At 65.2% G+C, this 53,255-nt stretch carries 57 protein-coding genes, 3 pseudogenes and 1 riboswitch; of the genes and pseudogenes, 30 read left to right on the top strand and 30 right to left on the bottom strand.

All coding sequences use genetic code 11. The features are described 5' to 3' along the window. Positions 1-95: 95 nt before the first annotated feature. The 3 genes and pseudogenes from EV664_RS17730 to EV664_RS17740 form a co-directional block, all read right to left on the bottom strand. Positions 96-613: pseudogene (locus tag EV664_RS17730) on the bottom strand (histidine phosphatase family protein); the annotation flags it as partial. Positions 614-615: 2 nt separating this feature from the next. Beyond that, positions 616-936 carry a type II toxin-antitoxin system YafQ family toxin gene (locus EV664_RS17735; RefSeq protein WP_026109291.1) on the bottom strand — a complete coding sequence of 107 codons (321 nt, stop codon included), beginning with the start codon at positions 934-936 and terminating at the stop codon, positions 616-618. Next, positions 905-1,186 carry a type II toxin-antitoxin system RelB/DinJ family antitoxin gene (locus EV664_RS17740; protein ID WP_017501687.1) on the bottom strand — a complete coding sequence of 94 codons (282 nt, stop codon included), beginning with the start codon at positions 1,184-1,186 and terminating at the stop codon, positions 905-907. The genes EV664_RS17735 and EV664_RS17740 overlap by 32 nt, the downstream gene beginning before the upstream one ends. Positions 1,187-1,601: 415 nt before the next feature. Here EV664_RS17740 and EV664_RS17750 point away from each other — a divergent pair, with 415 nt between their 5' ends. From EV664_RS17750 to EV664_RS17760, 3 genes are all read left to right on the top strand, one after another. Then, positions 1,602-2,234 (top strand): transcription elongation protein SprT, encoded by a 633-nt coding sequence (locus EV664_RS17750; RefSeq protein ID WP_133497061.1) that lies wholly within the window; start codon positions 1,602-1,604, stop codon positions 2,232-2,234. Between the two features lie 121 nt (positions 2,235-2,355). After that, positions 2,356-2,991, top strand: a complete 636-nt coding sequence (locus tag EV664_RS17755) for a nucleotide-binding protein (RefSeq protein ID WP_017501684.1) — start codon at positions 2,356-2,358, stop codon at positions 2,989-2,991. Continuing rightward, positions 2,991-3,275 (top strand): ribbon-helix-helix domain-containing protein, encoded by a 285-nt coding sequence (locus tag EV664_RS17760; RefSeq protein WP_017501683.1) that lies wholly within the window; start codon positions 2,991-2,993, stop codon positions 3,273-3,275. The genes EV664_RS17755 and EV664_RS17760 overlap by 1 nt, the downstream gene beginning before the upstream one ends. 44 nt (positions 3,276-3,319) lie before the next feature. Here the strand turns inward: EV664_RS17760 and EV664_RS17765 are convergent, their stop codons facing one another. The 7 genes and pseudogenes from EV664_RS17765 to EV664_RS17800 form a co-directional block, all read right to left on the bottom strand. Then, the gene (locus tag EV664_RS17765; protein WP_004213366.1) at positions 3,320-4,423 is read right to left on the bottom strand and encodes a replication initiator protein A; all 1,104 of its coding nucleotides are present in this window, start codon (positions 4,421-4,423) and stop codon (positions 3,320-3,322) included. Between the two features lie 984 nt (positions 4,424-5,407). Then, positions 5,408-5,839 (bottom strand): hypothetical protein, encoded by a 432-nt coding sequence (locus tag EV664_RS17775; protein ID WP_017501681.1) that lies wholly within the window; start codon positions 5,837-5,839, stop codon positions 5,408-5,410. A gap of 78 nt (positions 5,840-5,917) precedes the next feature. After that, positions 5,918-7,594 carry a type IV secretory system conjugative DNA transfer family protein gene (locus EV664_RS17780; RefSeq protein WP_133497075.1) on the bottom strand — a complete coding sequence of 559 codons (1,677 nt, stop codon included), beginning with the start codon at positions 7,592-7,594 and terminating at the stop codon, positions 5,918-5,920. Between the two features lie 2 nt (positions 7,595-7,596). Further along, a pseudogene (locus EV664_RS17785) lies at positions 7,597-8,510 on the bottom strand (HEPN domain-containing protein). Positions 8,511-8,512: 2 nt separating this feature from the next. Then, the gene (locus EV664_RS17790; protein ID WP_026109288.1) at positions 8,513-8,779 is read right to left on the bottom strand and encodes a hypothetical protein; all 267 of its coding nucleotides are present in this window, start codon (positions 8,777-8,779) and stop codon (positions 8,513-8,515) included. Then, positions 8,772-9,008 (bottom strand): conjugal transfer protein TraD, encoded by a 237-nt coding sequence (locus tag EV664_RS17795; RefSeq protein ID WP_017501678.1) that lies wholly within the window; start codon positions 9,006-9,008, stop codon positions 8,772-8,774. Before EV664_RS17795 ends, EV664_RS17790 begins: the two co-directional genes overlap by 8 nt. A 37-nt stretch (positions 9,009-9,045) precedes the next feature. Continuing rightward, on the bottom strand, positions 9,046-9,351 hold the full coding sequence (locus EV664_RS17800) for a conjugal transfer protein TraD (RefSeq protein WP_017501677.1): 306 nt from the start codon (positions 9,349-9,351) through the stop codon (positions 9,046-9,048). Positions 9,352-9,527: 176 nt separating this feature from the next. Here EV664_RS17800 and traA (EV664_RS17805) point away from each other — a divergent pair, with 176 nt between their 5' ends. The 6 genes from traA (EV664_RS17805) to EV664_RS17830 are packed head-to-tail and all read left to right on the top strand — an operon-like array spanning position 9,528 to position 18,224. Then, a complete protein-coding gene (gene traA / locus EV664_RS17805; RefSeq protein WP_026189171.1) occupies positions 9,528-12,440 on the top strand; it encodes a Ti-type conjugative transfer relaxase TraA in 2,913 nt (970 codons plus the stop codon). Positions 12,441-12,452: 12 nt separating this feature from the next. Continuing rightward, complete coding sequence (locus EV664_RS17810; protein ID WP_018251383.1) at positions 12,453-13,151, top strand: DUF6118 family protein; 699 nt, start codon at positions 12,453-12,455, stop codon at positions 13,149-13,151. Position 13,152: 1 nt separating this feature from the next. After that, positions 13,153-13,596, top strand: a complete 444-nt coding sequence (locus EV664_RS17815) for a very short patch repair endonuclease (protein WP_020493517.1) — start codon at positions 13,153-13,155, stop codon at positions 13,594-13,596. Next, the gene (locus EV664_RS17820) at positions 13,562-14,749 is read left to right on the top strand and encodes a DNA cytosine methyltransferase (RefSeq protein WP_229668350.1); all 1,188 of its coding nucleotides are present in this window, start codon (positions 13,562-13,564) and stop codon (positions 14,747-14,749) included. Before EV664_RS17815 ends, EV664_RS17820 begins: the two co-directional genes overlap by 35 nt. Continuing rightward, positions 14,746-15,579 (top strand): Eco29kI family restriction endonuclease, encoded by an 834-nt coding sequence (locus EV664_RS17825; protein ID WP_018251380.1) that lies wholly within the window; start codon positions 14,746-14,748, stop codon positions 15,577-15,579. Before EV664_RS17820 ends, EV664_RS17825 begins: the two co-directional genes overlap by 4 nt. 44 nt (positions 15,580-15,623) lie before the next feature. After that, the gene (locus tag EV664_RS17830) at positions 15,624-18,224 is read left to right on the top strand and encodes an AAA family ATPase (protein WP_037477229.1); all 2,601 of its coding nucleotides are present in this window, start codon (positions 15,624-15,626) and stop codon (positions 18,222-18,224) included. Between the two features lie 114 nt (positions 18,225-18,338). On the opposite strand, the gene EV664_RS17835 is transcribed toward EV664_RS17830, so the two are convergent. The 3 genes from EV664_RS17835 to EV664_RS19695 all read right to left on the bottom strand — a co-directional run bounded on the left by EV664_RS17835 (position 18,339) and on the right by EV664_RS19695 (position 19,940). After that, positions 18,339-18,680 (bottom strand): Rap1a/Tai family immunity protein, encoded by a 342-nt coding sequence (locus EV664_RS17835; RefSeq protein ID WP_133497062.1) that lies wholly within the window; start codon positions 18,678-18,680, stop codon positions 18,339-18,341. Between the two features lie 221 nt (positions 18,681-18,901). Further along, positions 18,902-19,801, bottom strand: coding sequence for a DUF1259 domain-containing protein (locus EV664_RS17840; RefSeq protein WP_018251370.1), 900 nt, complete (start codon positions 19,799-19,801; stop codon positions 18,902-18,904). Between the two features lie 16 nt (positions 19,802-19,817). After that, a complete protein-coding gene (locus EV664_RS19695; RefSeq protein ID WP_267903937.1) occupies positions 19,818-19,940 on the bottom strand; it encodes a hypothetical protein in 123 nt (40 codons plus the stop codon). A gap of 94 nt (positions 19,941-20,034) precedes the next feature. Between EV664_RS19695 and EV664_RS17845 the strand changes: the two genes are divergently transcribed. Together EV664_RS17845 and chrA are read left to right on the top strand one after the other, a co-directional pair. Next, positions 20,035-20,985, top strand: a complete 951-nt coding sequence (locus tag EV664_RS17845) for a chromate resistance protein ChrB domain-containing protein (protein ID WP_018251372.1) — start codon at positions 20,035-20,037, stop codon at positions 20,983-20,985. Next, complete coding sequence (gene chrA / locus EV664_RS17850; protein ID WP_018251373.1) at positions 20,982-22,391, top strand: chromate efflux transporter; 1,410 nt, start codon at positions 20,982-20,984, stop codon at positions 22,389-22,391. Before EV664_RS17845 ends, chrA begins: the two co-directional genes overlap by 4 nt. Here the strand turns inward: chrA and EV664_RS17855 are convergent. The 3 genes from EV664_RS17855 to EV664_RS17865 are packed head-to-tail and all read right to left on the bottom strand — an operon-like array spanning position 22,388 to position 23,966. Next, positions 22,388-22,738, bottom strand: a complete 351-nt coding sequence (locus tag EV664_RS17855) for a DUF3147 family protein (RefSeq protein WP_018251374.1) — start codon at positions 22,736-22,738, stop codon at positions 22,388-22,390. The two genes, chrA and EV664_RS17855, sit on opposite strands and share 4 nt — an antisense overlap. Beyond that, positions 22,738-23,679, bottom strand: a complete 942-nt coding sequence (dmeF, locus tag EV664_RS17860) for a CDF family Co(II)/Ni(II) efflux transporter DmeF (protein ID WP_018251375.1) — start codon at positions 23,677-23,679, stop codon at positions 22,738-22,740. The genes EV664_RS17855 and dmeF overlap by 1 nt, the downstream gene beginning before the upstream one ends. A gap of 11 nt (positions 23,680-23,690) precedes the next feature. After that, positions 23,691-23,966, bottom strand: a complete 276-nt coding sequence (locus tag EV664_RS17865) for a metal/formaldehyde-sensitive transcriptional repressor (RefSeq protein WP_018251376.1) — start codon at positions 23,964-23,966, stop codon at positions 23,691-23,693. Between the two features lie 180 nt (positions 23,967-24,146). Between EV664_RS17865 and EV664_RS17870 the strand changes: the two genes are divergently transcribed. From EV664_RS17870 to EV664_RS17890, 5 genes are read left to right on the top strand one after another with little or no spacing between them, the layout of a single operon-like run. Continuing rightward, on the top strand, positions 24,147-24,764 hold the full coding sequence (locus EV664_RS17870) for a recombinase family protein (RefSeq protein ID WP_018251367.1): 618 nt from the start codon (positions 24,147-24,149) through the stop codon (positions 24,762-24,764). Continuing rightward, positions 24,761-25,402 carry a histidine phosphatase family protein gene (locus tag EV664_RS17875; RefSeq protein ID WP_018251366.1) on the top strand — a complete coding sequence of 214 codons (642 nt, stop codon included), beginning with the start codon at positions 24,761-24,763 and terminating at the stop codon, positions 25,400-25,402. Before EV664_RS17870 ends, EV664_RS17875 begins: the two co-directional genes overlap by 4 nt. A gap of 44 nt (positions 25,403-25,446) precedes the next feature. Further along, positions 25,447-26,094: a ParA family protein gene (locus EV664_RS17880; RefSeq protein WP_018251365.1), complete on the top strand. Its 648-nt coding sequence runs from the start codon at positions 25,447-25,449 to the stop codon at positions 26,092-26,094. Between the two features lie 35 nt (positions 26,095-26,129). Further along, positions 26,130-26,393 (top strand): ribbon-helix-helix domain-containing protein, encoded by a 264-nt coding sequence (locus EV664_RS17885; protein ID WP_133497063.1) that lies wholly within the window; start codon positions 26,130-26,132, stop codon positions 26,391-26,393. A 54-nt stretch (positions 26,394-26,447) separates the two neighbouring features. Then, positions 26,448-27,401 (top strand): replication initiator protein A, encoded by a 954-nt coding sequence (locus EV664_RS17890; protein ID WP_018251363.1) that lies wholly within the window; start codon positions 26,448-26,450, stop codon positions 27,399-27,401. Between the two features lie 137 nt (positions 27,402-27,538). Here EV664_RS17890 and EV664_RS17895 read toward each other — a convergent pair whose 3' ends face one another. Then, complete coding sequence (locus tag EV664_RS17895) at positions 27,539-27,805, bottom strand: hypothetical protein (RefSeq protein ID WP_037529330.1); 267 nt, start codon at positions 27,803-27,805, stop codon at positions 27,539-27,541. 20 nt (positions 27,806-27,825) lie between these two features. Next, positions 27,826-28,389, bottom strand: coding sequence for a recombinase family protein (locus EV664_RS17900; protein ID WP_056496550.1), 564 nt, complete (start codon positions 28,387-28,389; stop codon positions 27,826-27,828). Positions 28,390-28,527: 138 nt separating this feature from the next. Here EV664_RS17900 and EV664_RS17905 point away from each other — a divergent pair, with 138 nt between their 5' ends. Then, a complete protein-coding gene (locus EV664_RS17905; protein WP_056496545.1) occupies positions 28,528-31,485 on the top strand; it encodes a Tn3 family transposase in 2,958 nt (985 codons plus the stop codon). A 201-nt stretch (positions 31,486-31,686) separates the two neighbouring features. Here EV664_RS17905 and EV664_RS17910 read toward each other — a convergent pair whose 3' ends face one another. From EV664_RS17910 to EV664_RS17925, 4 genes are all read right to left on the bottom strand, one after another. Continuing rightward, positions 31,687-32,169 carry a c-type cytochrome gene (locus tag EV664_RS17910; RefSeq protein ID WP_037529331.1) on the bottom strand — a complete coding sequence of 161 codons (483 nt, stop codon included), beginning with the start codon at positions 32,167-32,169 and terminating at the stop codon, positions 31,687-31,689. A 12-nt stretch (positions 32,170-32,181) separates the two neighbouring features. Then, on the bottom strand, positions 32,182-33,417 hold the full coding sequence (locus EV664_RS17915) for a molybdopterin-dependent oxidoreductase (protein ID WP_133497064.1): 1,236 nt from the start codon (positions 33,415-33,417) through the stop codon (positions 32,182-32,184). Between the two features lie 89 nt (positions 33,418-33,506). After that, on the bottom strand, positions 33,507-34,658 hold the full coding sequence (locus tag EV664_RS17920) for a TDT family transporter (protein WP_133497065.1): 1,152 nt from the start codon (positions 34,656-34,658) through the stop codon (positions 33,507-33,509). Beyond that, the gene (locus tag EV664_RS17925) at positions 34,655-35,527 is read right to left on the bottom strand and encodes a LysR family transcriptional regulator (RefSeq protein ID WP_133497066.1); all 873 of its coding nucleotides are present in this window, start codon (positions 35,525-35,527) and stop codon (positions 34,655-34,657) included. Before EV664_RS17925 ends, EV664_RS17920 begins: the two co-directional genes overlap by 4 nt. Positions 35,528-35,838: 311 nt before the next feature. On the opposite strand from EV664_RS17925, the pseudogene EV664_RS19700 reads away from it, so the two are divergent. From EV664_RS19700 to EV664_RS17935, 3 genes and pseudogenes are all read left to right on the top strand, one after another. Then, a pseudogene (locus EV664_RS19700) lies at positions 35,839-35,907 on the top strand (hypothetical protein); the annotation flags it as partial. A 70-nt stretch (positions 35,908-35,977) separates the two neighbouring features. Then, complete coding sequence (locus tag EV664_RS19705; RefSeq protein WP_268237696.1) at positions 35,978-36,742, top strand: molybdopterin-dependent oxidoreductase; 765 nt, start codon at positions 35,978-35,980, stop codon at positions 36,740-36,742. Continuing rightward, positions 36,739-37,251 (top strand): MgtC/SapB family protein, encoded by a 513-nt coding sequence (locus EV664_RS17935; RefSeq protein ID WP_052149081.1) that lies wholly within the window; start codon positions 36,739-36,741, stop codon positions 37,249-37,251. Before EV664_RS19705 ends, EV664_RS17935 begins: the two co-directional genes overlap by 4 nt. 51 nt (positions 37,252-37,302) lie before the next feature. Here EV664_RS17935 and EV664_RS17940 read toward each other — a convergent pair whose 3' ends face one another. Genes EV664_RS17940 through EV664_RS17955 form a run of 4 tightly spaced genes read right to left on the bottom strand, consistent with a single transcriptional unit; the run spans position 37,303 to position 40,387 of the window. Then, positions 37,303-38,073: an anti-sigma factor family protein gene (locus EV664_RS17940; protein WP_037529333.1), complete on the bottom strand. Its 771-nt coding sequence runs from the start codon at positions 38,071-38,073 to the stop codon at positions 37,303-37,305. Further along, positions 38,070-38,579, bottom strand: coding sequence for an RNA polymerase sigma factor (locus EV664_RS17945; protein ID WP_055982122.1), 510 nt, complete (start codon positions 38,577-38,579; stop codon positions 38,070-38,072). The genes EV664_RS17940 and EV664_RS17945 overlap by 4 nt, the downstream gene beginning before the upstream one ends. 1 nt (position 38,580) lies before the next feature. After that, positions 38,581-40,020, bottom strand: coding sequence for a YncE family protein (locus tag EV664_RS17950; RefSeq protein WP_056496544.1), 1,440 nt, complete (start codon positions 40,018-40,020; stop codon positions 38,581-38,583). A 1-nt stretch (position 40,021) separates the two neighbouring features. After that, the gene (locus EV664_RS17955; protein ID WP_229668351.1) at positions 40,022-40,387 is read right to left on the bottom strand and encodes a DUF305 domain-containing protein; all 366 of its coding nucleotides are present in this window, start codon (positions 40,385-40,387) and stop codon (positions 40,022-40,024) included. A gap of 164 nt (positions 40,388-40,551) precedes the next feature. Further along, positions 40,552-40,628, top strand: a riboswitch (Fluoride riboswitch). Between the two features lie 23 nt (positions 40,629-40,651). On the opposite strand from EV664_RS17955, the gene EV664_RS17960 reads away from it, so the two are divergent. Continuing rightward, the gene (locus EV664_RS17960) at positions 40,652-40,993 is read left to right on the top strand and encodes a hypothetical protein (protein ID WP_037529335.1); all 342 of its coding nucleotides are present in this window, start codon (positions 40,652-40,654) and stop codon (positions 40,991-40,993) included. Positions 40,994-41,704: 711 nt separating this feature from the next. On the opposite strand, the gene EV664_RS17965 is transcribed toward EV664_RS17960, so the two are convergent. The 4 genes from EV664_RS17965 to EV664_RS17980 are packed head-to-tail and all read right to left on the bottom strand — an operon-like array spanning position 41,705 to position 44,103. Then, the gene (locus EV664_RS17965) at positions 41,705-43,252 is read right to left on the bottom strand and encodes a type IV secretory system conjugative DNA transfer family protein (RefSeq protein ID WP_133497067.1); all 1,548 of its coding nucleotides are present in this window, start codon (positions 43,250-43,252) and stop codon (positions 41,705-41,707) included. Then, on the bottom strand, positions 43,252-43,536 hold the full coding sequence (locus EV664_RS17970; RefSeq protein ID WP_018251386.1) for a hypothetical protein: 285 nt from the start codon (positions 43,534-43,536) through the stop codon (positions 43,252-43,254). The genes EV664_RS17965 and EV664_RS17970 overlap by 1 nt, the downstream gene beginning before the upstream one ends. Beyond that, a complete protein-coding gene (locus EV664_RS17975; RefSeq protein ID WP_026189172.1) occupies positions 43,533-43,760 on the bottom strand; it encodes a conjugal transfer protein TraD in 228 nt (75 codons plus the stop codon). The genes EV664_RS17970 and EV664_RS17975 overlap by 4 nt, the downstream gene beginning before the upstream one ends. Before the next feature lie 16 nt (positions 43,761-43,776). Beyond that, positions 43,777-44,103 carry a conjugal transfer protein TraD gene (locus EV664_RS17980; protein WP_081614895.1) on the bottom strand — a complete coding sequence of 109 codons (327 nt, stop codon included), beginning with the start codon at positions 44,101-44,103 and terminating at the stop codon, positions 43,777-43,779. 171 nt (positions 44,104-44,274) lie between these two features. Here EV664_RS17980 and traA (EV664_RS17985) point away from each other — a divergent pair, with 171 nt between their 5' ends. The 9 genes from traA (EV664_RS17985) to EV664_RS18025 all read left to right on the top strand — a co-directional run bounded on the left by traA (EV664_RS17985) (position 44,275) and on the right by EV664_RS18025 (position 53,077). Then, positions 44,275-47,211 carry a Ti-type conjugative transfer relaxase TraA gene (gene traA, locus EV664_RS17985; protein WP_133497068.1) on the top strand — a complete coding sequence of 979 codons (2,937 nt, stop codon included), beginning with the start codon at positions 44,275-44,277 and terminating at the stop codon, positions 47,209-47,211. Positions 47,212-47,220: 9 nt separating this feature from the next. Further along, entirely contained in the window at positions 47,221-47,958 is a 738-nt protein-coding gene (locus EV664_RS17990) for a DUF6118 family protein (RefSeq protein ID WP_133497069.1), read from the top strand. Further along, positions 47,958-48,227: a TehB family protein gene (locus EV664_RS17995; RefSeq protein ID WP_133497070.1), complete on the top strand. Its 270-nt coding sequence runs from the start codon at positions 47,958-47,960 to the stop codon at positions 48,225-48,227. The genes EV664_RS17990 and EV664_RS17995 overlap by 1 nt, the downstream gene beginning before the upstream one ends. 9 nt (positions 48,228-48,236) lie before the next feature. Then, on the top strand, positions 48,237-49,529 hold the full coding sequence (locus tag EV664_RS18000; RefSeq protein ID WP_229668352.1) for a serpin family protein: 1,293 nt from the start codon (positions 48,237-48,239) through the stop codon (positions 49,527-49,529). A gap of 49 nt (positions 49,530-49,578) precedes the next feature. Further along, positions 49,579-50,112, top strand: coding sequence for a hypothetical protein (locus EV664_RS18005; RefSeq protein WP_133497071.1), 534 nt, complete (start codon positions 49,579-49,581; stop codon positions 50,110-50,112). A gap of 208 nt (positions 50,113-50,320) precedes the next feature. Continuing rightward, the gene (locus EV664_RS19580) at positions 50,321-50,494 is read left to right on the top strand and encodes a WGR domain-containing protein (RefSeq protein ID WP_229668353.1); all 174 of its coding nucleotides are present in this window, start codon (positions 50,321-50,323) and stop codon (positions 50,492-50,494) included. Positions 50,495-51,014: 520 nt separating this feature from the next. Further along, positions 51,015-51,647, top strand: coding sequence for an RNA polymerase sigma factor (locus EV664_RS18015; protein ID WP_133497072.1), 633 nt, complete (start codon positions 51,015-51,017; stop codon positions 51,645-51,647). A 309-nt stretch (positions 51,648-51,956) separates the two neighbouring features. Further along, positions 51,957-52,880, top strand: a complete 924-nt coding sequence (locus tag EV664_RS18020) for a GGDEF domain-containing protein (RefSeq protein ID WP_229668354.1) — start codon at positions 51,957-51,959, stop codon at positions 52,878-52,880. Continuing rightward, entirely contained in the window at positions 52,877-53,077 is a 201-nt protein-coding gene (locus EV664_RS18025; RefSeq protein WP_133497074.1) for a hypothetical protein, read from the top strand. Before EV664_RS18020 ends, EV664_RS18025 begins: the two co-directional genes overlap by 4 nt. Positions 53,078-53,255 lie beyond the last annotated feature (178 nt).

Here is a 53,255-nt window from a genome sequence, read left to right on the forward strand (position 1 = left end):
TGGGCTTCATCTTCGTTCCTTCATCACTACGACGAAGCCCAAATCCTCCTTAAATCACAACCTCAAATCTGTGCCATTGGTGCTGACGGGGAACAGGCGCGCATCTTTGCCTGATCGTCAAGATGAGCGTCGGCCACGATCGCGCGCGCGGCCTGGATGAACTGCCCATGCCCGAACACATAGACCAGCGAGGCGGGCGGCATGGCGGCGAGCCGCGCCAGCGCGGCCTCGCAGCGCCGGAGCAGGGTGGCGAAGCTCTCCGCCCCTTCCCCGTCGCAATAATCAGGATCGGCCGCGCTCCAATAGCGTTCGAGGTGCGGCATCCGCTCCGCGCTGCGCGTGCCGTTCCAGCGCGCCGGTTGCAGATAGGTGAACTCCTCTATCGGCCACACTTCCACCGGCACGCCGGGAAAGCGCGCGATCGTTGGCGCAGCCGTCTGCTGCGTGCGGGTATAGGGCGACGTGACGATGAGCGCGGGCGCTTCTATCCAGCTCGCCGCGACTTCGCGTGCCTGTTCCTGGCCCAGCTCCGTCAGCTCGATCGCGCCGAGATCGTGGCAGGGCACGCCGGCGTTGCGGTAGATTCGCCGTGGCGAATGAAGATTACGCGCATGGCTATTCAAACAGTTCCGCATGAGTGCCGGCGCGCACGAAGTTCACCAGATTCCCCTCAATCGTATAGATCAGCAGGAAATCGCCGCCGATATGGCACTCGCGATGATCGCTCCAATCGCCTTTCAGCGGATGATCCAGCCATTCCGGGCCTAACGGCGCGTCGTTGGCGATGAGCATCATCATCGCCTCCTTGAGCTGTTTCATGTTGTAGCGCCCGCTGCGCGACAGCCGCTCCCAATCCTTGACGAACCTTTTTTCGTAGGACGCCTCTCTTGGGAACGCCGCCCGCTTACTGCTGGCGGGCTTCTTGGTCGAGGGCATCGAACATTTCCTGGGCATCGGTGAAACGGGCGCGGCGAGCCTTCATCGTCGCGCGGGACGCCTCGATCGCGGCGCGCGTCTCGGCGTTCGGCACCTTCAGCTCGAACGGCAACGCATGATCCTTGGCGACCCGCGTGAGGGTCATGCGGACCACATCCGAGACGGTCAGCCCCAGCTCGGCCAGCACGGCGGCGGCTTCATCCTTCAATGTTTCGTCGATGCGCGCGCGCACGAAAGCGGTAGCGGCCATTGGAACCTCCTTAGTCAAGCCGATAATGTAGCTCAGTTGAGCAACAATTTCAATCCAGGCTAGGGGGCGGCGCCTGCCGCTGGCGCGGCACCGTGGCCCTACTCGCTTCGTTCCCCAAGCCCGCAAGCGGTCTTGGCCCAAGGTGACGACCCACATGGCGGGGGCGAGATCGCAAGCGGGTCTCGCTTCATGGTGCCGGCGTGCGCCGGCGTCGATCCTGTTTGAAGGGGGAAAGGCGGTCCCGGCCGCCTCTCCCCCGCAACGGGATTAGACGGGGCCGTGCCTCGCTGCGCTGCGGCCGCACCACCCCCATCGAATCCCGCTGCCCCCCTCTCTCGCCGGCGTTCTTGGGCGTCCGTGTTCCGGCCGATGGCATGGCCATCGCCGAACAGGCGATTTGAAGGGAGTAAGGACGATGACCCACGAAACCCGCGAAAGCTGGCTCAATGCGGTGGCGGCGGGCATGGCCCCGCTGTTCGAGGTGCTGGACGCCCCCCTGCCCGACCGCGTGCGCGTGGCGATCGGCTTCACCAGCAGAGGCGCGAAGGCCAAGGCGATTGGCGAGTGCTGGGATAATCGGTTGAGCGCGGACGGGCATTTTGAAATCTTCATCCGCCCGGACCTGGCGCACGCGCCCGACGCGATGCCGGCGCAGATCGCAGCCATCCTCGCGCATGAGCTGGTCCATGCCGCTGTCGGCATCCCGGCAGGGCATGGGAAGACGTTTAAACGGGTCGCCCTTGGGCTGGGGCTGGTCGGGCCGATGCGCGCCACCACCCCCGGCGAGGCGTTCCTTGCGGCCATCGCGCCGATCCTGGAGTGCGTTGGCCCCCTCCCCCATGCCCGTCTCGACACGGACGGGGAGTCGACCGCGCCCAAGAAGCAGAAAACCCGGATGCTCAAATGCGAGTGCGCGACGTGCGGCTATACCGTGAGGACCGCGCGCAAATGGCTTGAGCAGGCCGGAGCGCCGCTTTGCCCGATCGAGGATCACGGCCAGATGGAGCATGAGCCGCTGGACGATGACGACGCCGAACCGGAGGAATGATGCGGCGCGCTTTCGTCATTTCAGATTCAGCGCCTCCCTATCGTCATTTCGGGAACGACAGGGCTTCCCCTCCCGGTCTATTGTGTATACAAGTATAGGATTATACGTGTAGGAGTGTAGCATGAAGGTTCTCGCCATTCTCTCACAGAAAGGCGGCGTTGGGAAAACGACGCTCGCGACCTGTCTGGCAGTCGCGGCCGAGCAGGCGGGCAAGGTCGCCGCGATCATCGACCTGGACCCGCAGGCGACGGCCTCGTTCTGGAAGGACGTGCGCCAGCTCGACACGCCCGCCGTGGCGTCGATTCAGCCGGTGCGCCTGCCCGCTATGCTCAAAGCCTGCGAGGACGCCGGCACCGATCTTGTCGTGATCGACGGGGCGGCGGTCGCGCGCGACGTGGCCTATGAGGCAGCGCGTCACGCTGATTTCATCCTGATCCCGACTAAGACGGCCGTGTTCGACACGATGAGCATGACGCACACCCTCGACGTGGTGCGCCAGCTCGACCGCGCCTTTGCCGTGGTCCTTACCTTCGTGCCCCCGCAAGGTCAGGAAACTGGCGATGCGATTCAGGCCGTGGCGGAGCTAGGCGCGACGGTTTGCCCGGTGACGATCGGCAACCGCAAAGCCTTTTTCCGCGCCCAAGCCGCAGGCCGGGCCGTGCAGGAGTTCGAGCCGCATGGGCCAGCGGCCGACGAAATCCGCCGACTATACGAGTATACAAATATACGCCTATACAATCAGGCCGAGGTGGCGTGATGGCGAAGGGCGGAAACAGTCTGCAAGCGGTGCTGAACCGCGCCAAGGCGGACGGAGACGCGGCCCCGGCCCCAGCGTCGGCGATCGAGCCGGTAGACGTGACCCGCAAGGCCCCGCCGAGCGGCCGACAGGGGACCAAGCTGATTGGCGGGCATTTCCCTCCCGAGGTCAGCACGCAGCTTCGCATTATCGCGGCCGAGGAAGGGACGACCGTTCAAAGCCTGCTGGGCGAGGCGCTGGACGACCTGTTTGTGAAGAAGGGAAGGGGGCGCATCGCCGGCTAGTATAGATGTATACAATTATACACCTATACATCTATACATCTATACTAGCGCAAGGGGGCAGTCTTGTGCTTGTTGCGACAGAAGCCGATGAAGGCGGCGCGGGGGCTTTTCAGTTCCGGCCGCCCGCTGTCGATCCACCATGACACCCATTGGTCATAGAGCGCGTAAACGTCATAGCCAGGCGCAACGCTCTTGGCGTCGTGGAAGCCTTCGGGGTCGATATAGGGCCGCTCGGGTTCCGCCTCGATCGCCTCGACCGTATCCAGAGCCTCGCGATTGCGGAACGTGACCGTATCGCCGTTCATTTCCACGGCATAGTCGGGCAGATGATCGTGCGCGACGAGATCGCGCAGCATCGAGCGGAACACGCGCAAATGGCTACTCGCGCCGGTCTTTTTCTGTAGCGTTTCGACCGAGATCGACCATTTTTCCTGCGCGCCGCAATGCTTGCGCGCCAGCTCGTAGATACGCCGTTCGAGCGGCTTGCGGAGGCGGAAATAGTCGCGATGGAGCGTCAGGACGCTGCGCCCCTCAACCATCTTGAACAGCCAGTCGGATAGCGTGACCTTGATTTCCGACATTTGGCCGGAGCGGGTTTGCCGCACGATCCGCCATTCATTGATGAGGCCGAAACCTTCGGTGATTTCCTCGCCATCGGCCTTGATATTCGTGGTGATCCGCGTCCCCGACAGCCGCTCGAACGCGCTCCGCAGCCGGTCATAGCCGTCGCCATCGGTTTGCCGGTTGGTCCACACCAGTAGATCGCGAGCAGTGAGGTGCAAGGTGCGGCTCGGTCGCTCCCCCTGGTTCATCTTCCCGATGAGCTGGGAGATGCAGTAGATCAGAATATCCTTGTCGTGGATCGTCGCCAGCCCTTTGACGCTGGGGACGATTTCGAGCTTGTTGCCGTTATGCTCATAGCGGAACACGCGCCGATCGGGCTTGGTCGCGAGCGAGAAAATCGGATGCTCCATCGAGGCCATGTCATCCTTGGGGATGGCGTCGAGAACATCGCAAATGAACAGATCGGGATCGGGGTAGCGAACAGGCAGCAGGGGAGGGCGTCCCTCCGCGCCGTTCGGGGTTTCATTGACGGCAAGCGGGAGTTCGGGGTTTCGTTGACGGTCAGGCTCGATTCGGGGTTTCATTGACGCGCACCGTAGATTCGGGGTTTCATTGACGCAACGGAAAAGTTCGGGGTTTCATTGACGGGTGATCGCGATTCGGGGTTTCGTTGACGCAGATTCGGGGTTCTGGAGTCACCAGATTCGGGGTTTCGTTGACGCCGAGGGCAAAAAAACGCCCGATTATTATAATATTTTCAGTTGCTTATGAAACCGCCAAAATCCCGTAACACGATTCTTTAACCCATATATTAACACTAGGCCGACCTGTGGATAACTTTAACCGCAGCGCCCACTCGACGCCGGATCATCGTGGTTTCACCCACCAGCGTCCCGCCAGATCGAACAACTTGTCCTGATTTTCGGGACAGAGGCAGCGTGATCCACTGGCGCCGCGCTACCGGCACCGGTCAGAGGGAAGAAAAGCGCCGCCTCTTGGGGGCTTCGCCCCCGCCGGCTCGCGGCCTTCGGCCGCCCCGGATCGCTTTGCGATCCTCCCACCCGGCATCCCCATGATGAGCCGGCTTCGCCGGCACGCTTTTTGCTAGATTGAGGATCGTTTAAACGCCCCGCTTCTATCGACACCACAGCGCCAGCGGCACCGTCGCAATTGGCTTTCCAGGAAAGCCAGGCGGATAGGGCGGTGATCGAGCCGAGAGGGCAGGGGAGGCGGAAACGTCGCAGCAGGGGCGATTTCCGGGCCGCTGGGCTTCATTCTGGACGTTTGGCAGGCCGGGGAGGGTCCAAGCGGCAATGGCGCTCTACGGGCTTCCCATGCGGCCGATTTCTGGAAAGCTAGATCCTCGCGAGGTCGGGGATCGAAACGGCGAGCCTCAAGGTTTGTGCGCCAGGCAACGATTTCACGGATTTGGCCCCGAACATTGCTGCGGGAGAGGGCGGAATCCTACGCCAAGAGCCGGCAGGGCAGGGCGCGGAAAGTTCGCTAAACAACGCCAAGGGCGAACAGACGGCGAACATGTATATTTGTATACGCCTATACATTCGCGCCTAGTGGCGCGTCCGCTTCGGTGGCGTCGGCGCGGCCATCAGCTCATCAAAGGCGGAGTCATCGCCCAATGCGTAGCGGCGCAGCGGATCATCCTCGGTCATGCGGCCGGCCTGGACTTCGCGCCATGTCACATATCGCAGCCGGCTCCGGTCCAACGCGCCATCGACAAGACATTCCGCGCGCAGGAACATCCATATCTGGCCCTGCCGGTGCTGGGCGAAGGCTTCAAGATCGCCGTTCGTCTCTTGGAGATGCACCGCCACAAGATCGCAGACGAGATTGAATATCCGCATGAGGCCGAGCCGGCTTTCCTCATCGGTGATCGCTTCGTGCAGCTCCAACACTTCGTCGCGGATCGCCGGAAGAGGTGCGGAACCGCTCTCTCCATAGGCCATGAGCCGGTCCCAAAGATCAATGACGCGTTGGTCCATATTCTATCCTTCCGCCCTTGGCGGCAGTTCTGACACTATACAGCAAACGGCCTTTTTCACTTCGTCGATAGTGTCCGTTCACGCCTTGTCGAACTTCCCGGCGAACTCGCGATCGGCGTAGTAGCGCAGCTTGGCGGCGACGATCGGCCGTTGCCCCGCAAGGAACAGGAGCTGCAAATCCTCGCGCAGCGTGCGGACTTCATCCGGCGTCAGCAACGGCCGCGCTACATGCTGCGATCCGAACGATATGCCGGTTTCCTCCGCGTCGATCGCGCGGCTCATCGTCTCGAACACGACTGTCTCCTGGCCGAGCAGATCGGAGACGAGCCTGGCGCTGTCGTGATCGTTGACGCCGAACACTTGCAGCACGCCGGCGTTGGACAGGAAGGTGCCGGCGCGGCGCTCGTAGAGCGCGCGGAGCTGGTGAACATCTTGCAGGATCGGCCAGAGCTGGATGCCATAGCCGGCCATCAGGCCCATCGCGCGCTCGACGGGTTCGAGGCGGCCGAGGGCGGCGAACTCATCGAGCAGGAACAGGACGGAGCGGGCAGGGGAGGACGGCGCGCGCGCCAGATCGGTCAGCCCTTGCGCGAGCATCAGGCGCAGCCAGCGGGCATAGGTGGCGAGCCGATCGGGCGGCAACACCAGATAGACGGTGGTGGCGTGCGCCTTCACATCGGCGAAGGTGAAATCCGAGCGCCCCAGCACGGCCGACATGCGCGGCGAATCGAGGAAATGGGTATGGCGCTGCGCGGCCGACAGCACGCCGGCGGCCTCGCGATCGGACTTGCCCAGGTGGCGGTTCGCGGCGCGGGCGATCAGGCCGCGCGCCTGCGTGCTGCGCGACATTTCCCGCAGCATCCTTTGGAAATTATCGGGCGCGAAGGTGAGGCAGTCGCGCACCGCTTCCAGCGTGCGGTCCTGGCCTCGCGATTCCGGGTCGCACGCCACCCACAGGAGGATGCCGGCGATCAGCGCCTTGGCTTCCTCGTTCCAATGCGCCTCGCCGGCTTCGCCGGGAGCGTCATAGACCAGCGCGTCGGCCAGCGTCATGCAGTCGTCGGCGAGATCGAGGCCGGCAGGGTCGATGCGATCGAGCGGATTGAAGGCAGCGCCGGGAAGGCCCGTCACCCCGAACGGATCGAGGACATGGACCGGGCCGAACTTTGCCCGATGGCGGGCGGTGATGCGGGCATTCTCGCCCTTGGGGTCGATGCAGACGACCGGGCCGGGATAGTCGAGCAGGTTGGGAATGATGGTCCCCACGCCCTTGCCGGTGCGCGTCGGCGCGATCGTCAGCAGATGCGAGGGGCCGGCATAGCGCAGCAGCCTGCCGTTCTTGCGGTCGCGGCCGATCAGCAGGCCGTCGCCATTTTGGGCGAGGGGGCGAGTTTCCCGATCGGTGGCGAAGCGGGCCGAGCCGTGCGTGGCATCGCCGGCAGGGCCGCCGTAGCTCAGGATCAGCGGTTGAAAGAGGGCGCGCAGCGCGACGAGGATGACGACGATCGCCGTCAGCATCATGACGGTCTGATAGATATGGGAATCGTGGGCCAGGCCGAGCAGCCTGCCAAGAATGAGCGGCACCCCAAGCCCCAGCACCAGGCCGGTGATGAGGAACAGGACCAGGACGCCGAACAGGTGGCGGATGAGGGCGACCGGGCTGGTGACGAGGGCCGTGATCGCCCATATCGGCTGTTCGCGCGCGAGCCGCGCGAGGTTGCGGATCGCGCGGCCGAGCTGGCGGAACCATTCCATCATCAGGATTCCCTCCCGCTGTCGTTTTCGAGATGTTCGGCGCAGATCGCGGCGGCGATCGTGTGGAGATGCTTCACGCGGTCAACGAGCCAGGCCAGTTCGTCGGGGGTGATTTCATAGGCATGGGAATAGCGCGCCTCGACATAGGCGCGCTGGAGCTGCGCAAAATGGCGGCGGGCGGCGCGGGTATCGCGCGGCCAGGCTTCGATCAGCCGGGGATCGAGATTTTCGGCAAGCGAGCGCAGGATGCCGATGCGGTGCGATTTGGGCGCGTAGAGCGTCAGGACGAGCAGCAGGCCATGATAGGCGCGCTCGACGGCCTGGTGGAGCATGAACGCGGCATGGTTGGTCTCGCCGTCGCGGATCGCATATTCGGCGAGCGTCAGGCAGTATGCGGCATCGGGGAGCCACTTGTCATAATGCGCCCTGGCTTCGGCGTGGCGTTCCTGCGCGTCGAGCTGGCGCGGCACGGCGAGGCGCTGTCCCGGCGCTTCGTAGAGGGCGATCCCATCGCGGGCTATGTCGGCGAAGAAGGGACGGCCGCGCGCGAGCTGGTCGTTCACGTCCATCAGCGAATGGACGATGAAATTGACGGGCGTGGCGAGCTGGCGGGTGACGGTCAGCTCGCGCACCAGATGATCGTCGGCGACAGCCCACCATGTTGCAGATCGGTGAAGGTCTCGGAGTTGACGATGACGAGCAGATCATAGTCGGAGATATAGCCGCTGGCGCGATCCTCGACCCAATCGCCGCGCGCGTAGGAGCCGAACAGGATCAGCTTGAGGATGCGGCCGCCCTTGCGCTTGTCGGAGAGCTTGGTTTTGACGGCATCCTCAAATTCATCGAACAGGACGCGGGCGACCCGTTCCAGCTCGCGGCGCTTGGCGGCGGGAAGATGATCGAGGCCGGCGCGCATGGTCAGCGCGCTTCGGGCAGGTCGATAGCGGTGATGCCCTGAGCGGCGGCGATGGCGTCCACCAGGCTATCGACGGTTTCCATGCGATGGCTGGGCCAGTCGCGTGAGACGGTGACATAGCCGGCGTCGGTCTGGACGTTGATGATCGCCGTGGCGGGCAGCAGATCGAGCAGGGTTGCGAGCTTGTCCTGAATATCGGGGGTGATGTGGTCGATGCCGGGGCCGACCATCAGGAGCTGCCAGGAAAGGCGCGAGGTGTCGTCAGTCATGGGCGGTCTGTTCCTTGCTGTCCTGTCCTTCCGCTTCCGCGTCGAACGCACGTTTGCCGCGCCGCTTCCAGAGCGCGAGCGCGTTGCCATCATCACGCGCGCGGGCGGCAAGATCGAGCATCGCGCCGTAGAGCGTTGCGCGATCGTCGTCGGCCAATTCGACGAGGCCGGCCTTCTGGACGAGGCCGCCCAGCTCTATGAGATGGCGGGTGCGTTCGCGGCGCTGCACGACCCATCCTCTCGTATCGGTGCGGCGCTTGGCGGCTTCAACCCTGTGCCTCGCCTGCGCCAGTCTGGTTTCCGCTTTCGCCGTTGCCGCCAGAGCGTCGCCCAGCCTTGCGCCCGCGTCCCTGAAAGAAGGCCGCGCCCCGCGAGCGCAACGCCTCCTTTTCGCCAGCGTCGGCCGATTCCACGGCAGCGAGCAGCGCGCCGGCGAGTGTGTCGAGATCGAGCGCATCGGCCCCGGTTGCCGTCACCAGTAACCCAAGTTGCTCGATCTTCTTGGCCTTGATAGACTTGGCCTTGTCGCTCAGTGCCCGCAATTCGGCGTCATAGTCGCGCGTTTTTCGCATCACTCTCTCCCTCGCGCCCGTCGAACAGGAGCCGCACAGTAGCACGATCGCGCTGGCAGGACAGCGGTTCCATCATGAAATGCGGCCAAGTCAATCACGCGAACGGCAGAGAGTGGTGAGTGCGCGCTTATACGTCGTTGCCGACGTGCGCTAAGAAGTGCATCATGCCGGTCGCGATGGCGATCTATCATTTCAGCGCCAAGGTCATCAGCCGTGCGAACGGCTCCAGCGCCGTTGCGTCCGCTGCCTATCGCTCCGCATCCGAGCTGCACGATGCGCGGCTTGGACGCAGCCACGACTTCTCCAACAAGGCGGGCGTCATCCACTCCGAAGTGCTGCTGCCGAAGGACGCACCGGAGCGCCTGTTGGATCGGACGACGCTGTGGAACGAGGTGGAGGCAGGAGAGAAGCGCAAGGACGCGCAACTGGCGCGTGAGGTAGAGTTTTCGATCCCGCGCGAGATGAACGAGAAGCAGGGCGTGCAGCTCGCTCGTGACTTCGTGGAGAAGGAGTTCGTGAAGCGCGGGATGGTCGCCGACCTCAACGTGCATTGGGACAAGGCCAAGGATGGCAGCCCGAAGCCGCACGCGCATGTCATGCTGGCGATGCGCGAAGTTGGGCAGGAGGGGTTCGGCAAGAAGGTCCGGGACTGGAACTCGACCGAGCTGTTGAAGGGCTGGCGCGAAGCGTGGGCGGCGCATGTCAACGAGCGCATGGCGGAGCTGGGGCTGGAGGGGCGGATCGACCACCGTTCCTATGAAGACCAGGGCATTGCGCTGGAGCCGCAGCACAAGATCGGCCCGGCAGGAATGCGCCGGCTCGACCGCGGCGAGGACGCCGAGCGTGCCGAGGATCACCGGCGCATCGCGCGGGAGAATGGCGAGAAGATCGCGGCCGACCCGCGCATCGCGCTCGACGGCATCACACGGCAACAGGCGACCTTCACCACCCGCGATCTTGCTGCGTTCGCCTTCCGTCATTCGGATGGCAAGGAGCAGTTCGACCAGGTGATGGCGGCGGTGCGGGCCAGTCCCGAGCTGGTGGCATTGGGCAAAGACGGGCGCGACCAGGAGCGGTTCACGTCCCGCGAGATGATTGCGACCGAGGCGCGTCTGGAGAAAGCCGGCGACGAGCTGGCGCGGCGCGACGCGCATGGTGTGTCCGACCGGCACCGTGCCGGCGCTCTGGAGGCTGCGGAAGGACGCGGGCTGGTCCTGTCGGGCGAGCAGCGCGATGCCTTCGACCATATCACCGAGGGCCGCGGGCTGGCGTCGGTCATCGGCTATGCCGGCACGGGCAAGTCGGCGATGCTGGGCGTTGCGCGCGAGGCTTGGGAGCGCGAGGGCTATCAGGTGCGCGGCGCCGCCCTGTCCGGGATCGCGGCCGAGAATCTGGAGGGCGGATCAGGTATCCGGTCCCGCACCATCGCCAGCCTTGAACATGGTTGGGCACAGGGCCGCGACCAGCTCACGCGCAACGACGTGCTGGTGCTGGACGAGGCGGGCATGATCGGCACCCGCCAGATGGAGCGGGTGCTGTCCCGTGCCCGCGACGCGGGCGCCAAGGTGGTGCTGGTGGGCGATCCCGAGCAGTTGCAGGCGATCGAAGCCGGCGCGGCGTTCCGGTCGATCGCCGAAGCGCACGGCGCGGCCGAAATCACCGAGGTTCGCCGACAGCGTGAAGGCTGGCAGAAGGACGCGACGCGGGCACTGGCGACCGGCCGCACGGGCGAGGCGATCCACGCCTATGGCGACTGCGGCATGGTCCACGCGGCCGATACGCGCGAGCAGGCCCGCGCCGAGCTGGTGGAAGGCTGGGATCGCCAGCGCCAGGCTGATCCCGACCAGACGCGCATCATCCTCACCCACACCAATGCCGAGGTGCGCGAGCTGAACCAGGAGGCGCGCGGACGGGTGCGCGCGTCGGGCGGGCTGGGCGAGGACGTTGGCGTCACCGTCGATCGGGGCGCGCGCGACTTCGCGGCCGGCGACCGCATCATGTTCCTGCGCAACGAGCGCTCGCTTGGCGTGAAGAACGGCACGCTGGGCACGTTGGAGCGGATCGACGGCGGGCACATGGCGGTACGGCTCGACGGGGGTGGGCACGCTGCGTTCGACCTCAAGGACTACGCCGCGGTCGATCACGGCTATGCCGCTACCTTCCACAAGTCGCAGGGCGTGACTGTCGATCGCGCGCACCTCCTCGCGACGCCGGGCATGGACCGGCACAGCGCCTATGTCGGCATGTCGCGGCACCGTGACGGGGTGCAGCTCCACTATGGCCGTGACGACTTCGCCGACTTGGCGAAGCTTGCCCGCACGCTGTCACGCGACCGCGCCAAGGACATGGCCGGCGACTATGCCGTGCCGTCCGATGAGGACAGGGCGCGCAGCTTCGCCGAGCGGCGGGAGATACGCTGGCCCGAGCGGGCGCGGGAAATCGTCCATCAGGTCCGCGACAAGGCCAAGGATATGTTCGCGGGTTTTCGGCCCAAGCCTGCCGCCACGCCGGAGAAGGCACCTACCCCGGATCGCACCGAGGCGGCGATCGGCGGCAAGCCGGACCAGGCCAGGGCAATTGAACGCTATGCGCGGGCGTCTGCCGATATAGGCCGGATGCGCGCGCAGGATCTGCCGGTGCTGCCGCATCAGGAGAGCGCGTTGCGCCGCGCCGGCGAGGCGCTGGATCAGGTGCGGCCTGATGGCGCGCGCGATCTCGCTTCCGCGTTCCGTCGCGATCCCGGGCTGATCGGGCAGGCGGCCGGGGGCAACACAGGCGGTGCGGTGCGCGCGATGGCCGAGGAGCGCCGGGTGCGGCTCGACCCCGGCGCGCGCGCTGACCGGTTCGTGGAGAGCTGGCGTGGGCTGGCGCGCGAGCGGGCAGGCGGCGACCAGGCGCGGGTGGAAAAGGCTACCACGCGCATGGGTGTGATGGCCGAGGGGCTACGCCGCGACCCCGAGCTGGCGAAGGCGCTGGAGCGCCGTGCGCCCGAGCTGGAGCTAAAACTGGAGCGCGGCCGAAGCATCGAGAGATCGCTGGAGCAGTCGATCGGGATCGGCCGCGAGCGCGACAGGGGCATGAGCCGATAAGGGGAAGACGTGATGGCGGATGAGGAAGGGCCGAGTGAAGCCGCGCAGGCGTTCCAGGAGCTGCGCGCCGAGGTGACGCTGATGCGCCGTGCCGTCGAGCGTCTGACGGCCGAGCGCATGGAGGTGCCCGAGCCGCCCGACTATTCCGAGACGCTGGGCGTCATCGCTAACAATATCACCGCCACCGCGCAGCGCGTCGATATGCTGGTCAAAAGCCCTATGCTGGCGATGACGCCCGAACAGTTGGCGGGACGGATCACCGCAGCGGCGAGCACGGCGCGCCAGGAAGACCGGCAGACGATCGCCACGGCGCGCACCGGCCTGGAGGACGTGACCCGCCAGCTTCACGGCTACGTCGTATCAGCGCGCCGGGGCGACGAGCAGAACCGCTGGCTGATGTGGAGCGCGATCGGCGGTGTGGTGGTCGGGATGATGTTGTGGGCGGTGTTCGCCGGCATCGTTGCCCGCGCCGTGCCCGCGAGCTGGCAATGGCCGGAGAAGATGGCGGCGCGCTCGCTCGACCTGCCGATGTGGGAAGGCGGCCAGCACCTCATGCGCGCCAGCGCGCCGGACGCTTTCGCCAACATCGCGGCAGGCGATCGGATCGTCACCGCTAACCGGCAGGCGCTGGAGGCGTGCCGGAAGCGCGCGGATAAGGCGCGAGAGGCGGTGCGCTGCACGATCAAGATCGAGCCCGAGGCGAGGCGTTAGGGTGGCGGACACTCTCACCCCGGCAGGCCGCTCCGAGCGCATGAGCCGCATTCGGGGCAAGAACAGCAAGCCCGAGATGCTGGTGCGCCGCATCGTGCATGGCATGGGCTACCGCTATCGGCTTCACGACAAGCGTCTACCCGGTAGCCCCGACCTTGTGTTTCGCGGCCGGAAGAAAGTCATCTTTGTCCACGGATGTTTCTGGCATCGTCATCCCGATCCGAATTGCAAACTGGCGCGAATGCCAAAATCCCGGCAGGATTTCTGGGGACCGAAGCTGGAGGGCAACCGCGATCGAGACGAGCGCAATCGTGCGATGCTGGACCGAAAGGGCTGGCGGGAGCTGGTTGTTTGGGAATGCGAATGCGGGCAAACGGAACACTTGAAGAACAAAATACGTGGATTTCTCGATGACGACCAAGGAAACGCCCATGCGGGCCATTGAGCTATTCGCCGGCGCCGGCGGGCTGGGCATGGGGATCAGCAAGGCGGGATTCCGTCCCATGCAGGTGGTCGAATGGGATCGCTGGTGCTGCGATACGATTCGAGAGAACCGCAAGGTAAAGGCGGGTGGTATTAGCCATTGGCCGTTGCCGACCGAGGGTGACATTCGAGCCGTCGATTTTCGACAGCACGAAGGCAAGATCGACCTTGTGACGGGTGGACCACCTTGCCAGCCATTCTCCCTTGGCGGGAAGCATCGAGCACATGCCGACGCGCGCGACATGTGGCCGGAAGCTGTCCGGGTTGTGCGCGAGACGCGCCCGCGCGCGTTCGTGTTTGAGAACGTGAAGGGGCTGACCAGGGCGAGCTTCGCCACCTACCTTGCTCATATCGTCCACCAGCTCACCTATCCCGAACTCACGTTGCGGCCGGGCGAGACGTGGATGGAGCACATGGCGCGCCTAGAGCGTCACCACACCGCCAAGGGCGGTTCGGACGAGCTGCGTTACAACGTCGTGTATCGGGTGCTCAACGCAGCCAATCACGGGGTGCCACAACGGCGTGAGCGTGTCGTGTTCGTCGGCTTCCGCGCGGACCTTGGCATTGAATGGTCCTTCCCGGAGGCAACCCACTCGCTCGAAGCGTTGCTATGGGAGCAGGTACGAACGGGTGACTATTGGGAGCGGCACGAGATCGCCAAGCGCGACCGGGTGCTTGATCCACGCTTCCGCGCCCGCGGCATGGCGCTGTTGGAGAAGCCGGCGGACAAGCCGTGGCTGACCGTGCGGGACGCGATCGGAGACCTTCCTGATCCGGAGCTTCAGCCGGAACTCGCGGCTGCCTGCCTCAACCATCGATTCCAAGGTGGCGCCCGCAGCTATGTGGGCCACACTGGCAGTCCGCTTGATGAACCAGCCAAGACGCTCAAGGCGGGCGTCCACGGTGTCCCGGGGGGCGAGAACATGCTGCGTCGCGCCGATGGAAGCGTGCGCTATTTCAGCGTCCGAGAGAGCGCCCGGCTACAGACCTTCCCTGACAAGTACCGCTTTCATGGCTCATGGACCGAGTCCATGCGCCAGCTCGGCAACGCCGTCCCGGTGAAGCTCGCGCAGGCCGTTGGAGAGAACGTGGCGAGGCATTTGACCGCCGCATGAGCCGTAAACCCACACCCGCGCCGTCGCCGATCGCCGAACTGCGCGCGAATCTCGACCAGCTCATCGAACAGACGACCTCGACCACCCTGTCGGCGCCGCGGCGACGGACGCTTGAGAAGGAAATCCGGGGTGTCATCGAGGAGCTAGGCTCTTTTCTGAACACGCTGGACCCGATCCGGCAGCCTTCGGCGGTGTTTGATCCCAGCAATCCCAAGGTGGTGGGGCGGTTCGTCTCGCTCGCGCTGGTCGCGCAGCAGCGTCACCCGTTGGCCGAGATACCGCGCTTCTATGGCTCCGGCATCTACGCCATCTACTACAACGGCCCATTTCCGCTGTATGCGCCCATCAGCGGAAGCGAGACGCCAATCTACGTCGGCCAGGCCGCGCCCGCGATCAACAATGCCCGTACCCCGCTGGAGCAGGGGCCGCGGCTTTGTGGGCGTCTTTCAGACCACCGTAAGAACATCGGTACGGCCATCACCACGCTCGACCTTGCCGACTTTCAGTTCCGATCGCTGGTCGTTCAGAGCGGCTGGGAAACGGCGGCCGAGGATTACATGATCCATCTGTTCCGGCCGATTTGGAACAGCGAGACGAGCATACTCTATGGCTTGGGCAAGCATGGAGATGACGCGACCACCCGAGCCAATAAGCGCTCGCCGTGGGACACGCTCCATCCCGGCCGGAAATGGGCGGAAAAGTCCAAGGAAGATGCCAAATCGCCGGCAACGATCGAGACGGAGCTAAGCCGGCATTTTGAGGAGCACCCGGTATTTCCGGACCTTGAGCATGTGCTGACCAGCTTTTTGGACGAACTGCGTCAGGTGTAATCAACAGAACCCAATTGGGGGAGATCGAAGGGGCGATCACAACAATGAGCGAAGCACAGGCACTCGCGAACATCGTCACTTGGTCGGAGGATAGTCCTGGCTGGCAGCGTGACGCGCTTCGTCGGTTAGCTACAGGACATAGCCTCGCCGACCATGATGTCGATGAGTTGGTTGCCATCTGCAAGGGCCAGGTAGCGGCCGACCCCGTGTCTGCTGACAACTTCCGTGATCCCGCCCGCATTCAAGGCCAAGTCAATCTCCGCCGCGTCCATGGCGTGAACCACGTTAATGCGCTGGCGCCCGATCAGCGGTTGGCCTTTCAGCCGCATGGCCTAACGATCATCTATGGTGACAATGGATCAGGCAAATCCGGCTATTCGCGTATTCTGAAAAAAGCTTGCCGTGCCAGGACGCCCAATCGCGAAGACATCATCCCCGACATTTACGAGGCTGTTCCCGGCATTCCCACGGCAACGATCGACTATACAATAGGCGGCGCTGAACATTCCTATGTGTGGCGGCTTGGCACTCCAGGCGATGCCGCGCTCACCGCCGTCAGCGTCTTCGACTCTCGTTGCGCCAATATCCACGTCGAGGAAACGAACGACCTCGCCTATACACCCTTCCCGCTGAAGCTGCTGGCCTCGCTCGCGCAGCTCTGCAGGTCGGTGAAGGACAAGCTCGCTGGCGAGATTTCAACGATCAAGGCTCGTACGCCGCAAGCTATCTCGGTGCCGACATGCAGCCCGACAAGCGAGGTAGGCCGTCTCCTCGCCGGCTTGGCCGCAGGTACTGATCCCGCCACGGTGGAAGCCCTAGCGACCTTGAACCAGGGCGAGTTGGATCGCCTCGCCCAGATTACCGCTGATCTCGCAGGTGATCCCGCGCGTGCCGCACGTCAGCTCGCCGCGTTGAGGACAAAGATCGATAACCAGGTCGCATCATTAGACCGCCTGTTCAGCGCCCTCGCTCCGGCAAATGCTGAAAGGCTGCGTCAGCTTGCCACAGCTAGGGAGGCGGCTCGGGAGGCGGCCATAGCGGCATCAGGAGCCCTGTTTCGGGACGAGCCCTTGCCGGCGATCGGCGGCGACGCATGGCGTGGGCTATGGGAAAGCGCTCGGACCTATTCCGAGCAGGAAGCATACCCAGGCCAGCCGTTTCCGGCGATCGAGCCGGGTGATGTGTGCGTTCTGTGCCAGCAGGAACTCGCGCCGGAGGCGGCAGATCGCCTCGGTCGCTTTGAGGCATTCGTTCGTGACGATAGCCAGCAACGTGCCGAGGCAACGCGCGTCGCGCATGAGGATGCCGTGACGACGTTCCGCAGCAGCGGGCTGAGTGGTTCGGATGCGCGCGCCATTGTCGCGACCATACGTGACGAGCTGCGCCAGGATGCTGTAGCGAACGATCTACGCCGAAACTTGGTGGAGGCTCGCTGGCGTCACCGTTGGATCGCTCGCCGCCACGCCAATCCGGCACTGGTGCTTGAGGCCCCCATCCTCGCCTATGACCGCCAAGCCATCATCAATCTCGCGGCGGAAGTTGAGGCCCGGTCCGCCGCGCTCATCGCCGAAGCAGGCTCGCCGGTCCGTGCCGCTTTGATCGCCGAGAAAGCGGAGCTTACCGATCGCCAGTGGCTGGCCGGCGTTAAGGACGACGTGCTTGCGGAGATCGCACGTCGCGGTGAGATCGCGCAGTTGGAGGTAGCGCAGCGCGCGACCACGACCAATCGTATAACGGGCAAGAGCACCGAGATCGCGCAGGCGCTCGTCACAGACGCACTTCGCGCGCAATTTGCGGTTGAGGTCGCGAGTTTTGGGATAGCGAACCTAGCCGTCGAGTTGCGCCAGCAGAACAGCGCACAAGGCATTCCCCGCTTCAAGGTGGCGCTTGTCAGGCAGCCCAGGGCCGCTGTGGGTGAGGTCTTGAGCGAAGGGGAGCATCGCTGTGTTGCTCTAGCGGCGTTCATGGCCGAGCTGGCGACCGCCGGCAATCAGTCCGGGATTGTCTTCGATGATCCGGTGTCATCGCTCGACCATATGCATCGAGAGGCTGTGGCGAAGCGTCTCATCGATGAAGCTTCGCGCCGGCAGGTGATCGTGTTAACCCATGACCTCGCTTTCCTGTTCGAGTTGGAGCGAGCCGCCCAAGAGGCGCAGCCACGTCCGCAAGTGTCGATGGGATCAGTGTCGCGGGGAGCGGACAAGGCTGGATTTTGCCGCAACGAGCCCCCTTTCAAAGCGCGCCGCGCCGTCGAAATCATGGGCGCCCTTACCCGCCAGCTCGCAAACGAACGGCGTCATTTCGAGCAAGGCGACGAGGATAATTGGCGCGTGACCGTCAAATCGATCGCCGGTGTTCTGCGCGATACGTGGGAGACCGCCGTTGAGGAAACGGTGGGGCATGTCTTGCGCCGGCTATCCTACAAGGTCAGCACGGGCGGCCTCATCAAGCTTACGGTGATTAGCCCTGCCGATTGCGAGGCCATGCGCGATGGTTTTGGACGATGCTCCGAATTGCTTCACTCATCGGCGAGAGAGTTGAATCGTCCCCTGCCCCGTCCCGAGGCCTTAGCCGCGGAGATTGACGCACTCAATCGTTGGGCGACTGACCTTCGCCAGCGTCAGGATGCAGTTAGGCTCCCCTAAAGATGACAAGAGCTTGCGGTTAGCCTGTTCAGAAAACGACCGATTGTTGAACAGGCTGAGCCGAGTGTCTTGCCACGATCAAGGCGAAGTAGCTGAGAGCTTTAGGGGAGCCTGTTAGCGGTTCACTTGCCCCGGACACGGCCAAGCCGAACTCAAGGCCTGTTCGGCCCCCGCGACCATGTGGACACTCTGAAAATAGCTGTCCCGTTCCGCCCAGCGCAGATAGGCCGCACGCAAGGCCGCACGATCATCGCGCGGCGCGCCGCACTCGGCCTTTCGCGCGACGATCATCATGTCCAGCACGCCTTGGAGATATGCTCCACACCTCTGCTCCGCGGCGCGGCAGCTCGCGAGAAGCGCGGCACCTTGCATGTCCGACTGTTTGGTTTGCGCCAGCGCCGGAGCATGAGGAGCGACCGCCCCCATCAGCGCCAAGATCATGGTTGCACGTTTCACCGTTTTCGTCCTTTCCGAACCCGGCTGGGCCGGGTGAAGGGGCGCGTCCGAGCTTAAGGTGCTGACACGCCTCAATCGCATTTTCATTCCTCGCTACCGAGCACCTGGCCTTCGGGCGTCACGAACAGCTCGACTGTCTTGCCAGCGCTGTTCCAGTTGCCCATCGGGCCGTGGTCGGGGTCGGGCGGCGATGACGGCCCGAAAAGCCGATCGCCTGATCGTCAGCTTCGTTGCAGGTTCATTTTGTCAAGGGCAGCGCGCAGGCCGCGGGCGAGCTTGGCTGCATCCTGGTTCGCCCAAAAGTGCATGAAGAACAGGCGCGGCTCGTCGTTCAGCATGTGATTGTGCAGTGCCGTAACTTCGATCCCGCTGGCGCGCAGCGCGCGCATGACCGGATCGACCTCGCTCGCTACCAGCACGAAATCGCCGGTGATCGCGGCCTTGCCGCCCCCGGTCGGCTGGAAGTTGATCGCGGTCGCGGTTCCCATCGTGGGCGGCGTGACCATACCGGCATCCATCAACCTTTCCGCGCGCGGGAAGCTGTATTGGAGGACGCCGCCATTCGGCTTGCCCTTGGCCCCCATCACGCCGTCAAGTGCGGCCGTGTTGAGATCGACGGGCGGCGAGCTGCCGGCCCCGGCTGAGGGCGGTTGCGAGTCCCTGGACGGCGCGGCGAGCGGGGTGCGGCTTTCCGCCAGCGCGGCGCGCAACGCGGTCGCGAGCTTCACCGGGTCGCCATGCCCGGCGATGTGCAGGTACATGGTGGCGGGCGCGGAGCGCAGCAGGTGATTGTGGAGCGCGGTGATCGTGAAGCCGCCGGCCAAGAGGCGGCTTATCACCGGGTTCACCTCCTCGTGCGTCAGCACCAGGTCGCCCATCACCATAGTGTCGTCACCCATCGGCTGGAACGCCGCCCAGGAGCCGAGCGCCAGTGCTGGCTTGATCGCCACGCCGTCGAGAGTGACGTGCAGGTCGGAGCGCGGGAAGCCGTAGCGATGGACACCGCCCGCCTGTTCGGTGCCCGGTCGGCCGAGCGCAGCATCGACCTTGTTCCAGTCGGGCGCGGCCCAGGCCGGGGCGGCGAGCGCGGCGAGAACGCCGGCCAGAAGGGGTTTCATCATCCAATCTCTCCTATCATCAGCGCCGGCACGGATAGGCTTCGCGCAACGCGACGGTCTCCCCGCGCTGCGCGTGCGCCGCGGTAGGAGCGATCCCGCCCGAGACGAGCAGCGCCAGCATGGTCCCGGTCAGACGTGACATCGCCCTCTCCTCGCGCGTTCGCCAACCCAAGCATGTCTATGGTTGCATGAACGATGATGCAACCGTTACACTCCAAAATCCGGATGATACAGTTATGACGAACGCCGAACCCAGCCCTTGGTTGCTGTTGATCCCGCAGCTTCCCGCCAAGCCCGCCTATTTGCGGGTGAAGGTGTGGCGGCGTTTGCAGGCGATCGGGGCCGCGCCGCTCAAGAACGCGGTCCACGCGCTCCCCAACCGCGCCGACACTCGCGCGCTGTTCGAGGATTTGCACCGCGAGATTGCCGACAATGGCGGCGAGGCGCTGATCCTAGAGGCGCGGCTGGTAGGTGGCATCGGTGACCCCGAGCTTCGCGGAACTTTCGACGCGGCGCGCGATGCCGATTACGAGGAGCTGGCGCGCGAGGCGCGGACCTTGGCGGAAGGCGAGTATGTTCCCCCCGGCGAGGTTCGCCGGTTGCGCCGCCGGCTGGACGAGATCGCCGCGATCGACTTCTTCGGCGCGCACGGGCGGCAAACGGCCGAGGCGGCGCTTGCCCCGGCGGAAGCCCGGGCGGGCCAGCACCCCGACGTGACCGGGCCGGGCGCGCCCGAGCTGGCCCAGGCCGAGCTTCGCGGGCGCACCTGGGTCACGCGCGTCCACATCCACGTCGACCGCATCGCGTCAGCGTGGTTGATCCGGCGCTTCATCGACCCGGACGCGACCTTCAAGTTCGTGGAGGGCAAGGGTTACGCCCCCGAGCCCGGCGAGCTGCGCTTCGACATGGCGGACGCCGAGTTCACGCACGAAGGCGACCGCTGCACCTTCGAGACGCTGGTGTTCCGCCGAGGGCTCGACGGCGACCCGGCGCTCGTCGCGCTGTCGGAGATCATCCACGACCTCGACATCGCCGACGACAAGTTCGGCCGGCCGGAGACGGCCGGCGTCAGCGCGCTGATCGAGGGGATATGCGCCGCCACGCCCGACGACCCCGACCGGCTCGCGCGAGGCGCGGGCGCGCTCGACGGCTTCTACGCCCACTTCACCAGGCGACGAGGAGAATGACGATGGAGGCGACCGCGACCGCGCCGATCGCAGGCCCGAGCCCGCGGGATCACGGCATCCCCTTCGGCGAAGCGCTGCGGGTCTGGGCCAAGGTTGCCGCCTTAAGCTTCGGCGGCCCGGCCGGCCAGATCGCGATGATGCACCGCGTGCTGGTCGAGGAGCGGCGATGGATCGGCGAGGAGCGGTTCCTTCACGCGCTCAACTATTGCATGTTGCTGCCCGGCCCCGAGGCGCAGCAGCTCGCCATCTACATCGGCTGGCTGCTCCACAAGACCAAGGGCGGGCTTGTCGCTGGCGCGCTGTTCGTGCTCCCCGGCCTGGTCGCGATCATGGCGCTGAGCTGGGTCTATGCGCTGTTCGGCAACGTCCCCTTTGTTGAGGCGCTGTTCTTCGGCTTGAAGGCCGCCGTGCTCGCGATCGTGCTTCAGGCCGTCGTGCGCATCGGCTCGCGCGCGCTGAAGAACAACGTCATGCGCGGGATCGCGGCGGCATCGTTCGTGGCGATCTTCTTCCTTGGCGTTCCTTTCCCGATCATCATTCTTGCGGCCGCCATCGCCGGCTTCCTTGGCGGGCGCGCACGCCACCCCGCCTTCATGGGCGGGGGCAGCCACGGTGCATCGGGCGGCAAGATCGTCCGCGATGCCGAAACCGCGCTTGGCGAGCACGTCCCCGACCACGCCCGCCCCAGCCTCGCATGGTCGCTCCGGATCAGCGGTGCGCTCCTCGCGCTGTGGCTCGCGCCGATTGCGGCGCTGCTCGCGTCAGTCGGACCGGGCAATGTGTTCACGCAGATCGCGCTGTTCTTCTCCAAGATGGCGGTGGTGACGTTCGGGGGCGCTTACGCCGTGCTCGCCTATGTCGCTCAGCAGGCCGTCGAAAACTACGGCTGGCTTCGTCCCGGCGAGATGCTGGACGGACTTGGCATGGCGGAGACGACGCCGGGGCCGCTGATCATCGTGACGCAGTTCGTCGGCTTCATGGGCGCGTTCCGGCAAGCGACCGGCTTGCCCCCGCTGCTCGCCGCCACCTTGGGGGGCTTGCTCACGACCTGGGTGACGTTCGTGCCTTGCTTCCTCTGGATCTTCCTGGGCGCGCCGTTCATCGAGAAGCTGCGCGGTAACAAGGCGCTGTCGGCCGCGCTCGCCGCCATCACCGCAGCCGTGGTCGGCGTGGTGCTCAATCTGGCGGTGTGGTTCGCGCTCCACACCCTGTTTCACCAAGTCCGCGCCCTGCCGATCGCCGGCAGGACGCTGGACGTGCCGGTGTTGTCCACCCTCGACCCGGCCGCGCTAGCGTTGACCGTCGCGGCCCTGGTCGCGATGTTCCGGTTCAAGTCGGGCGTGATCCCGACCTTAGGCGCGTGCGCTGCGGCGGGCGTCGCGCTTCGCTTGTCCGGGCTCGCTTAGAGCTGGAGCCCGAAGCGCGGCCCCACCCACGTCATCGCGAGGTAGAGCGCAACCGTGAGGAGACACCCCGAGGCGAGCGCCAGCCAGAACGGCGCGCCGCGGTTGAGCATCGCCGCAATGAGTAGGAACATCGGCAAGGACGGCAGCACGTACCAGAAGGTCGCGCCGGCATGGGCCGCCATGCGCGCCCGATCGTGCGTGTCGCGCCAGAGCCAGATCATGCCCAGCACCGAGACGAGCGGGAGCGAGGCGATCAGCGCGCCGAAACCGGGGCTGCGCTTGGCGATCTCCGACACGGCGACGATGATGACGGCCGATATGCCGGCCTTGAGAAGCAGGTAGAGCATCAGCGCACCTCGACCGTGAGGTGCGCCAGCTCGTGAACCGGCGCGAGCCGCTGGCGGACCAGCTCGCCATTCCGAACGCCGGCGACGCTGACGATCGCCGCGTGCGCTTCCGGTCCGACCTTCCAGACGTGCAGGTCGGTCACTCGGGCGTCGCCGGGAGCTTCGACCAGCTCGCGCACCTCGTCGGCGACATGCGCGTCGGTGCGATCGAGCAGGACGGCGGCCGTGTCGCGCATCAGGCTCCATGACCAGCGGGCGATGACGACCGCGCCGACGATCCCCATGACCGGGTCCATCCAGACCCAGCCGAGATACCGGCCGGCGAGCAGCGCCGCGATGGCGAGGACCGAGGTGAGCGCGTCGGCGAGGACATGAACATAGGCCGAGCGGAGGTTGTTGTCGCCGCCGTGAGAGCCGTGGGCGTGCGCATGATCGTGCCCGTGGTGATGATCGTGCCCGGGCCCGTGCCCGTGATGGTGGTGACCGCTCGAGAGCAGAAAGGCGCTGGCGATGTTCACACCTAGGCCGACGACGGCAATGATCGTGGCCTCCCCGAATGCGACCGTGATGGGCTGAAACAGGCGCAGCACCGATTCCACCCCGATCCCGAGCGCGATCAGGCCGAGCACCATGGCCGAGGCGAAACCGGCGAGGTCGCCAACCTTGCCGGTGCCGAAGCTATAGGCCGGGTTGCGCGCGTGACGCTTGGCATACGCATAAGCCGCCGCAGCGACCGAGAGCGCGCCGGCGTGCGTCGCCATGTGGAACCCGTCCGCGAGCAGCGCCATCGAGCCGGTCAGGTATCCGGCGATGATTTCGCCGACCATCATCACGGCTGTGAGTGCGACCACCCACAGGGTTCGGCGGGCGTTCTCGTCGTGCGAGCTGCCCAGGAAAACGTGATCGTGGGCAAAGCGGTCGATTTCGGAAGCGGTAGGCATCGAGCACAATCCTACTTGGCGTAACGGCGGATCACCGCCAGCAGCTCGTCGGCTCCGTGGGCGCGCTCCTCGTCCGTCAGCCCCGACCGAGCAACGTGCGCTTCCAGGTGTTCGGCGATAATTTCGTCCATCAGCCCGTTCACCGCGCCGCGGACGGCCGCGACCAAGTGCAGAACCGTCGCGCAGGAGTCGCCTGACGTGAGGCCGCGTTCGACGGCCCCGACTTGGCCGGCGATACGACGCACGCGTGCGATCAGGTCGGCGTTGGAACCGGAGAGATGAGCCATATACCCCCCTCCCCTATGCCGGGCAGATCGCAAGAACAACCCGGCGCATTACCGCTGTTCAGAAAACGGCCGTTTGATGCACACCATCGGCAGCAGCAGGAAAGCTGGCGTTTCGCGGCATTGAATTGTTCAATAACCCGTGCGAAAAACTGCGATCAGAAAACCCCTGTCGCAGGTTGAATGTTGAACATGGCTGCCACCCCCCTGCCCGGCCAGGCTGGCACACGTCGGATCGGATATGCGCGCGTGTCCACCGCCGACCAGGACCTCGCTCCGCAACTTGACGTGCTGCGCGCCAAGGGATGCGAGCCGATCTATTCGGAGCACGCATCCGGCAAGCACGCCGACCGGCCCGAGCTGGCGCAGGCGATGAAGGCCTTGCGTGCCGGCGACACGCTGGTGGTGTGGCGGCTCGACCGGCTTGGCCGATCGCTCCCGGACCTGATCGCGACAGTGAACGAGCTGGCAAGCCGCGGCATCGCGTTTGAGAGCGTCACCGAGGCGATCGACACGACCACGGCATCAGGCAAGTTGGTGTTCAATATCTTCGCCAGCCTCGCTGACTTCGAGCGCCACCTTATCGGCGAACGTACCCGTGCCGGTCTGGCGGCAGGGCGCGCCCGCGGACGCATGGGCGGGCGCCCCCCTGCCCTCACCTCCCGGCAGCTCCGCGAAGCCCGGTTGCTGTTGACCGACCCCGACGCGACCGTGACAGCCGTAGCCGAAAGGTACGGCGTGAGCCGCACGACGCTCTACAAGGGATTGCGGGAGCTGGCGGACAAGGAGGCGGCGGCATGAGGGCCGTATTCATCCGTCACGGGCAGAGCACCGGCAACGCCGGCGTGCCCTGCCATGACCTCGCATCCATCGAGCTGACCGAGCTGGGATGGCGTCAGGCGCGGGAGGTAGCGCGGGCTTGGACCGAGACGCCCAGCCTGATCGTGACCTCTCCCTATCTTCGCACCCGTCAGACGGCCGAGGCGACGATCCAGCGCTTTCCGGTCGTCCCGGTGGAGGTGTGGCCGATCGAGGAGTTTACCTATCTCCAGCCCTCCCAGTGGAACGGCACACGCAGCAGCGAGCGAATGCCCCATCTGGAGCGGTACTGGACCGACGCCGATCCCGCCTATTGCGACGGGGAGGGTGCGGAGAGCTTCGGGGCATTGCTTCGCCGTGCTGAAGCGGTGCTGGCACGGCTTGCCGCCCTGCCCTCCCCCGGCCTCGCCTATGTGTTCAGCCACGGGCAGTTCATCCAGGCGGTGCGTGCGGTCGTGACAGAAAGCACGCTGGACGATCGTGGCAAGATGCTGGGCTTCTGGCGAAAGGGTGAGCCGCCTGCGATCGGCAACGCGGAGCTGGTGCACTTCGCATTATCGGATGCAGGTTGGAGCCACGAACCACCGGGCGCGAGTCACAGCAGGGTTGTGCCATTCTGATATTGTGCATAACGTCACAGTATCAGAAATGAAGGTGTGCACACGTGCAGATTATCACACTTGCAGCGCAAAAGGGCGGAGTCGGTAAAACGACGCTGGCAGTAAATCTTGCGGTCGCCGCTCAGGCGGCCGGGATCAGGACGGCGCTGTTTGACCTTGATCCGCAGGAAAGCGCAACGGCGTGGAGCGAACGGCGTGAGGCCGAGCTGCCCCATGTGGAGCCGATCAGCGCGCGCCGGCTCGACCAAGCGATAGATGCTGCCGAAGCAAACGGGTTTGCTCTGACCATCATCGACACGCCACCGGCTGCCGGTGCGGAAGCCGCAGCCGCAGCCCAGCGCGCGGACCTCGTGGTGATCCCTTGCCGTCCCTCGCTTATCGACCTGGATGCGATCAAGCGGACTGCCCAACTCATCACCAGCACCGGGCGGGCAGGCGTTGTTGTGCTGAACGCCGCTCCCCCAACTGCGTCCACATTGCTGGACGACGCGCGGACACTTGCCGAAGCGACCGGCCTCCGGGTTGCGCGCACCGTTCTACGAGAGCGTAGCGCCTATCGTGCAGCTTGGCCCTACGGGTTGGGCGTCATCGAGCATGAGCCAAAAGGCAAGGCTGCCCAAGAGGTTGCAGCCTTGCAGAAGCACCTCCTTGATGATTTGATAAATTGCACACCTGCAAACGTGAAGGCTTGAACATGGCGAAGCGGACATCTCTGTTGGCCCCGGCAGTGGCGCCACAAACCCGTCGCGAGGCAGAGGCGGATAATTCGCCGATCGCAACTCCGGTGTCGTCGGCGAGCAGCGCCCGATCGAGCGGGAAGCGGCCAGGCAAATACCATCTCGGTGCCTATTTCGACCCGGCGGACCCCACGGCCGAGGCCTTCCGGGTCTTGGCGGCACGAACGAGGCGCAGCCATCAGGACCTTCTCGCCGAAGCGATCAGCGAACTGGTCGCCAAGTACGATGCTGATCGGCAATTTGGCCGTGCGTGATAGTGTGCACACCTGCACATCCCCAAGTGTGCAGGATGGCAGGATTGATGCTGCATGACCAAACGCCCGAACCCTAATCCTGAGTTCGACCTGTTTATCCCGCTGATGGGCGATCTTCCGCTGAAGGACCAGCGGGAGACGATGGAGCGGCCGTTCTTCTCGCTTCAGAAGCGCAAGCGGGTGAAGCCGATCGAATATAGCAGTCCGGATGGCGAAACGTGGGTGAAGATCGAGGCGATCCCGGCATATGGCATGGCGACGATATGGGACGCCGATATTCTCATATGGGCAGCCTCGACACTCAACCGGATGCGGGAGCAGGGGGTCAACGATCTTCCGCGGACGCTTAGAACCACGTCCTATGACCTGCTAAGGGCGATCAAGCGCGACACTAGCGGCCGGGCCTATCAGGAGTTGCAAGCCGCGCTCCAGCGGCTTCAGACGACCTCCATATCGACGTCTATCCGTGCGCCGAAGCGGCGCACCAAGGCCGGCTTCAATTGGCTCGACAAGTGGACGCTGGAGGTGGACCCCGACACGGATCAGCCCCGGGGCATGACAATCACCCTATCGGACTGGGTCTATGAGGGCATCATGGGAGAGCGGTCGCTGCTCACCATGCACCAGGACTATTTCCTGCTGACTGGCGGGCTAGAGCGCGCCTTGTACCGCATCGCACGCAAACATGCCGGCAACCAAAAGGGTGGGTGGACGTGCCGGGTGGAGGTGCTGCGCGACAAAACCGGCAGCGACAGCAAGCCCAAGGAGTTCAACAGGATGCTTCGCAAAGTCGTGGAGGCCGACCAGCTTCCCGATTACACTATGGAGATGGCAGCCACGGCAGACGGCAGCCCTGCCGTGTTGTTCCGCCTACGCGGCGAAGCCGAGGCACTGGCGCTGGCCGCTAGGTTGGAGGCCGAGCAAGAGCGGCGGAGCCGAGTCGAAGCCGATCGACGCCGCGCGGCCGAGGTGGACGATCTTATGGACAAGCTCGCTCGCGGGCGCTGACTATCGTGGTTTCACACACCGGGGTGCCACGAGGAAACTCATAGGCGCTCCAAGCTGGCGCTCCACACATAGGGGTCACTGCACGAAAGTGAAGTTTACGTACGCTAGGATCGAACGAACGGCGAACGCGGACGGTCCTAACGTCTGAAGGGAATGACGACAGCCTGATCGAGGAAGACGCGCATGCCTTCTTCTTTAACGGTCTGGCGGAAGGCGGCATGAGCCGCATCGTCGGTCGCGAAGAGGTCATCCCACACCGTGGACGTTCCATTCTCATTTTCCACTTCGAGCGACCAACCCGGCTCATTCTCGAGCCTTATGATATTTACACTCACGGTGATGCCCTGCTCTGTAACGACGCCGGATAGGCTCGAAGTGACGATGTTGGGGTCGCGTTCGTGCATCACTCTTTCCTCATGCTTTGCTACGGTTTGGCAGCGGCGCCTTCGAGCGCCTTGTAGAGCGCTGTTTTACCGACTTTGAGCCGCGTGGCCGCCTCCCGGACCGTCAGGCCTGCCGCGATATGATCGCGCGCCTTGCGCAATTTGTCAGGCGTGATGACCGGACGCCGACCGCCAAGGCTCCCCCGTTCCCGCGCAGCCTTCAAGCCGGCGTTGGTGCGCTCGCGGATCAGGTCGCGCTCGAACTGGGCGAGCGAGCCGAAGATGTTGAACACGAGCATCCCGCCCGACGTGGTGGTGTCGATCTGCTCGGTGAGCGATCGGAAACCAACGCCACGCGCGGCCAGTTCGCCGACCTTTTCGATCAGGTGGCTCATTGAGCGACCGAGGCGGTCCAGCTTCCATACAACTAGCGTGTCACCGCCACGTAGATAGGCCAGGGCCTCGGCAAGCCCCGGCCTATCAGTTTTAGCGCCGGACGCATGGTCGTCGAAGATGCGCTCGCATCCGGCCGCGTTGAGCGCGTCGTTCTGTAGCGCCAGCTTCTGGTCGCCGGTCGATACCCGCGCATAGCCGATCAGCGCCACGGTCGGTTCCGATCTGTCCGTTGTCCCATCGATTTGCATTCTTGTCCGAATCGCCATCGCGGGTCCAGAGTTGACGGACATATTCATGCTGGCCGCCAGAGGACCGTCTGACGGACAGTGCGGGAAAGGTCGTGACGCATGGCAAGACGGCAGTTGCTGACACGCGAAGCGCTCGGCTCACATTACGATCCTCCAACCGACGAACGGGAGATCGCCCGTCACTTTACCCTCAGCCGTGAGGATCTCGATCTTGTCAGCGAACGACGTGGAGCGCCAAGCCGCCTCGGGTTCGCGCTGCTGCTGCTTTACATGCGTTGGCCGGGCCGCGTGCTGGAAGCCGGTGAGAAACCGCCGAGTGCCATCCTCGCCTTTGTCGGCGATCAGGTCGACGCGCCGGCAAAGGCGTTCGACGATTACGCCCGTCGCGATGAAACCCGCCGCGGGCATCTCGCCGATCTCATGCAGCGGTTCGGCTATACCGCTTTCGACCGTAACCACTTTCGCGAGATCGTGGCGTTCGCGATGCCGGTCGCGCAGACCGTCGCGCAGCCTCTCTTGCTTGCCGGCACCGTGATCGACGAGTTGCGTCGGCGACGGGTACTACTGCCGCCCCCGGCTGTCATCGAGGCAATCGTCAGGCACGCGCGCCAGCAGGCCGAACAACTCACCCATGAAATCCTGACCAGCGGCATTGAGCCTGACAAGCTCACGATGCTCGATGCCTTGCTGACCCGGCGGTCGGATCAGGGAACGACATGGCTGGCCTGGCTGCGCAATGCGCCGCAATCACCGGCACCGCGCAACATCCTGCGGCTGCTGGAACGGCTCGATCATGTCCGCAACCTCGGCCTCGACCTTGCGCGCGCCGCCATGATCCCATCAGCGACATTCGACCGGCTTGCCGACGAGGCGGTACGGATCACGCCGCAGCACCTCGGCGAACTGACCCCGCTACGCCGCCATGCGACACTGGCGGCCGCAACAATCCGCCTTGAGGAAAGCCTCACCGACGCGACGCTCACCATGTTCGATAAGCTTCTCGGCAGCATGGTACGCCGGGCGGAAAACCGAACGCGCGACAAGGCAATCAGGACGGTGCGCGAGATGCAGGGGCATCTGCGCACCCTGACCAACAGTTGCCGCGTGCTCATCGACGCACACGCCAAGGGTATCGACTCCCTCGCGCGTCTCGGCCCGTTCGACTGGGAACGGTTCGGCTCCGCCGTCGATCAGGCGGAAGTCCTGGTCCGCCCCGAGACGATCGACCGCACGGCCGAACTTATTGAGCGGCATCGCACGGTGAAGTTGTTCGCCGGGCAGTTCCTGCGGGCGTTCGAGTTTCGCGGTGCCGGGCCGGTGCAGGGAATTCTCGACGCGCTCGCCATCATCGCTGATCTCTACCATACTGGAAAACGACGCCTGCCTGACAAGGTGCCGCTGCGCTTCGTGCCGGCGGGCTGGCGTCCATTCGTAATCCGTAACGGTGTCGTTGATCGCGCGGCCTATGAACTCTGCGCACTGTCTCAGCTTCGCGATCGGCTGCGGGCCGGCGATATCTGGGTGGCAGGTAGCCGACAGTTTCGGGATTTCGACAGCTATCTCATTCCGCCCGCTACCTTCGCAGCGTTGCGCGAGAAGGGGCCACTTCCGCTCGCGATCGCGACCGGGTTCGTATCTCATATCGAGGATCGCCGTGAACGCCTGAACCGCGCGATCGAACGGGTAACGGTGCTGGCCCGGCAGGGCGAACTGCCGCAGGTCCGGCTCGACGAAAACGGGCTGATGATCTCCCCTTTGAAGGCGATCACACCGCCCGCCGCAGAGGTCGCCCGCCGCACCGCCTATGACCGTCTCCCCCGCGTGAAAATCACGGATATCCTGCTCGATGTGGATACGTGGACCGGCTTCGGCGACTGTTTTACCCACCGGCGATCAGGCCGTCCGGCCGACGACCGTAATGCGTTGCTGACCGTGATCCTTGCCGATGGCATCAATCTCGGCCTGACCCGCATGGCGGACAGTTGCCGTGGTGCCAGTCTGCGCCAACTCGCGCATCTGCATGACTGGCACATCAGCGAAGCCGCCTATGGCGAGGCGCTCGGACGACTGATCGAGGCGCATCGCGCGATGCCGCTTGCCGGATTATGGGGCAGCGGCATCAGCTCGTCGAGCGACGGACAGCAATTCCATGCCGGCGGGCGGGGCGCTGCGATCAGCGATATCAACGCGCGCAACGGCAACGAACCCGGTGTGTCGTTCTACACTCATATCTCGGACCAGTATGACCCGTTCGGCTCGCGCGTGATCGCCGCGACCGCGGGCGAGGCTCCCTATGTCCTCGACGGTTTGCTGTATCACCAGACCGGGTTGTCGATCGAAGAGCATTATACCGATACGGGCGGCGCGTCCGACCATGTGTTCGGGCTGATGCCGTTCTTCGGCTACCGCTTCGCGCCACGCTTGCGTGATATCAAGGAGCGCCGCCTGCACCTCCTGCCCGGGCAGGAAGCGGGGCCGTTGCTTGCCGGCATGGTTGGCGATCCGATCGCGCACGACCACTTAGCCGCGCATTGGGACGAACTGCTGCGGCTCGCCACCTCGATCCGAACCGGAACCGTCACCGCGTCGGCTATGCTGCGCAAGCTGTCCGCCTATCCGCGCCAGAACGGTCTGGCATTAGCGCTGCGCGAGCTCGGACGGCTCGAACGCTCGATCTTCATGCTCGACTGGTTGCAGGACATTGATCTGCGCAGGCGCACCCAGGCGGGGCTGAACAAGGGGGAGGCGCGCAACGCGCTTGCCCGCGCATTGTTCTTCAACCAGCTCGGCGAGCTGCGCGACCGCCAGTTCGAAAATCAGTCTTACCGCGCCTCCGGCCTCAACTTGCTGGTCGCCGCGATCATCCTGTGGAACACACGCTATCTCGAACGGTCACTGGCCGACATGGGAGCGCCGGACGATATTGCCCGCCATATCGCACCGCTGGGCTGGGAGCATATCGCGCTCACCGGCGACTATAGCTGGGAGCGGGACGATAGGCCGGCACCGGATCAGCTCAGGCCGCTACGCATCTCGCCCTCGCTCTTGGCAGCTTAGCCCTTTGTATGACCTGATACGCCCAAGTCGGTGATAGCGAGTAAATTGACCGTTCTCGAAAGCGGACATTTCGAACCACGGTTCTGACACTTCGCGCCGCGCAAGAATACGTGGGCCTGCGGCAGCTTCACAACCGTCCGGTTATGACACCAGCGACTTTCCCGATTGAGATGGTATTTTGGGATTATGGAAGTGGCTCGGTTAGCCGGTTCCACCTGAAACATCGGGAGCCACCTTGGGGTCGGGGTCCTGCGCCTTGCCGGTTGCGGGTGCCGCCTTCTGATGCGGCATGGCGGTGAGATAGGCGACGATTGCGTCGACGTCCTTCTCGGCCACCGGCGCCTTATACACCTCGCGCATCTTGGTGACGGTCGCCTTCCACTGAGCCGCCGATAGCGCAGGCTGGGTCAGCGCCATACTGGCCGAGTGGCATGAGGTGCAGTTGGCGTTGATGACGTCGGCGTGCGGACCATCGGGATAGCTCGCGTCGTCGACCGGCAGGTCGACGCTGGTCGAGGTAAGCGAGAAGCCGCGGGCCGACACGCTGACGGGGGGCGCCGGCTCGGACGTCTCGGAGATCGGGGCAGACGCCTTGCGGCTGCTCGGCGCACCTATCGAGATGAGGATGATACCGGTCAGGCCGATCAGGCCAGCGGCCATGATGCCGGGAGACGGGGTCTTCATGCTACTCGCTCCTCAGGCCGCAATGATGGTGGTGGTTTCGATGTTGCCGCGCATGAACCCGCCGGGGTTCCAGATCGGCTTCATCGGCTGGGCGACACCGTTGGCGTTCCAGCAGCGCACCATGATGGGGTTGGGACCGCGCCTAAGCGGCACGCGACCATCCCAGCGCCGGAAGCTATACTTGCCCTCGTCCGCTCCGAGCGTCGTCCTGTACCAAGTGCGGCCACCATCGGATGAGACATCGACCTTGGCGACGCCGCAGTCGCCGCCCATCGCGATCCCGCCAACCGGGATGGACGCTTCATAGGCGATCGCCTGGCCATCCGGCAGGCTGGTCATCCAGCTGCGCGGGATCATGCGATTGATCGGCACGGTCGGGAAGTCCTTGGCACCGGGCGCGACATTCGCGCCGGGTGTAGCCGGTATCTTGTAGGCCTTGGCCATCCAATACTGGTCGTCAGGGCCGGGCAGTACCTCGATCGCGTTCAGCATCTTGACCCAGTAGGTCGAATACCAGCCCGGGACGATCAGCCGGCAGGGAAAGCCGTTGAGGAGCGGCAGCTGCTCGCCGTTCATGCCGAAGGCGATCATCACTTCGCCGTCGCGGGCATGGTCGATGTCGAGCGCCTTCTCGAAGTCAGGGGCGCCCGCCACGACCGGCTGATCGAGCGCACCGAAGCGCACCTGCACCGCGCCTGGCTTGACCCCGGCGAGGTCGAGCACGTCGCGCAGGCGCACACCGAGCCATTTGGCATTGCCCATCGCGCCGTTGCCCCATTGCGCGCCGGCGACACGCGGCTGGAACAGCCCACGGCTGTTTCCCGAGCATTGGTTGACCGCCGCCATCTCGACCCGCGGCAGGCGCAGCAGCTGGGCGAGGCTGATCGACAGCGGTCGGTTGACGTGGCCGAAGACGTTGAGGCGGAAAGTCTCGACATCGATCGAGGTCGGAATGTCGGCCCAGTGCCAGCGGACGAAGAACTGGTCGTTGGGCGTGAACACCGACTTGTCGAACACCTCCATCGGCGTTTCCAGCAAGGGCGGATGGACACGCTGGAGGATCATGCTGCCCTTGCCGGGAAAGGCGCTGGTCATCGGCCGCTCGGCATTGCCGCCGGGCAGCTTCAGGTCGACGAGTTGCTGCGCCAGCGCAGGTGCAGCGGCGAGGCCAGCGGTGCCGAGCACCGCGTGGCTGAGAAAGCGGCGACGGCTGGTCTCACCCGCCAGCGCGGCGTCAGAATTGTACATGACAAGGCTCTCCTATGGCCAGCCACGCTGGCGGATCGAAGGGGCGTTCTGCAAGTGATCGGACCGACTGATCCGATCATCAGGGTGGATCAGTTCGGGGTAGCGATGCAGGGCGAGACGAACAGGTTGCCGCGCCACGCTCCGGCGAGCGTCTTGGCACCGACCAGCAGCCACATCGCCGCGAGCGCGATCGTCAGCACCGTGCCGACGATACCGAAGAAGCCGAGGTTCAGCGTCGTACCGAGGCGGAAGGTGGCGACGGTGTAGACGCCGAGCGGGAAGGTATAGCCCCACCAGCCAAGGTTGAATGGGACGCCGGCGCGCCAGTAGCGGACGGTGATGAGCGTCGCGAGGGCCAGCCACCACAGGCCGAAACCCCACAGGCAGAGCCCGGCGACGACGCCGATCCCTTGCGCGACGGTACCGACACCGACCAGCCCGTGCGCCGCGAGGATCGCCGGCGCATCCGCCCCAAGCACCAGCATACCCAGCGCCCCGGTGCCGATCGGCCCCAGCGCGAGCCAGGAGGATGCCGCCATGCTCTCGTGCGGGAGCTTGTGGAGCGCCATGCGCAGGATCAGGATAGCGAGGATGCCGAACGCGACCGGCACCGAATAGGCCCACAGCACATACGAGGTCACGAGCGTCACGATCTGCGCGTGGGGATCGGTCAGATGCGGCGCGAGCAGCCCGCCGCTGGCACCCGCCACTTCCGCTGCGACGACCGGCAGCAGCCATACCGCGGTCATGCCGTCCAGGCTGTGCTCGTGGCGGGTGAACATCAGGTACGGGAGGAGCACACCGCAGGCGAGCGACATGGCGACGTCGATCCACCACAGGACATGAGCAACCGGCACAATGCCGTCCCCGAACCGCGCGATGCCGAAGGCTAGACAGCCGTTAATGATCGTTGCGAGGCCCATAGGGATGGTCCCGATGAACATCGATACGGTGTTATGCCCGAAGATGCGCCGCGCCTCGTGCCCGAACATCGCCCAGCGCGCGCCATAAAGACCGGCGAACAGGATGAAGAGCGCGATGTTGAAGAACCACAACACCTCGCCGACCGGCTTCAGCGCAGGTCCGATGCCGGGCACCTGCGGCAGCGCGAGCGCGAGGATGCCCGTGCCCATCGTTGCGGCGAACCAGTTGGGTGTGAACTGGCGGATCATCTCGCGGGGGTGATCGAGCCGGCTGAGCGGCTTGAAGCCGCTTAGAACGGAGTGCGTGTCGGCATTCATGCGACCTGCTCCTTGATGAGGTCCGTCAGCGCGTCGGCCGCGCGGGTGCGATAGCGTTCCTTGTGGCGCAGCGCGTGGAAGGCGCGATCGGGCAACCCAAGCGGCAGCTCGACCAGATCGCCGGCCTTGAGCGCGCGTGCGACGACCAATCGCGACAACACAGCGACGCCGGCACCGGCCTCGACCGCGGTACGCACCGCTTCGTTAGACGGCAGCGTGATGGCGACCGTCAGCTGCGTCGGATCGAATCCGCGCGTTCGCAACACGTCCTCGAAGGTCGAGCGCGTGCCTGATCCCTGCTCGCGGACAATCCAGCGTGCAGTGCGAAGCCAGTCCTCGTCGACATGCCCGACGTCCTCGCGGCCGACCAGTACCATCGGGTCACGCCCGACGATCCAGTGGGCGAGCGCCGGTTCGTTCACCTCGCCCTCGACGAACCCAAGTTCCGCCGCGCCGCTGAGGACTTGCGCTGCCGCGCCCTCAGTGTTGTCGATCCCCAGCTCGACCGCGATCTGCGGGTGGCGCTCGTGGAAGGCGGCAAGCCTTGCGGGCAACCAGTAGCTTGCGATCGTCTGGCTGGCGACGATCCGCAACGAACCACGGGCAAGCCCGGCATAGTCTGCCAGCATCGTCTCGGCATGCGCTGCCCGCCCCAGCACCGCGCGCGCTTCCTCCAGAAAGCCGCGGCCCGCTTCGGTCAGCTGGATGCCACGCCCGACGCGGTGAAACAGAGGAACCCCGTAGCGCGCTTCGAGGGCCGCGACCGCGCCGGAGGCAGCGGACTGCGTGACGTTCAGCACCTCTGCTGCCTTGGTGACGTGTTCGCGCTCGGCGACACCGACGAAGATTCTGAGCTGCTCCAGGGTCATGCAGCTTGTATCGCGCAAACTGATCGATACGACCAACCGTTTGATCTGTTCGTTCCAATCTGTATATCGGAACGATCGGTAATCCTTCGTCTGCGATAGTTTTGAAGGTTTGAAGCGATCCGCGCGCTTGCGGCGTTGGTTCGTCCATGACTGATATGATCGAGCGCAAATCCGATCCCTACAACGCCGAGCCGACGCCCGGCGCGCTGATCGAGCGGTTCCTGACGCCGCAGGCGCTCTTCTACGTGCGCAGCCATGGTGCAGTGCCCGATCTGTCCGCCGATCACCGGATCGAAGTGAGCGGGACGGGCATGGCGAGCCGCTCCTTCTCGGTGGAGGAACTGAAAAGCGCGTTCGCCACGCGGACGGTGACGGCAGTTCTCCAGTGCGCCGGCAACCGGCGCACGGATCTTCAGCAGGTCGCAAAAACGTCCGGCGACCCGTGGGGACGTGGGCGCGATCGGCAATGCGGAGTGGACCGGCGTACGACTGTCCGACGTACTGGATGCCGTCGGTGCGCCGGATGCGTCCGACCTGTTTGTGGCGTTCACCGGCGCGGACGAGGTGGACGTCGAAGGCGAGGAAGCATCGTTCGGGGTCTCGATCGCGATGGACAAGGCGCGGCAACCCGACGTCCTCATTGCCTGGGCGATGAACGGCGAGCCGCTGACGCCCGAACACGGCGCACCGCTCCGCATGGTGGTGCCGGGCTATGCCGGGGTGCGGAGCGCCAAATGGCTGATACGGATCGAGGTGCGCGACACGCCATCCGACGCACCGATCCAGGCGCACGACTACAAGCTCTTTCCTGCCGATGTGACGAGCGACACCGCCGACTGGAGCCAGGGTCTGACCATCAATGCCATGCCGCTCAACGCCGCGATCTGCGTGCCCGGCTCTGGCGAAAGCCTGCCGGCCGGGGAGGTGCGCATCGAGGGCTATGCCATCGCCTATGATCGCCGCGTCTCTCGGGTCGAAGTGTCGGTAAACGGTGGTCGCGACTGGCAACAGGCGACGTTCACCGATGATCCGGAGGCGCACTGGGGTTGGCGGCGCTGGACCCTCGACGCCACGCTCGCCAAGGGGCGCCAGCACCTTGTCGTGCGCGCCTTCGACGAGACTGGACAGGGTCAGCCCGAGCGGCCGGATACGATGTGGAACTTCGCCGGCTATCTGTGCACCGCCTGGCATCATGTGGACGTGCTGGTCGAATGATCGAAGCATCAGCGGCATCGGACCTCGGCTTTTGGATCGATGCGATCGGGCGGCTGGTGGTGGCGACCGCGGCTGGGATGGTGCTCGGCTGGGAACGCTCGCGCGAGAACCGGCAGATCATGGGCTTGCGGACGCTGGGCCTCGTCGGTCTGGCGAGCTGCATCGCCGTGCAGGCGATCGTGCACAGTGGCTTGCCAAATGTGAACGCCGATGCCGCAGGACGGGCGATGCAGGGCATTCTGTCCGGCGTCGGCTTCATCGGTGCCGGCGCTGTGCTGCGGGTCGGCCAGGGTCAGGAAGTGCATGGATTGGCGACCGCCGCGTGCATCTGGGTCACGGCCACGATCGGCGCGGCAGCAGGGTTGGCGGTGTGGCCGCTCATCATCGGCGGGTTGAGCCTTGCGATGCTCGTACTGTTCGCGGGCGCTCCGCTCGAACGTCGCATTCGCGAGCGGGCCAGGCTGACTCCGGCAGAGGCCGACCGGAAGGATGCCGAGCGCAAGCCGTGATCCCGCTGGTCCGCCCAGTGCCTGTCGGCGCTAAGAAGCGGCCAGGCGCTATCAGGAGACAAGCCCCGCATCGGCCTGGCGCCGGACCTCATCGGCGATCGGATGCAGCTCGGCAGCGGGTCGCTCGCCCACTACACTATAGCCGATCCCGTCGACAGCCCATGTGACCCGGCCCATGGTCCCGCTGGACGTGCTGGTCATGCTTGCGCTCTTGTCGATTTGCATAGGCCTCGTCAGCACCGCGAGCTTTGACGCTTGCGGTCCATCGTAGAGGAGAAGAACCGCAGGGCCGTGGGGCGTCGCGACCAATCGCCCCCCGCCATAGCGGTAACCGGCTGTGCTGAGGTCCGGGATGGTCACGCGCTCACCCAATCGGGCGGAGGTCCACCGGATCAGCATGGCGCGCTGGTCGGGGCCGATTTCCGCCGGTCGTATCCGGTCGGCGGCATAGACACGGAAATTATCACTCGCCTCGTTGGCCAGCGCCGCGATGCCCGCGCGGGGTTCGCCGCTCCAACGCGCACTCGACCAGCCCCCGCCAAACCCGACCGCCAGCAGAAGCGACGCGGCGATGGCGAGTTGCCAACGCGGTTGGCGTTGCCGTCCCCTGATGGCTGCGACGCGCATCGTCGCCGGGATAGGTTCATCCGCGATTGGAGCGAAAAGCGATGCAAGGGCTCGCGCCTGCTCCGCCTGCTCCCGCAAACGGGCATGCACGTCCGGCTGGCCTTCAAGGTAAGCGTCGACCAGACGCTGCCGCTCGGGCGACAGCCTGCCATCGATCCACGCGGCCAGATCGTCCTCTCCGATCGGGCTGGTCATCGAATACTCCTTAATCGTGGCCGTTCACCCTCCCGGAGGAGCGTCGCCAGACGGTCGCGCCCCCGCGATATGCGCGACATCACCGTTCCCAGCGGCACACCGACGACGGCAGCGACTTCCCCATATGACAGACCTTCGACGGAAATGAGGAGCAGCACCGTCCGCTGCTCCTCGGGCAACGCATCAAGTGCGCGCAACAGGTCTCGGTGGTGCAGGCCTGCGTCCTGATCGGCCGGGCGACCGAGCGCAACGTCGTCCACGAGGTGGAGCGGAACCGCCGTACCTCGCCGGACATGCTGCCGCTTATGATCGACCAACAGATTATGCAGGATTGCATAGACCCAGGGGCGAACCTCCGTCCCGCGTCGTTGCCGCCAGCGCCCGACCGCGCGCTCAAGGCAATCCTGCACCAGGTCATCCGCCATCGCCTGATCGCGCAACCACGACCGGGCATAACGGCGCAGACCGGGGACCAGGGGCTCGATCGCGGCGGCAAGCGGGTCCATCTCAGTCGCGCTGCACCTGCACGATGCGGCCCGGTGCGCCATTCACTACCTCGGCGACCGCCAGAAAGCGCCGGGGGGCCGCTGCACTGCCCTGAACGATCTGCCGGATCGGACCCGATGCGTTGACGATCGCCGCACCTGCCGGATTGCTCATGAAGTTCGCAAGCGGCTCTACCGCACCGCTGCCGTCCGCGTTGGCGGTGAGCACGAGCATGTAAGGCTTCTTGGGCTGCAAACCGGTAACGGCACTCTGCACGACCTGAATGATGCCCTGGTCGAAGAGGGTAATGCTGCTTGCCGCACCATTGCCGCCAATCGGCCCCATGTTCAGATGCACCGCCTTGCCTGCCGTACCGAGCGGTTGGAGATTGTCGGTGCCGGGGCCTGTCGGAACAGCGTTCGGCACATAGGCGATCGCCTGCGGTGCCTGTCCGACCGGCACGGTGGCAACGACCTTGTTGCCGGCGGTGTCGATCGCGGCAAGTTCATCGGCATTCTCCAGCCCGACATAGATGCGCCGGCCGTCGCCCGATGGCCAGACGCCGTGCGGCATCTTGCCGACCGGGATGGTGGCGACAAGCGCGAAGTCGGACGTGCGGAACACCTTCACCGCGTTTTCCCCGCCCACCGTGACATAGGCGAACTGTCCCTTGACCGTGCGGGCGAAGTTGACGTGATTGGTGATCGGTCCGGTATCCAGCACCTTGAGGATCGCGAAAGGCGGCTTGGCATCGAATGCGACCGTCTTGCCGATGTCCTTCAGCGTGAACCAAACCTGCTTGCCGTCCGGCGTCGCGGCGATGTTGGGACAGAACGGACTCGGCTGCGCCACCTGTCCGACCTGCGCGTGGGTCGAGACATCGAACACGGCCAGCACCGGATTGAATGAGGAACAGACATAGCCGTATCGACCATCGGGAGAGAAGATCGTCATGCCCGGACCACCGGGCGTCTTGATGCGACCGGTCTCCTTGTACGTCGTGGGGTCGAGCACGGCGATGTAATCCTCGCCGCGTACCGTGACCCACACCTCCTTGCCGTCCGGCGTGAAGAACGCCTCATGCGGACTGCGCCCGACATAGGTCGTGTGCTTGACGGTGTTGGTGGCGGTGTCGATCCACGACACGGCGTTGGATCCGATCGACACGACCGCCAGTGTTTTCCCGTCCGGCGAGAAGCCGAGGCCGTGAACCAGCACCTGCCCCTTGTAGAGCGGGGAAAAATTCATCGGCTGCGGATCGCCGAGCTTGATGACGCCGAGCAACCTGTTGTCGGCCGGGTCCGTTACCGACACCGTGTTGGAGAATTGTTCGGATGCATAGACGCGGTCGCGGTGGCTGACAGGCACGTCCTTGGCGTTCCACGGCGCCTGCTGAGCCATGGCAATGCCCGGTGCGGCGCTCATCAGCAAGGCGGCCGAGAGCAGGAAGGTCCGGATCATGTCAGTGCTCCATATGGCTGTGGTGGTCGCCGCCCTGCGTCGGGGCTGGCGTCGAAGGGGGTAGCGGCTGACCGATCGCCAACTTCATGGCGGCGATCTCCTGCTGCTGATCGATGATGATCTCCTGCGCGATGCGCTTGAGCTGCTCGTTATGGCCGTAGCGCAGCTCTGCCACCGCCATATCAATGGCGCCCTGGTGATGCGGAAGCATCATCGCGACGAAATCGCGGTCGACGTCGCCGGACGGCTTGACCATCATGCCCGCCATCATCCGGTCCATCGCGGCAGATACCATGCTGGCGTAGCCATCGGCGGGGGCGGCCGCGACTGCGCCGGTGAGCATGGCCGAAGCAGTCAGACCCAGCATCCAATTTCGTCTACGCATAAGCCTCCTGCGGATCAGTCTCGAAAGGGTAGACGACGCCCGTCGGGGTTTATTCCATGGGTGAGCCAATTATTGATCCTCAGCAAAACAATCGTCTCATCGTGACCCTGCCGTTGGTTGACCAGGTCGCCGTCGGACAGCATATGCTCGGGCACGGCGATGGATTTCCGCCGGGCCATTCGGCCGAACCGCCCTCGCAAGGGCCGATGATTCCTACCAGGCGCCGTAAGGCAGCAAGGAGGAATCGTGCGCGCGACATTTCGCAATCTCTACGACCAGTTCAACATGGCAGCGTTCATTCGCGATCGCCGCACCCATGCCATGTCGGTGCTGCGGTGGGCTTTGATCCTGGTCCCGATGGCCGCAACGGTGGGAACGCTCTGCGCAGCCTTCCTGTGGAGCCTCGATGCCGTAACCCGGATTCGCTTCGCCTTTCCCTGGCTGCTCTACCTGCTGCCGATCGGCGGGTTCGTGGTCGGACTGCTCTACCATCTGACAGGGCGCTCGGTCGAAGGTGGCAACAATCTTATCGTCGAGCAGATCCACGAAAAACTCGGCAAGCAGGCAGTGCGACGACCTCGCGCGTAATATGACTGCGTTGAGGTGACCAATTTTAACAAGAAGTTGCAAAGATAGGCATGATACGAGAAGAATATTGCCCTGACCGACGCCTCTTCCGAGCCGAAGCAACTTTTTCAACAGCCTAGAACGGTTATGACACCGCTCAAAGACAGCTTTCAACCATCCCGAAATCTGCCTGTCGCCTAACCACCGATCCGTGTCGTTCGCTGTTCGTTCGGGCCTGGCGTACGCAAAGCGCACTTTCGTGCAGTGACCCCACATAGTCAGGCAGCCGTATTCACAGTCTAGATCGAACTTAAATTGTCGTGGGATCACACACCGAAGCGTCGTGGGATCACACACCCTACTATCGTGGGATCACACACCGAATCACGTGGGATCACACACCGGGGGTTCCCGGAAGGCCGCAGGAAACGTGGGTTTTTTGGCCCATTTTCCAGCCTTAACCTTCTTAACGATTCCTATTTAACAGAATCTCTTAACCCACCAGCACTCCGCACCCGGATAGCTCGAAGACATTGCGGAATTGACCCTACGGGCCAATGCGCCTTTGTTTCGTGCCGGCTATCGCCGTCACAAGGGCGGCCTATCGGCCGCAGGCTTCCAGGAGAAGCAAAGCGGATCGGGCGGTGTGTGCCTGTCAGCGTTAGGCCCGGCGGACAGGGCAGGTCAGGCGATATCCCAAAGCTCACCGTTGCACCTTGCCGGTGTGTACGATCACGCCGGATCGAACAGGCGGGCGAACTCGCGCTGATCGTAATAGCGGATTTTCTTCGCCCAGAGCGGGCGTTCGCCCTGCCGCAGCAGCAGAAGGGTGTCGGCGGGCATCCGCATGATTTCGTCCGGTGTCACCAGCCTGCGCGCGGCGACGTGGCCGCTGACGCTGGTGGAATGGTCCGGGCTGTCGAACCAGCTCGTTTTCTGTGACGTGCTGGCGGTCTCATATTCGATCGTGGTGTCGCCGATCGTGCGCGAGAGCATGTCGGCCGTCGCATGATCGTTGACCCCGAATGTCTGGACCACGCCGGCATTGGACAGGAAGGTGCCGGCGCGTTCGCCATAGAGCGCGCGGAGCTGGTGCATGTCCTGAAGGATCGGCCAGAGCTGGAGGCCATAACCCGCCATCAGCCCCATCGCACGTTCCACCGGCTCCAGTCGGCCGAGGGCTGCGAACTCATCGAGCAGGAACAGCACCGGGCTTGCCGGGCGGGCAGGGGATCGCGCCATGTCGGTGACGGCCTGCCCGACCAGCAGCCGCAGCCAGCGCGCATAGGTGTCGAGCCGATCGGGCGGGAGGCACAGGAACACGGTGCCCGGCCGCTCCTTCAGGTCCGCGAACCGGAAGTCGGATGCCGAGGTGCTGTCCACCAGGCGCGGGCTGTCCATGAAGTGGGTGTGGCGCTGCGCCGAGGAGAGCACGCCCGCAGCCTCCCGGTTCGACTTGCCGAGCTGGCGATTGGCGGCGCGCGCGATGAGGCCGCCGGCGCTGGTGCTGGCCTGCATGTCGGCGAGCAGCGTGGCGAAGCCGGCGGGATCGCGGGTGAGCTTGTCGCGCACGGTCGCCAGCGTGACGCGGGCAGGGGGCTCGTGGACGACGGTGTGCAGGATCACGCCGGCGATCAGCGCCTTGGCTTCCTCGTTCCAGTGTGCCTCGCCCGATTGCCCCGGTGCGTCATGGACCAGCGCATCGGCGATCGTCTGTGCATCCTCCGCCAAGTCGGGGCTGGTCGGATCAAGCCACGCCAGAGGGTTGTAGCGGGCCGTGGGGCGCCCCGAGACGCCGAAGGGGTCCAGGCACCACACATCGCCCTTGGCGGCCCTCGCACGGGCTGTGACGCGGGCATTCTCGCCCTTGGGGTCGATGCAGACCACCGAGCGGTCCAGCGTGAGCAGGTTGGGGATGATCGTGCCGACGCCTTTCCCTGAGCGGGTAGGGGCCATCGTCAGCAGATGGGCGGGTCCGTCGTAGCGCAGCAGCTTGCCGCCTTCGATGGAGCGGCCGATCAGAAGATCCCCGTTTCCCTCAAGCCGGCGCACGTCTCCCCGATCGCCGAAGCGGGCCGAGCCGAGCAGCGAGCTGCGCCGGTTCGCGGCGCGGCGATTGACGCGCCAGGCCAGGAACAGGATCGCGCCGGCCAGCAGGAACGGAATGTCGGTGGCAATCTCGCCATAACCGAAGATGCCCTTGAGCCAGCTATGGCTGGCGAACAGCACGACCGCGGCGACGAGCACCGCGAACAGCGGGCTGATCCGCCGGCCGGGCATCAGCCGGCCCGTTCCAGCGGCGTGATCGCCAGCCCCGGATCGGCGTTGGGATGATCGTAGAGCTTGAGGATGATTTGCGTGGCGAGGGGAGGGGGCACGGCCTCGTCGCGAAGCATGTCGAACAGCGCCTCATCCTCCGCGTTCAGGTCCATGCCCTCGATGGCGAGATTGGCGCGGGAGTCCGCGTCATCCTCGCGCCACATCGCGGCTTCCGCAGGCGTGCCGCGTACATAGTCGAGCGCGCGAACTTCCGTCCGGAGAGCGTCAAGGTCGAGCGTCGTCATGCCACCGTCTCCTTGCCTTCCGCTTCCGCGTCAAAGGCCCGCTTGCCGCGTCGCTTCCAGAGCGCCACCATATCGCTGGCATCATCGCCGCGAGCGCGTCCGACCAGTTCGAGCAGCGCACCGTAAATGGTCGCGCGATCGTCATCAGCAAGATCGACCAGACCGGCCTTTTGGACGAGGCCGCCCAGCTCGATCAGGTGGCGGGTGCGTTCGCGCCGTTGCACGACCCAGCCCCGCGTATCAGTCCGACGCCGTGTCGCTTCCAGACGCTGGATCAGCGCCTGGTTGCGTGCCAGCGCTGTCACGGTTGCCGCCAGCAGTTCGCCCACCTTTGCGCCCGCGCCGCTGAAAGAAAGCCGCGCCCTTCGATCGCCACGCCTCCTTCGCTTCCGCGTTCTGTGAGGCGACGGCATCGAGTAGCACGCCGGCGAGTGTTTCCATGTCGAGTGAATCGGCACCCGTGGCGGTGACGAGCTGGCCGAGTTGTTCGACCCGGCGCGCCTTCAGACTACGCGCCTTGTCCTCCAGCGCTTTCAGCTCCGCGTTATAGTCCCGCACCTTGCGCATGGTGCTTCCTTTCTCCGCGTTTTTGACCGCAGCAGCCTAGCAAACCTATAGGGGAGGGCAACCCACATCAACAGCCAGCACCGAGTCAATCAGGAGATGCGAAGCAGATCATGAGTGCGCGCTTATACGTCGTTGCCGACGTGTGCTAAGTAAGGCAGATTGCAGAGCGCGATGGCGATCTACCATTTCAGCGCCAAGGTCATCAGCCGCGCGAACGGCTCCAGCGCGGTTGCGTCGGCTGCGTATCGCTCCGCATCCGAGCTGCACGACGAGCGGCTTGGGCGTGACCACGACTTCTCGAACAAGGCCGGCGTCATCCATTCCGAGGTGATGCTGCCGCAAGGCGCGCCGGAGCGTTTAAGCGACCGCACCGTGTTGTGGAACGAGGTGGAGGCAGGCGAGAAGCGCAAGGACGCGCAATTGGCGCGCGAGGTGGAGTTTTCGATCCCGCGCGAGATGAGCGAGAAGCAGGGCGTTAGCCTCGCGCGCGATTTCGTGGAAAAGGAGTTCGTCCGGCGCGGGATGGTCGCCGACCTCAACGTGCATTGGGACCATGCGAAGGACGGCAGTCCTAAGCCGCACGCGCATGTCATGCTGTCGATGCGCGAGGTGGGACCGGAGGGGTTCGGCAAGAAGAACCGCGACTGGAACAGCAATGAGCATCTGAAGGGCTGGCGTGAGGCATGGGCGGCTCATGTGAATGAGCGCATGGCCGAGCTGGGGCTGGAGGGGCGGATCGATCATCGCTCCTATGCCGACCAGGGCATCGACCTTGAGCCGCAGCACAAGATCGGGCCGGCGGCGTCGCGTATGCCCGGACAGGGGCTTGAGGCCGAGCGGGTCGAGGACCATGCCCGGATCGCCCGCGCGAACGGCGAGAAGATCCTCGCCAATCCGGAAATCGCGCTCGACGCCATCACGCGGCAACAGGCGACATTCACGCAGCGCGACCTGGCGCAGTTCGCGTTCCGGCACAGCGACGGAAAGGATCAGTTCGACCAGGTGATGAGCGCGGTGCGGACCTCGCCCGAGTTGGTGGCGCTGGGGAAGGACGGGCGCGGCGAGGACCGCTTTACCTCGCGCGACATGATCGAGACGGAGCAGCGGTTGGAGCGCGCCGGCGATCGGCTTGCGGATCGGGCGGGGCATGGTCTCCCGACGGCAGCGTGGGATCGTGACGCCGCCGTCGGAAGTGGTGGCCTGACACTCGGGGCAGAACAGCAGGCCGCGCTGTCGCATATCACCGGCAAGGGCGATCTTTCAATTGTGGTCGGCTATGCCGGCACCGGCAAATCGACCATGTTGGGCGTGGCGCGCGACGAATGGGAGCGGGCCGGCTATCAGGTGCGCGGGGCGGCCTTGTCGGGGATCGCGGCCGAGGGGCTTGAGGGTGGTTCCGGCATCGCCTCGCGCACGATCGCCAGCATGGAATATCAGTGGGAGCAGGGCCGCGAGCTGCTAGGCCCGCGCGACGTGCTGGTGATCGACGAGGCGGGCATGATCGGCACGCGCCAGATGGAGCGCGTGCTGTCGGAGGCGGAGAGAGCCGGGGCCAAGGTCGTGCTGATCGGCGACGCCGAGCAGTTGCAGGCGATCGAGGCCGGCGCGGCGTTCCGCGCGCTGGCCGAGCGGCACGGCGCGGCCGAGATCAGCGAAGTTCGCCGGCAGCATGAGGATTGGCAGAAGGACGCGACGCGGGCGCTGGCGACGGGCCGCACCGGCGAGGCGGTCCACGCCTATGCCGAGCATGGCATGGCCCATGCGGCCGAGACGCGCTTGGCTGCGCGGGGCGAGCTGGTGGACCGCTGGGACGCGCAGCGGCTTGCCCATCCCGACAAGACCCGGATCATCCTCACCCATACCAATGTCGAGGTGCGGGATTTGAACTTGGCCGCGCGTGATCGGCTGCGCGACGCTGGCGAGCTGGGGCATGACGTGCGCGTGTCGGCCGAGCGGGGCGCGCGCGAGTTCGCCAATGGCGACCGCATCATGTTCCTGAAGAACGAGCGCGGGCTTGGCGTGAAGAACGGCACGCTGGGCAAGGTCGAGCGCGTGTCGCCCGACAGCATGGCGGTGAAGCTCGACGATGGCCGCAGCGTTGCGTTCGACCTGAAAGACTATGCCCATGTCGATCATGGCTATGCGGCGACCATTCATAAATCGCAGGGCGTGACGGTCGATCAGGCGCATGTCCTCGCCACCCCCGGCATGGATCGTCATTCTGCCTATGTGGCGTTGTCGCGGCATCGCGAGAGCGTGCAGCTTCACTATGGGCGTGACGACTTCGCCGATCAGCGCCAGCTCGTCCGCACGCTGGGTCGGGAACGGGTGAAGGACATGGCCGGCGACTATGGGCATGAGGGTGCTATGGCCGAGCAGGACCGGGTGCGTGCGTTCGCCGAGCGGCGCGAGATCCGGTTCCCGGAACTCGCGCGGGAGATGGTCGCCAAGGTGCAGGCGAAGGCCAAAGGCATGTTCGCCGGCTTCCGCCCGAAACCGACGTCGCCCGAGCCGGCGCGCGACGGCAAAGGGGGTCCGAATATCATCGGCTCCGAGCGGGGATCGCCGGTGCCCAATCAGGCCAAGGCGATCGAACGCTATGCGCGCGCGCAGGCCGATATGGACCGGATGCGCGAGAAGGGCCTGCCTGTGCTCCCGCACCAGAAACAGGCGCTGGCGAAGGCCGGGGACGCGCTCGATCGGGTGCGCCCCCATGCGGCCCGGGATTTGTCGTCCGCGTTCGAGCGCAACCCCGCACTGGTGCGCGACGCGGCCGAAGGCAAGGCGGGCGGGGCGGCGCGGGCAATGGCCGAGGAAGCTCAGGTCCGTTCCAATCCCGAACTGCGCGCCGACCGCTTCGTGGAGCGCTGGCAAGGTATGGCGCGCGAGCGGGCCGAGCTCGCGCGCAGCGGCGATCGTGCCGGCGCGGAGCGCGCGGCCAAGAAGATGGACGGCTTGGCGGGAGGGCTGCATCGCGATCCGCAGCTCGAATCCGTGCTGCGGCGGCGCGCGCCCGAGCTGGGGCTGGAAATGCGTCGGGATCGTCCGATCAGCCAGGAATTGACCCGTTCGCTGGAAATTGGCCGCGATCGAGGGTTGAGCCGATAAGGAGAGACAATGGCGGACGAGGAATGGGAGGAAGGCGGCGACGCGGCAACGGAGGCGTTCGAGCAGGTGCGCGTTGCGGTCGAGCAGCAGCGCGGCGAACTAGCGTTGATGCGCCGCGCCATCGAGGGCTTGGCGGCCGAGCGCACCAGCATCGACGTGCCGGATTATTCCGAGACGCTGGGGCATGTCGTCCAGGGGCTGGAGGGCATCAACGGACGACTCGACCAGGTTACGACGGCCATCGTGAAGTCGCCGGCGTTGGCGATGACGCCTGCGCAGGTTTCGGCGCAGATCAATCGAGCGGCGGCCGACCTTCGCAGCGCCGATCATGCCGCCCTCGCCACCGCCACCAACGAGATGAAACAGCAGGGGCGCGAGCTGCGCACCGTCGTTCAATCGGCGCTGACGGCGCGGGATCAAAAGAACCGTCAACTATGGTTCGGGCTGGGCGGGTTGCTTATCGGCATCCTCCTCTGGTCCTTCCTGCCCGGTATGGTCGCGCGCGAGATCGCGCCGGCGAGCTGGCAATGGCCCGAACGCATGGCGACGCGGGTTCTTGCCGAGGCGACACCGTGGGATGCCGGGCAGCATCTTATGGCGAGCGCATCGCGGCCGAGCTGGGAGGCGATTGTCGCGGCCGACAGGTTGCTGCGCGACAATCGAGAAAAGATCGAAGGATGCCGGCAGACCGCAAGGAAGGCGGATCAGCCGGTGCGATGCACGATCCAAGTAGGAGCAGAGAAATAATGGTGCTTCCCTACCGCTCGACGCCCATATTCGATGAGGTGACATTGCCCGCTGCCCTGCGCTCCGAGCATCGCACCAAGGCCGGTGTGTGGGGCGTGATCCGGGCCATCGAAGGGAGATTGAAGCTCACCTATCTCGACGCTGCCTCTGAGGTGATCCTTACACCTGAGCGGCCAGGGCTTGTTCTACCGGAGCAGCCGCATTTCGTCGAACCGCTCGGAGCCATGCGGATGCAGGTCGATTTCTACGATCAGCAGCCAAGCCTCTAGGGAGCAGCCATGCCTAAAGCAGCCCTGTCATTCCCGCTTCTTGCCATCCTCGCGCTTGGTGGCTGTGCGATGAGCGAACCGGCCCCCAATATCGGCCCGCCTCCCGCCGGGCAGTCGGAGCGAAGCAGCGAGATCACGCCTTGGGGGCTGACCTATGGCGCGGCGGTGATGACCTCCAAGGTCTACCCGCACCTGGCAGCGGCGGCCGATGCGAACGCCAATCTGTTCATCTCCCCGGTCAGCCTGTCGCAGGGCCTGGGGCTCGCCTATCTTGGCGCGCGGGGCGGCACGCGCGAGGAGATCGGGCGCGCGCTTGGCTGGGATTCGGCCCGCAACGTCCCTGCGCTTATCAAGTCCTACAATGCCCAGCTCACCGACACCGGCGATGCCGATACCACGCTCGGCATCGCGAACGCGTTGTGGCTGGCGAAGGGACTGCCGATCCGGAACGAGTATGTCGCCGAGGCGCACGCCGGCTTCGGAGCGGCTCCGGAAACGGTCGATTATGCCGGAAACCCTGCCGGAGCAGCCGAGCGGATCAATGGCTGGGTTTCGCGCGAGACGAGGGGCAGGATTTCGCAGATCGTCTCTCCGAGCGGCTTCGGGGATGACACCGCCGCTGTGCTGACCAACGCGCTTTACTTCAAGGCGAAGTGGCAGGTGCCGTTCGAGGAGACGGAAACGCGGACCTTCACTCGTGGCGACGGCACGCGCATCCCGATCACGATGATGAAGCGGATTGGCCGGTTCGACTATCGCGAGACCCGGGAAGGGCAGGTAATCGCGCTGCCTTATGGCGGCGATGGCTTCGTGATGGAGATTTTCCTGCCGCGTGACGCGGCGACCCTGCGCCGCTGGGAGCGTGAGCTGAAGGGTGTCGATTTCTTTGCCGGCGAGCAGGGCGGCAATGATCGCTTTTCCTTGGCGGCGGAGCAGGCTCGCGAGATGCGGATCGTTCTGCCCCGCTTCGAAGCGAGGTTCGATGAGAGCGTGAAGGCAGCGCTGATCGCAGCGGGCATGCCAAGCGCCTTCGACCAGCAGCGTGCGGACCTGTCGGGGCTCGCCAGCGGTGCGCGCCTCGCGATCGATGACGTGGCGCACGCGACCTTTCTGCGCGTCGATGAGGAGGGCACCGAGGCGGCGGCGGCAACCGCTGTCAAGATCGTCGTGACCAGTGCGCGGATAGAGCCTCAGGTGCCGGAGATGGTGGTCGATCGTCCTTTCCTTGCCACCCTGCGAGACCGAAAGAGCGGCGCGGTGCTGTTTTTCGGGCGCATCGCCGATCCGACAGCGATTCCATAGGCGCACCCAGGCCATGCTCCGTTCAGCCGTGCGGGCGTAGCCTCCCGGTATGATGATGGTGTCGCTATCGCGAGCGATCGGCACGGCTCTGGCCGGTGCGGCGTTGAGCGCGTCCACGCCCGCCATGGCGTGCTCCTGCATCCTGCCCGACAATATCGAGGCAGCGGCGCGCGCGGCGTTCGCCAAAGCCGATCTTGTTGGTGAGTTGGAGATAGGGCGGGCGCCGGTGACGGCACCGCGCAGTTTCTGGTGCGGGTCGGACGGACGAGCGCGACTATGGTTCAGGCCCGGGCAGAAGATCGAGCAGAGCCGCCCCGCGCGCGTTATCAGCGTCACGAAGGGCCGCGTCTCGGGACCAATCAGCATCCGCACCAGTCCGGTGATGAACATAGCTGGCCGGTGCGGGACGACCGGGAATAGCTGCCAGGTGTCTCTCGGCCAAAGCGCCGTTCGGACCGGCCCCATGCTGTTTCGGCGCGTTGCGCCGGGCACCTATGAACCCTTGGATGTTTGCACCGAGTCGGCGTTCACCACCTGGCTCGAACAGCGCCAGAAGCGTCGCGCACTCCCGCAGACGCGGTAACGCTTCGAGGAACCATCGATTTCCTGAATCACGGGCGTGCCATTGATTCAAGAAAGTCGCCGGACTTGGAGAGGCTGATTTCGTAGGCTCCGCGCCATGAATGGCGCGAACCTTTCCTTGCCCGAGCCGATCGAGCTGGTGGCGATCGATCCGGCGCGCAACATCCGCCGGCGCTACAGCATCACCGCGATGCCTCGATCTTTTCGGCATGATCGTTGTGGAAACCCGCTGGGGTCGGATTGGCTCACACGGCCAGGCCCAGCGGCACGCCTTCATCGATCGCGCGGCGGCCGACCGCCACATTGCCGCGACCCTGCGGCGGCGCGGCACGGCCGAAACCCGGATCGGGGTGCCTTACGAGCCGGTGCCTGCCGAGGTTTGAGCCGCCACCGCCACGTCGGCTGCTTGAAGAAATCGGCCGGTGCTACGGCCAGCATGTTGCCGGCTCAAGCGGCGCCTCCTCTCCTGGACGACAGCCCTGACGACCATCGGCCGACCGTAGCGCTCCGCATTCTAGCCGATGGCGGCTCAGCGGAGCAGGATGATGGCGGTGCGTCGCGCGTTGTGCGTTCGCCTGTGAGCGCGACGCGCGCGATGGTCATGGCGCGCTCGCGTCGAAATGGACGCTCCGGGAAAGCCTCGCGCCAGATCTTCTCGGCCATCGATGCAAGCTCCTGCGGCGTCGGCGACCGAGCCTCACGAATGCATGCTATCAAGGCGCGCGGGAACAGGCGCTCCATCATCTCTCTCTCCGATCGCGATATGAGAGCCCTATAGCACGGATGCAGCCCTGATCGACCGAGACGGGACGAAGCGGGCCTTGAAGCGGTCTGGCCGGCAACATCGGCGGCTCGCGCCTCCTATATCGCTTGGGGGCAGGAGAGCCCTGCCCGGAGAATGAGATGCCGCCCGATGTGCCTGCCCGTGTTCCCTTGCCGATCGCCATGCCCGACGATGCGTTCGGGGCAGGGCTGATCGAGCAGGCGGCGGCGCTCAGCGCCTATGCGCGGCGACTGACCGGGGGCGGCGCCGATGCCGATGACCTTCTGCAGGACACCATGCTCCGGTGCTGGACCGCGCGCGCCAGCTTCGCGGCGGGAACAAGCCTCGCCGCCTGGACGCGGACCGTGATGAAGAACAGCTTTCTCACCGGTCGTCGTCGCGCCCGCTTTCACGCCGACCTACCCGAGGATGTGCGCGACCGCATGCTCCGGGTAGACGAGACCCAAAGCCTCGCCATCTGGCTGCGGGATACGGATTGGGCGCTCAGTGAACTCCCGCCCCACCAGCGCGAGGCGGTGCTGTTGGCGAGCCAGGGCGTGTCCATCGAGGACGGCGCGGCGCAGCTCGGCATTGCCGCAGGCACGTTCAAGAGCCGCATCGCACGCGGGCGAACTCGGTTGCGCGCCCTCATCGAGGGGCGATCGACGCCGCTGCTGGCCGACAGGAACGGCCGCGATGCGCCTCCGCTAGCGGCCAAACGGCTTATGCCGCCTAAGAAAAAGCGCGACTGGCGGGGCGTCAAGATCGGCTGATCCCCGGTGTGCCTGTCAGCTTGTTGCTTTTCTTAACAGTTTGCCGGTAGCGTGGCGGCGCTCACGGAGACGTGGGCGGAGGCGTCGAAACCTTCATGACATAGAGCCGGTCGAGCTTATCGACCGGGTGGCGGACGCGTATGTCCAAGGCCACCCGGCCCAAAGGCGGCCGCGCCTGAACTATGTCTCAGGTTTCGAACACCCGGTTCCAGGGCCGGCACGTCTCAAATAAGGGGCGTGCCGCCGGCTGTCCGGAACACTTGGCGCGACAATGAGCTTGGAGAACCTTTTGACCGAGTAGGGACATGCGTGAATAGCAATCTGCCTGTCGGCCGCCTCGCCGATCGTCTTCATTCCATGCCGCGCGAACGCGCCTGGTTCGCGATCCTCCTCAGCGTCACGGCGCTGGCGCTGGCGGACGCACATTTTCCCCGGATAGGTCTCGCGCCCTTCTATATCCCGATCGTCTGCGCCGCCTGCTGGGCGCTGGGAAGCCGCGCCGGCTATCTGGTAGCGGTCGTCGCGGCGGTCCTCGCCGTCGTCCCGCATCTCGCCGAACTGCCAAGGCTCTCCCCTGCCCTGCTGGGGGCGAGGATGGCCGTGCGCGCCGTCACCTATGTTTTCCTCGCCGCCATTGTTCTGAGCTTTCGCCGGTCCTTCGATCGAGAGCACCACCTGGCGGCGCGCGACCGCATGACCGATGCGCTCAACAAGGAGACGTTTCGCGAGCGGGTGATCCATCGTCTCGATCTAGCGGTGCCTGCCCGGCAATCCTTCCTGCTCGCGATCCTCGATCTCGACGACTTCAAGGGCCTCAACAACCGCCACGGCCATGTTGCGGGCGACGAGGTGCTGCGCACCTTCGCACAGGGCGCGCGGGGGATCATCCGGCGCGAGGATGATTTCGGCCGGATCGGCGGCGACGAGTTCGCTTTTCTGCTTCCCGTCCATTCGGCCGAGGAAGGGGTGTATTTCGCCCGCTCGCTTCACAAGCGCCTGTCATCGGTTCTGGTCGGCACGCCTCATCCGGTGACGTGCAGCATGGGCGCGCTGCTCATCCCGCCCGATACCCCGCGCGACGAGCCCTCCTTGATGCACGCGGTCGATCAGCTCATGTACGCGGTCAAGCGCGCCGGAAAGAACGCCGTGGAGATCGGCCGCGCAACGACCGATCGAGCTTTGGACACCCCTCTTCCGTCGAGGCCCCGGGTTCCCATCGAGGCATGTCTATGACGAACGACGACACGGCTCTATCGCTTATGAAGATGGCACTGGCCCTATTGGATCGGAGCGGCCGAGGCGCGACGGCCACCGCCGTCCATTTGCAAGCCGCGATCGACGCCGCGACCGGAGCCGGCCCGATGCAACCCGGCGAGCTGCTGGACGACGAGGGGGCGTTTCCTTTTGAGCCTCTTGCATCGCGTCAGTGAAGCAGCCCTGTTAGGCAGGGTTGAGCGCGCCAGAAAGCGCCCCGATCAGCAGCTCGCGCGAAGCGGGCTTGTGGCAGGTCGGGTGTCCGTCGTCAGAACATTTGGCACGACTCGCGGCGTAAATTAGCGGAGTGCGGGCCTCGTCAGGGGATGGATGTTAAGCGGCGAGCTTGCGGTG

The organism is Stakelama pacifica (assembly GCF_004361835.1).
Lineage (GTDB): Bacteria > Pseudomonadota > Alphaproteobacteria > Sphingomonadales > Sphingomonadaceae > Sphingomonas > Sphingomonas pacifica.

What these genes read in the sequence shown, in the direction of transcription:
- EV664_RS17830 (WP_037477229.1), top strand. Translation starts at nt 15,624, where the DNA reads ATGAGCGAAGCACAGGCACTCGCGAACATCGTCACTTGGTCGGAGGAT.
- EV664_RS17765 (WP_004213366.1), bottom strand. Translation starts at nt 4,423, where the DNA reads ATGAAACCCCGAATCGAGCCTGACCGTCAACGAAACCCCGAACTCCCG.
- EV664_RS17865 (WP_018251376.1), bottom strand. Translation starts at nt 23,966, where the DNA reads ATGGCTCATCTCTCCGGTTCCAACGCCGACCTGATCGCACGCGTGCGT.
- EV664_RS17840 (WP_018251370.1), bottom strand. Translation starts at nt 19,801, where the DNA reads ATGATGAAACCCCTTCTGGCCGGCGTTCTCGCCGCGCTCGCCGCCCCG.
- EV664_RS18005 (WP_133497071.1), top strand. Translation starts at nt 49,579, where the DNA reads ATGATGATGGTGTCGCTATCGCGAGCGATCGGCACGGCTCTGGCCGGT.
- dmeF (WP_018251375.1), bottom strand. Translation starts at nt 23,679, where the DNA reads ATGCCTACCGCTTCCGAAATCGACCGCTTTGCCCACGATCACGTTTTC.
- EV664_RS17820 (WP_229668350.1), top strand. Translation starts at nt 13,562, where the DNA reads ATGACGACCAAGGAAACGCCCATGCGGGCCATTGAGCTATTCGCCGGC.
- EV664_RS17965 (WP_133497067.1), bottom strand. Translation starts at nt 43,252, where the DNA reads ATGCCCGGCCGGCGGATCAGCCCGCTGTTCGCGGTGCTCGTCGCCGCG.
- EV664_RS17950 (WP_056496544.1), bottom strand. Translation starts at nt 40,020, where the DNA reads ATGATCCGGACCTTCCTGCTCTCGGCCGCCTTGCTGATGAGCGCCGCA.
- EV664_RS17925 (WP_133497066.1), bottom strand. Translation starts at nt 35,527, where the DNA reads ATGACCCTGGAGCAGCTCAGAATCTTCGTCGGTGTCGCCGAGCGCGAA.
- EV664_RS18025 (WP_133497074.1), top strand. Translation starts at nt 52,877, where the DNA reads ATGACGAACGACGACACGGCTCTATCGCTTATGAAGATGGCACTGGCC.
- EV664_RS19695 (WP_267903937.1), bottom strand. Translation starts at nt 19,940, where the DNA reads ATGTCACGTCTGACCGGGACCATGCTGGCGCTGCTCGTCTCGGGCGGG.
- traA (WP_026189171.1), top strand. Translation starts at nt 9,528, where the DNA reads ATGGCGATCTATCATTTCAGCGCCAAGGTCATCAGCCGTGCGAACGGC.
- EV664_RS17990 (WP_133497069.1), top strand. Translation starts at nt 47,221, where the DNA reads ATGGCGGACGAGGAATGGGAGGAAGGCGGCGACGCGGCAACGGAGGCG.
- EV664_RS17890 (WP_018251363.1), top strand. Translation starts at nt 26,448, where the DNA reads ATGACCAAACGCCCGAACCCTAATCCTGAGTTCGACCTGTTTATCCCG.
- EV664_RS17895 (WP_037529330.1), bottom strand. Translation starts at nt 27,805, where the DNA reads ATGCACGAACGCGACCCCAACATCGTCACTTCGAGCCTATCCGGCGTC.
- EV664_RS17800 (WP_017501677.1), bottom strand. Translation starts at nt 9,351, where the DNA reads ATGCGAAAAACGCGCGACTATGACGCCGAATTGCGGGCACTGAGCGAC.
- EV664_RS18000 (WP_229668352.1), top strand. Translation starts at nt 48,237, where the DNA reads ATGCCTAAAGCAGCCCTGTCATTCCCGCTTCTTGCCATCCTCGCGCTT.
- EV664_RS17845 (WP_018251372.1), top strand. Translation starts at nt 20,035, where the DNA reads ATGACGAACGCCGAACCCAGCCCTTGGTTGCTGTTGATCCCGCAGCTT.
- EV664_RS17855 (WP_018251374.1), bottom strand. Translation starts at nt 22,738, where the DNA reads ATGCTCTACCTGCTTCTCAAGGCCGGCATATCGGCCGTCATCATCGTC.
- EV664_RS17955 (WP_229668351.1), bottom strand. Translation starts at nt 40,387, where the DNA reads ATGCTGGGTCTGACTGCTTCGGCCATGCTCACCGGCGCAGTCGCGGCC.
- EV664_RS17735 (WP_026109291.1), bottom strand. Translation starts at nt 936, where the DNA reads ATGCCCTCGACCAAGAAGCCCGCCAGCAGTAAGCGGGCGGCGTTCCCA.
- EV664_RS17915 (WP_133497064.1), bottom strand. Translation starts at nt 33,417, where the DNA reads ATGTACAATTCTGACGCCGCGCTGGCGGGTGAGACCAGCCGTCGCCGC.
- EV664_RS17775 (WP_017501681.1), bottom strand. Translation starts at nt 5,839, where the DNA reads ATGGACCAACGCGTCATTGATCTTTGGGACCGGCTCATGGCCTATGGA.
- EV664_RS17810 (WP_018251383.1), top strand. Translation starts at nt 12,453, where the DNA reads ATGGCGGATGAGGAAGGGCCGAGTGAAGCCGCGCAGGCGTTCCAGGAG.
- EV664_RS17750 (WP_133497061.1), top strand. Translation starts at nt 1,602, where the DNA reads ATGACCCACGAAACCCGCGAAAGCTGGCTCAATGCGGTGGCGGCGGGC.
- EV664_RS17995 (WP_133497070.1), top strand. Translation starts at nt 47,958, where the DNA reads ATGGTGCTTCCCTACCGCTCGACGCCCATATTCGATGAGGTGACATTG.
- EV664_RS18015 (WP_133497072.1), top strand. Translation starts at nt 51,015, where the DNA reads ATGCCGCCCGATGTGCCTGCCCGTGTTCCCTTGCCGATCGCCATGCCC.
- EV664_RS17790 (WP_026109288.1), bottom strand. Translation starts at nt 8,779, where the DNA reads ATGACTGACGACACCTCGCGCCTTTCCTGGCAGCTCCTGATGGTCGGC.
- EV664_RS17910 (WP_037529331.1), bottom strand. Translation starts at nt 32,169, where the DNA reads ATGAAGACCCCGTCTCCCGGCATCATGGCCGCTGGCCTGATCGGCCTG.
- EV664_RS17875 (WP_018251366.1), top strand. Translation starts at nt 24,761, where the DNA reads ATGAGGGCCGTATTCATCCGTCACGGGCAGAGCACCGGCAACGCCGGC.
- EV664_RS17825 (WP_018251380.1), top strand. Translation starts at nt 14,746, where the DNA reads ATGAGCCGTAAACCCACACCCGCGCCGTCGCCGATCGCCGAACTGCGC.
- EV664_RS19580 (WP_229668353.1), top strand. Translation starts at nt 50,321, where the DNA reads ATGATCGTTGTGGAAACCCGCTGGGGTCGGATTGGCTCACACGGCCAG.
- traA (WP_133497068.1), top strand. Translation starts at nt 44,275, where the DNA reads ATGGCGATCTACCATTTCAGCGCCAAGGTCATCAGCCGCGCGAACGGC.
- EV664_RS17760 (WP_017501683.1), top strand. Translation starts at nt 2,991, where the DNA reads ATGGCGAAGGGCGGAAACAGTCTGCAAGCGGTGCTGAACCGCGCCAAG.
- EV664_RS17780 (WP_133497075.1), bottom strand. Translation starts at nt 7,594, where the DNA reads ATGGAATGGTTCCGCCAGCTCGGCCGCGCGATCCGCAACCTCGCGCGG.
- EV664_RS17755 (WP_017501684.1), top strand. Translation starts at nt 2,356, where the DNA reads ATGAAGGTTCTCGCCATTCTCTCACAGAAAGGCGGCGTTGGGAAAACG.
- chrA (WP_018251373.1), top strand. Translation starts at nt 20,982, where the DNA reads ATGACGATGGAGGCGACCGCGACCGCGCCGATCGCAGGCCCGAGCCCG.
- EV664_RS17905 (WP_056496545.1), top strand. Translation starts at nt 28,528, where the DNA reads ATGGCAAGACGGCAGTTGCTGACACGCGAAGCGCTCGGCTCACATTAC.
- EV664_RS17940 (WP_037529333.1), bottom strand. Translation starts at nt 38,073, where the DNA reads ATGACCAGCCCGATCGGAGAGGACGATCTGGCCGCGTGGATCGATGGC.
- EV664_RS17920 (WP_133497065.1), bottom strand. Translation starts at nt 34,658, where the DNA reads ATGAATGCCGACACGCACTCCGTTCTAAGCGGCTTCAAGCCGCTCAGC.
- EV664_RS17980 (WP_081614895.1), bottom strand. Translation starts at nt 44,103, where the DNA reads ATGCGCAAGGTGCGGGACTATAACGCGGAGCTGAAAGCGCTGGAGGAC.
- EV664_RS17870 (WP_018251367.1), top strand. Translation starts at nt 24,147, where the DNA reads ATGTTGAACATGGCTGCCACCCCCCTGCCCGGCCAGGCTGGCACACGT.
- EV664_RS17945 (WP_055982122.1), bottom strand. Translation starts at nt 38,579, where the DNA reads ATGGACCCGCTTGCCGCCGCGATCGAGCCCCTGGTCCCCGGTCTGCGC.
- EV664_RS17740 (WP_017501687.1), bottom strand. Translation starts at nt 1,186, where the DNA reads ATGGCCGCTACCGCTTTCGTGCGCGCGCGCATCGACGAAACATTGAAG.
- EV664_RS17970 (WP_018251386.1), bottom strand. Translation starts at nt 43,536, where the DNA reads ATGACGACGCTCGACCTTGACGCTCTCCGGACGGAAGTTCGCGCGCTC.
- EV664_RS17935 (WP_052149081.1), top strand. Translation starts at nt 36,739, where the DNA reads ATGATCGAAGCATCAGCGGCATCGGACCTCGGCTTTTGGATCGATGCG.